The 57,671-nt window shown below is 38.5% G+C and carries 59 protein-coding genes (1 of these 59 only partly in view); 35 read left to right on the forward strand and 24 right to left on the reverse strand.

Features of this window, described 5'->3' with window-relative positions; genetic code table 11:
- Position 1 precedes the first annotated feature (1 nt).
- The 12 genes from E6H07_16390 to E6H07_16445 all read right to left on the reverse strand — a co-directional run bounded on the left by E6H07_16390 (position 2) and on the right by E6H07_16445 (position 10,226).
- Complete coding sequence (locus E6H07_16390) at positions 2-118, reverse strand: 50S ribosomal protein L36 (GenBank protein TMI62978.1); 117 nt, start codon at positions 116-118, stop codon at positions 2-4.
- A gap of 16 nt (positions 119-134) precedes the next feature.
- Positions 135-353: a translation initiation factor IF-1 gene (gene infA, locus E6H07_16395; GenBank protein ID TMI62979.1), complete on the reverse strand. Its 219-nt coding sequence runs from the start codon at positions 351-353 to the stop codon at positions 135-137.
- Between the two features lie 122 nt (positions 354-475).
- Entirely contained in the window at positions 476-871 is a 396-nt protein-coding gene (locus tag E6H07_16400) for a hypothetical protein (protein TMI62980.1), read from the reverse strand.
- A 64-nt stretch (positions 872-935) separates the two neighbouring features.
- Positions 936-2,054, reverse strand: a complete 1,119-nt coding sequence (locus tag E6H07_16405) for an ABC transporter permease (GenBank protein TMI62981.1) — start codon at positions 2,052-2,054, stop codon at positions 936-938.
- 1 nt (position 2,055) lies between these two features.
- Complete coding sequence (locus E6H07_16410) at positions 2,056-3,162, reverse strand: ABC transporter permease (protein TMI62982.1); 1,107 nt, start codon at positions 3,160-3,162, stop codon at positions 2,056-2,058.
- A gap of 4 nt (positions 3,163-3,166) precedes the next feature.
- A complete protein-coding gene (locus E6H07_16415) occupies positions 3,167-3,913 on the reverse strand; it encodes an ABC transporter ATP-binding protein (GenBank protein TMI62983.1) in 747 nt (248 codons plus the stop codon).
- Position 3,914: 1 nt separating this feature from the next.
- A complete protein-coding gene (locus E6H07_16420) occupies positions 3,915-4,829 on the reverse strand; it encodes an ABC transporter ATP-binding protein (protein ID TMI62984.1) in 915 nt (304 codons plus the stop codon).
- A gap of 1 nt (position 4,830) precedes the next feature.
- Positions 4,831-5,772, reverse strand: a complete 942-nt coding sequence (locus E6H07_16425) for an HlyD family efflux transporter periplasmic adaptor subunit (GenBank protein ID TMI62985.1) — start codon at positions 5,770-5,772, stop codon at positions 4,831-4,833.
- Positions 5,773-5,782: 10 nt separating this feature from the next.
- Complete coding sequence (locus E6H07_16430) at positions 5,783-7,051, reverse strand: TolC family protein (GenBank protein TMI62986.1); 1,269 nt, start codon at positions 7,049-7,051, stop codon at positions 5,783-5,785.
- Positions 7,052-7,056: 5 nt separating this feature from the next.
- Positions 7,057-7,683, reverse strand: coding sequence for a TetR/AcrR family transcriptional regulator (locus E6H07_16435; protein ID TMI62987.1), 627 nt, complete (start codon positions 7,681-7,683; stop codon positions 7,057-7,059).
- 161 nt (positions 7,684-7,844) lie between these two features.
- Positions 7,845-8,795: an NmrA/HSCARG family protein gene (locus E6H07_16440; GenBank protein TMI62988.1), complete on the reverse strand. Its 951-nt coding sequence runs from the start codon at positions 8,793-8,795 to the stop codon at positions 7,845-7,847.
- 273 nt (positions 8,796-9,068) lie between these two features.
- A complete protein-coding gene (locus E6H07_16445) occupies positions 9,069-10,226 on the reverse strand; it encodes a homogentisate 1,2-dioxygenase (GenBank protein ID TMI62989.1) in 1,158 nt (385 codons plus the stop codon).
- 195 nt (positions 10,227-10,421) lie between these two features.
- On the opposite strand from E6H07_16445, the gene E6H07_16450 reads away from it, so the two are divergent.
- Complete coding sequence (locus tag E6H07_16450; protein ID TMI62990.1) at positions 10,422-10,832, forward strand: NUDIX domain-containing protein; 411 nt, start codon at positions 10,422-10,424, stop codon at positions 10,830-10,832.
- Position 10,833: 1 nt separating this feature from the next.
- Entirely contained in the window at positions 10,834-11,328 is a 495-nt protein-coding gene (locus E6H07_16455) for a metallophosphoesterase family protein (GenBank protein ID TMI63094.1), read from the forward strand.
- Here the strand turns inward: E6H07_16455 and E6H07_16460 are convergent, their stop codons facing one another.
- Positions 11,329-11,913, reverse strand: a complete 585-nt coding sequence (locus tag E6H07_16460) for a VOC family protein (GenBank protein TMI62991.1) — start codon at positions 11,911-11,913, stop codon at positions 11,329-11,331.
- Positions 11,914-12,111: 198 nt separating this feature from the next.
- Here E6H07_16460 and E6H07_16465 point away from each other — a divergent pair, with 198 nt between their 5' ends.
- A complete protein-coding gene (locus tag E6H07_16465; GenBank protein TMI62992.1) occupies positions 12,112-13,245 on the forward strand; it encodes an aminotransferase class I/II-fold pyridoxal phosphate-dependent enzyme in 1,134 nt (377 codons plus the stop codon).
- 28 nt (positions 13,246-13,273) lie between these two features.
- Here E6H07_16465 and E6H07_16470 read toward each other — a convergent pair whose 3' ends face one another.
- Positions 13,274-13,738 (reverse strand): hypothetical protein, encoded by a 465-nt coding sequence (locus E6H07_16470; protein TMI62993.1) that lies wholly within the window; start codon positions 13,736-13,738, stop codon positions 13,274-13,276.
- A gap of 92 nt (positions 13,739-13,830) precedes the next feature.
- Complete coding sequence (locus E6H07_16475) at positions 13,831-14,955, reverse strand: hypothetical protein (GenBank protein ID TMI62994.1); 1,125 nt, start codon at positions 14,953-14,955, stop codon at positions 13,831-13,833.
- Between the two features lie 66 nt (positions 14,956-15,021).
- Here E6H07_16475 and E6H07_16480 point away from each other — a divergent pair, with 66 nt between their 5' ends.
- The 4 genes from E6H07_16480 to E6H07_16495 are packed head-to-tail and all read left to right on the forward strand — an operon-like array spanning position 15,022 to position 20,038.
- Entirely contained in the window at positions 15,022-16,059 is a 1,038-nt protein-coding gene (locus tag E6H07_16480) for a tetratricopeptide repeat protein (GenBank protein ID TMI62995.1), read from the forward strand.
- Between the two features lie 40 nt (positions 16,060-16,099).
- Positions 16,100-16,747 (forward strand): ribulose-phosphate 3-epimerase, encoded by a 648-nt coding sequence (locus E6H07_16485; protein TMI62996.1) that lies wholly within the window; start codon positions 16,100-16,102, stop codon positions 16,745-16,747.
- Positions 16,748-16,752: 5 nt separating this feature from the next.
- Entirely contained in the window at positions 16,753-17,508 is a 756-nt protein-coding gene (locus tag E6H07_16490; protein ID TMI62997.1) for a class I SAM-dependent methyltransferase, read from the forward strand.
- A 46-nt stretch (positions 17,509-17,554) separates the two neighbouring features.
- Positions 17,555-20,038, forward strand: coding sequence for a TonB-dependent receptor (locus tag E6H07_16495; protein ID TMI62998.1), 2,484 nt, complete (start codon positions 17,555-17,557; stop codon positions 20,036-20,038).
- Here E6H07_16495 and E6H07_16500 read toward each other — a convergent pair whose 3' ends face one another.
- From E6H07_16500 to E6H07_16510, 3 genes are all read right to left on the reverse strand, one after another.
- Positions 20,039-20,518 (reverse strand): hemerythrin domain-containing protein, encoded by a 480-nt coding sequence (locus tag E6H07_16500; protein ID TMI62999.1) that lies wholly within the window; start codon positions 20,516-20,518, stop codon positions 20,039-20,041.
- Between the two features lie 90 nt (positions 20,519-20,608).
- Positions 20,609-23,068: a carboxypeptidase-like regulatory domain-containing protein gene (locus tag E6H07_16505; protein TMI63095.1), complete on the reverse strand. Its 2,460-nt coding sequence runs from the start codon at positions 23,066-23,068 to the stop codon at positions 20,609-20,611.
- Between the two features lie 83 nt (positions 23,069-23,151).
- Positions 23,152-25,617: a carboxypeptidase-like regulatory domain-containing protein gene (locus E6H07_16510; protein TMI63000.1), complete on the reverse strand. Its 2,466-nt coding sequence runs from the start codon at positions 25,615-25,617 to the stop codon at positions 23,152-23,154.
- Positions 25,618-25,940: 323 nt separating this feature from the next.
- On the opposite strand from E6H07_16510, the gene E6H07_16515 reads away from it, so the two are divergent.
- The 7 genes from E6H07_16515 (at position 25,941) to E6H07_16545 (ending at position 30,029) form a co-directional block, all read left to right on the forward strand.
- Positions 25,941-26,927 carry a PhoH family protein gene (locus tag E6H07_16515; protein ID TMI63001.1) on the forward strand — a complete coding sequence of 329 codons (987 nt, stop codon included), beginning with the start codon at positions 25,941-25,943 and terminating at the stop codon, positions 26,925-26,927.
- Positions 26,928-27,144: 217 nt separating this feature from the next.
- Positions 27,145-27,594, forward strand: coding sequence for a hypothetical protein (locus E6H07_16520; GenBank protein ID TMI63002.1), 450 nt, complete (start codon positions 27,145-27,147; stop codon positions 27,592-27,594).
- Positions 27,591-27,962, forward strand: a complete 372-nt coding sequence (crcB, locus tag E6H07_16525) for a fluoride efflux transporter CrcB (protein TMI63003.1) — start codon at positions 27,591-27,593, stop codon at positions 27,960-27,962. The genes E6H07_16520 and crcB overlap by 4 nt, the downstream gene beginning before the upstream one ends.
- Positions 27,963-27,972: 10 nt before the next feature.
- Positions 27,973-28,518: an inorganic diphosphatase gene (locus E6H07_16530; GenBank protein TMI63004.1), complete on the forward strand. Its 546-nt coding sequence runs from the start codon at positions 27,973-27,975 to the stop codon at positions 28,516-28,518.
- A 5-nt stretch (positions 28,519-28,523) separates the two neighbouring features.
- Positions 28,524-28,955: a hypothetical protein gene (locus E6H07_16535; GenBank protein TMI63005.1), complete on the forward strand. Its 432-nt coding sequence runs from the start codon at positions 28,524-28,526 to the stop codon at positions 28,953-28,955.
- Between the two features lie 38 nt (positions 28,956-28,993).
- Positions 28,994-29,398: a sulfite exporter TauE/SafE family protein gene (locus tag E6H07_16540; protein TMI63006.1), complete on the forward strand. Its 405-nt coding sequence runs from the start codon at positions 28,994-28,996 to the stop codon at positions 29,396-29,398.
- 1 nt (position 29,399) lies between these two features.
- Positions 29,400-30,029, forward strand: coding sequence for a hypothetical protein (locus tag E6H07_16545; GenBank protein ID TMI63007.1), 630 nt, complete (start codon positions 29,400-29,402; stop codon positions 30,027-30,029).
- Here the strand turns inward: E6H07_16545 and E6H07_16550 are convergent.
- Positions 30,003-30,755, reverse strand: coding sequence for an NlpC/P60 family protein (locus tag E6H07_16550; GenBank protein ID TMI63008.1), 753 nt, complete (start codon positions 30,753-30,755; stop codon positions 30,003-30,005). The two genes, E6H07_16545 and E6H07_16550, sit on opposite strands and share 27 nt — an antisense overlap.
- 99 nt (positions 30,756-30,854) lie before the next feature.
- Between E6H07_16550 and E6H07_16555 the strand changes: the two genes are divergently transcribed.
- From E6H07_16555 to E6H07_16565, 3 genes are all read left to right on the forward strand, one after another.
- Positions 30,855-31,424 (forward strand): sigma-70 family RNA polymerase sigma factor, encoded by a 570-nt coding sequence (locus E6H07_16555; GenBank protein TMI63009.1) that lies wholly within the window; start codon positions 30,855-30,857, stop codon positions 31,422-31,424.
- Positions 31,425-31,436: 12 nt separating this feature from the next.
- Positions 31,437-31,802, forward strand: a complete 366-nt coding sequence (locus E6H07_16560) for a hypothetical protein (GenBank protein TMI63010.1) — start codon at positions 31,437-31,439, stop codon at positions 31,800-31,802.
- Positions 31,803-31,882: 80 nt separating this feature from the next.
- A complete protein-coding gene (locus tag E6H07_16565) occupies positions 31,883-32,326 on the forward strand; it encodes a DoxX family protein (protein ID TMI63011.1) in 444 nt (147 codons plus the stop codon).
- A gap of 11 nt (positions 32,327-32,337) precedes the next feature.
- Here E6H07_16565 and E6H07_16570 read toward each other — a convergent pair whose 3' ends face one another.
- A complete protein-coding gene (locus E6H07_16570; GenBank protein ID TMI63096.1) occupies positions 32,338-33,714 on the reverse strand; it encodes a UDP-N-acetylmuramate--alanine ligase in 1,377 nt (458 codons plus the stop codon).
- Between the two features lie 173 nt (positions 33,715-33,887).
- Between E6H07_16570 and E6H07_16575 the strand changes: the two genes are divergently transcribed.
- A complete protein-coding gene (locus tag E6H07_16575; protein TMI63012.1) occupies positions 33,888-35,054 on the forward strand; it encodes a c-type cytochrome in 1,167 nt (388 codons plus the stop codon).
- Between the two features lie 132 nt (positions 35,055-35,186).
- Positions 35,187-37,595 (forward strand): TonB-dependent receptor, encoded by a 2,409-nt coding sequence (locus E6H07_16580; GenBank protein ID TMI63013.1) that lies wholly within the window; start codon positions 35,187-35,189, stop codon positions 37,593-37,595.
- 71 nt (positions 37,596-37,666) lie between these two features.
- On the opposite strand, the gene E6H07_16585 is transcribed toward E6H07_16580, so the two are convergent.
- Positions 37,667-38,179, reverse strand: coding sequence for a DUF1905 domain-containing protein (locus E6H07_16585; protein TMI63014.1), 513 nt, complete (start codon positions 38,177-38,179; stop codon positions 37,667-37,669).
- A gap of 192 nt (positions 38,180-38,371) precedes the next feature.
- On the opposite strand from E6H07_16585, the gene E6H07_16590 reads away from it, so the two are divergent.
- The 5 genes from E6H07_16590 to E6H07_16610 all read left to right on the forward strand — a co-directional run bounded on the left by E6H07_16590 (position 38,372) and on the right by E6H07_16610 (position 42,235).
- Complete coding sequence (locus E6H07_16590) at positions 38,372-38,950, forward strand: hypothetical protein (GenBank protein TMI63015.1); 579 nt, start codon at positions 38,372-38,374, stop codon at positions 38,948-38,950.
- Between the two features lie 134 nt (positions 38,951-39,084).
- Positions 39,085-39,504 (forward strand): hypothetical protein, encoded by a 420-nt coding sequence (locus E6H07_16595; GenBank protein TMI63016.1) that lies wholly within the window; start codon positions 39,085-39,087, stop codon positions 39,502-39,504.
- A gap of 159 nt (positions 39,505-39,663) precedes the next feature.
- Entirely contained in the window at positions 39,664-40,953 is a 1,290-nt protein-coding gene (locus tag E6H07_16600; protein ID TMI63017.1) for a hypothetical protein, read from the forward strand.
- Positions 40,954-41,045: 92 nt separating this feature from the next.
- Positions 41,046-41,618, forward strand: coding sequence for a hypothetical protein (locus tag E6H07_16605; GenBank protein ID TMI63018.1), 573 nt, complete (start codon positions 41,046-41,048; stop codon positions 41,616-41,618).
- 101 nt (positions 41,619-41,719) lie between these two features.
- Positions 41,720-42,235, forward strand: a complete 516-nt coding sequence (locus tag E6H07_16610; GenBank protein ID TMI63019.1) for a hypothetical protein — start codon at positions 41,720-41,722, stop codon at positions 42,233-42,235.
- Between the two features lie 12 nt (positions 42,236-42,247).
- On the opposite strand, the gene E6H07_16615 is transcribed toward E6H07_16610, so the two are convergent.
- A complete protein-coding gene (locus E6H07_16615) occupies positions 42,248-44,092 on the reverse strand; it encodes a DUF748 domain-containing protein (GenBank protein TMI63020.1) in 1,845 nt (614 codons plus the stop codon).
- 303 nt (positions 44,093-44,395) lie between these two features.
- Here E6H07_16615 and E6H07_16620 point away from each other — a divergent pair, with 303 nt between their 5' ends.
- The 9 genes from E6H07_16620 (at position 44,396) to E6H07_16660 (ending at position 53,379) form a co-directional block, all read left to right on the forward strand.
- A complete protein-coding gene (locus E6H07_16620; GenBank protein ID TMI63021.1) occupies positions 44,396-45,439 on the forward strand; it encodes an agmatinase family protein in 1,044 nt (347 codons plus the stop codon).
- Positions 45,440-45,675: 236 nt separating this feature from the next.
- Positions 45,676-46,239, forward strand: a complete 564-nt coding sequence (locus E6H07_16625; GenBank protein TMI63022.1) for a hypothetical protein — start codon at positions 45,676-45,678, stop codon at positions 46,237-46,239.
- A gap of 95 nt (positions 46,240-46,334) precedes the next feature.
- A complete protein-coding gene (locus E6H07_16630; GenBank protein TMI63023.1) occupies positions 46,335-47,633 on the forward strand; it encodes a radical SAM protein in 1,299 nt (432 codons plus the stop codon).
- 223 nt (positions 47,634-47,856) lie between these two features.
- The gene (locus tag E6H07_16635; protein ID TMI63024.1) at positions 47,857-48,768 is read left to right on the forward strand and encodes a DMT family transporter; all 912 of its coding nucleotides are present in this window, start codon (positions 47,857-47,859) and stop codon (positions 48,766-48,768) included.
- Positions 48,769-48,828: 60 nt separating this feature from the next.
- Positions 48,829-50,013: an MFS transporter gene (locus E6H07_16640; protein ID TMI63025.1), complete on the forward strand. Its 1,185-nt coding sequence runs from the start codon at positions 48,829-48,831 to the stop codon at positions 50,011-50,013.
- Between the two features lie 3 nt (positions 50,014-50,016).
- Complete coding sequence (locus E6H07_16645) at positions 50,017-50,730, forward strand: SDR family NAD(P)-dependent oxidoreductase (GenBank protein TMI63026.1); 714 nt, start codon at positions 50,017-50,019, stop codon at positions 50,728-50,730.
- A gap of 212 nt (positions 50,731-50,942) precedes the next feature.
- Positions 50,943-51,788, forward strand: coding sequence for a hypothetical protein (locus E6H07_16650; GenBank protein ID TMI63027.1), 846 nt, complete (start codon positions 50,943-50,945; stop codon positions 51,786-51,788).
- A 65-nt stretch (positions 51,789-51,853) separates the two neighbouring features.
- Positions 51,854-52,051 carry a gliding motility protein GldL gene (locus tag E6H07_16655; protein ID TMI63028.1) on the forward strand — a complete coding sequence of 66 codons (198 nt, stop codon included), beginning with the start codon at positions 51,854-51,856 and terminating at the stop codon, positions 52,049-52,051.
- A complete protein-coding gene (locus E6H07_16660; protein TMI63029.1) occupies positions 52,048-53,379 on the forward strand; it encodes a bifunctional folylpolyglutamate synthase/dihydrofolate synthase in 1,332 nt (443 codons plus the stop codon). The genes E6H07_16655 and E6H07_16660 overlap by 4 nt, the downstream gene beginning before the upstream one ends.
- Here E6H07_16660 and E6H07_16665 read toward each other — a convergent pair.
- On the reverse strand, positions 53,339-53,896 hold the full coding sequence (locus E6H07_16665; GenBank protein TMI63030.1) for an NUDIX hydrolase: 558 nt from the start codon (positions 53,894-53,896) through the stop codon (positions 53,339-53,341). The genes E6H07_16660 and E6H07_16665 overlap by 41 nt on opposite strands.
- A gap of 14 nt (positions 53,897-53,910) precedes the next feature.
- Complete coding sequence (locus tag E6H07_16670; protein ID TMI63031.1) at positions 53,911-54,945, reverse strand: alpha/beta fold hydrolase; 1,035 nt, start codon at positions 54,943-54,945, stop codon at positions 53,911-53,913.
- Positions 54,946-55,157: 212 nt separating this feature from the next.
- On the opposite strand from E6H07_16670, the gene E6H07_16675 reads away from it, so the two are divergent.
- Positions 55,158-56,807, forward strand: a complete 1,650-nt coding sequence (locus E6H07_16675) for an amidase (protein TMI63032.1) — start codon at positions 55,158-55,160, stop codon at positions 56,805-56,807.
- 34 nt (positions 56,808-56,841) lie between these two features.
- Positions 56,842-57,671, forward strand: partial view of an amidohydrolase gene (locus tag E6H07_16680; GenBank protein ID TMI63033.1) — the 5' portion only. The gene runs 805 nt beyond the window's last position; 830 of the gene's 1,635 nt are visible here — the first part of the coding sequence; the start codon lies at positions 56,842-56,844; its stop codon lies off the right edge, out of view.

Here is a 57,671-nt window from a genome sequence, read left to right on the forward strand (position 1 = left end):
ATTATCCCTGGCGCTGCTTGAAGCGGGGATTCTTTTTGTTAATTACATACAGCTTGCCTTTACGACGAACGATTTTGCAATCAGCGCTGCGCTTTTTAATTGATGCTCTTACTTTCATTTTATTAAGCTTTGCTTTACTTGTACCTGAATATTATTCTTCCCCTTGTCAAATCATACGGGCTCATTTCCACTCCCACTTTATCACCCGGAAGAATGCGTATATAGTTCATTCTCATTTTCCCGGAAATAGTTGCCAGTATTTCATGACCATTTTCAAGCTTCACTTTAAACATAGCGTTTGAAAGTGCTTCAATTATTACTCCATCCTGCTTGATTAAGGCCTGTTTCGACATATAGTTTTTGGGAGCGCAAAGATATAGGTATGTGCCCGAAAAAATGAAAAACCTCCTGATTTTTTTCAGGAGGTTTAAAAATATCTGGATAACCCTGTTGACAAAGCCTAAAATAATGGCTGTCAGGGCATATCAAGGTGTATTTTAGTCATATCCATAAAGAGATTCTGGAAATGATGGACTCCGATAGGCATTCCGAAATGTCGTCTGTCCTCTCTCCACCACATTTCCACATTTGAGAAGTCGCCTTTTTTGGGTGTTAAGAGCCTGAAAGAATCTTTCTTATACTTTACGCCACCATCCAGTTCTTCTTTTGTAAAACCGAATCGCATCAGGTGTTCTTCACTCAGGCTAACCGGCGTCATATCCTCAGGACTGTACCAGAAATCCTGGACGCCATTATTTACGAGTGCCTGGTTTTCTTCCAGGCTGGTAGAAACAACTCTTCCTTCACGCATTACACCATCATCATTTACCATGATAACATCTCCGGATTTAAGTTCATTGATTTTTAGCATAGCAATCTGTTTTTTCGTTATCCGAATATAAAAAAGATTGCCAACTTCATAAAAAAGATTTTAATCAACTTCTTTTGTGGTAGCTGATAATTGCCCAGCCATTGAACACTACAGCGAAGCCACCCATTTTCAGTAAGTGGTACTTAATATCAGCAAGATTACTTCCTTTTAAGACCACCATTCGCATGACTTCAATAAAATAAGACACCGGATTGAACCTGGTTATCCATTTAGCCCATTCCGGCATGCTATCGATAGATGTATAGAGACCACCAAGCAATATAAAGATCATCATTAAGAAAAAGGAGAGTAACATGGCTTGCTGCTGATTGACGGAATAGGTCGAAATAAGTAAACCCAAACCTAAAACTGCGAGGAGATAAACAGCAGCAAAAACATAGATAGTAAAAAAGCTTCCGGCAGGAATAATCCCATATGCCAGCCTTGCAATTGTTAACCCAATGGTGAGTACGACCAATCCCAGGATCCAAAAAGGCAAAAGTTTTCCAAGGATAAAGTGAAATTTCTTTATTGGGGTCACATTGATCTGCTCAATGGTGCCGATCTCTTTTTCTTTTACAATATTAATAGCAGCGAGATTGGAACCTACCATGGTCAATAAAATAACAAGTATGCCAGGCACCATGAAGTATTTATAATTCAGCAACGGATTGAACCAGTTGGATGATGTTATTTCTATTTGTGTTTCGGGACTGAATTTTGGAAACTGAATCCACTCGGCCCTTACTTCCTTGTTAAAATCCTGGATGATCGTTCGCAGGTAGGCTCCGCCAAGATTTGCTTTTGTTCCGTTGATGGCATTTAATGCAATGAAAAGCTTGGCTTCGTTTTCTTTGACCAGGTCTTTTTCAAAACGATCAGGTATTTGTAAAACAAGATCTGCATTATCTTTTTCTATTTCTTCCAGGGCATGTTCATAGGAGGCCGAATAATCAGTAAGAATAAAATATCCTGATGAAGTGATCTTATTCCTCAATTGACGTGAATATTCGGAATGATCATGATCAACGACAGCAAGCTTGATGTTTTTAATTTCATAATCTGCCGCCCAGGGCAAAATCAGTAACTGGATTACAGGCATGATAAGAATTACCCGCAGTATTCCGGGATCACGGAATATTTGGCGAAACTCTTTACGTAATATGAATTTTAAAGTTCTCATATCATGCTAATCTTATTTTAAATCGTTTAATAGCCATTGTTAAAAAGAATGTCATCATGCCCGCAAGTATCAGTGTTTCTTTCCAGACACCGGCTATGCTAAGCCCTTTTATCATCACTGATTTCACAATTATGTAAAACCATTTTGCGGGAACGATATTCGAAATAATTCGTAAAGGCAATGGCATATTTTCCACCGGGAACATAAAACCGCTGAGCATAATTGTCGGAAGGAATAATGCAACCAATGAAATGAACATAGCTGTTTGTTGCGATGCGGCCCTCGCTGAAATTAATAAGCCAAGTGACAATGATACTAATGTGAATAAAATACTTTCAAATGCGAGTAACCCTATGCTTCCATTGATCGGGAGTTCAAGAGCAAACACACTTAATAATAATATAGTCGCGATATTGATGGTAGATAATAATAAATAAGGAACTGCTTTTGCAATCACTACCAATTGTGGACGCATCGGCGATACAAGCATTACTTCCATTGTGCCCATTTCTTTTTCTTTTACAATGGTGATCGCTGTCATCATCGTACATACCAACAATAATACCATCGCCATAACACCAGGCACAAAATTGAATGCGCCTTTTAATTGGGGATTGTAAAGCATCCGCATTTCTGTATTGATAGTATATGGAAGCTTTCTATCATTTGTGATCCGGTTCTGATAATCATTGATAATTGCTGTAGCATAATTAGTGAGCTGGTTGCCCGTGTTTGGATCGGCGGCATCAGCAATTATTTGCACTTGTGCTTTATTGAAATGCTGAAGGTCTTCACCAAAATGTTGCGGAAAAACGATAGCCAATTTTATTTTTCCCTTTCTAAATTCCTCCTCGATTTGTTTGTAAGTGACAATATTTCTTTCCAACGCAAAATAGCGGCTTGCATCTAATTGCGTAGTAAGCGATGTAGTGGCTGCATCTTTAGAATTATCAAGTATTGCAATGTTTGCATTCTTTACTTCATTGGTTAAAGCGAATCCAAATATTACGATTTGTACGACAGGCATCCCGAGCAGGATGAACATAGTTCTTTTGTCCCGCCAGATGTGAAAGAATTCCTTTTTTACAAATGCAAAAAATTGTTTCATATAATCAATCCGCTGCTCTTACAGCTTTTCTTGCTAACATTAAAAACACTTCATCCATAGTTGAGGCATTATATGTCTGCTTCAATTGAGATGGTGTATCCAGTGCCTCTATTCTTCCATCTACCATTATACTTACACGATTACAATATTCCGCTTCATCCATATAATGTGTCGTAACAAATACGGTTATTCCTTTATCTGCCCCTTCGTAGATCATGTTCCAGAACTCTCTTCTTGTTACCGGATCAACACCGCCCGTTGGCTCATCCAAAAAAACAATTTCGGGTTCATGAAATATAGCAACTGAAAATGCAAGTTTTTGTTTCCAGCCTAATGGCAAAGATTTTACTAATGTATTCGCTTCCTTTTGCAAATGAAGATGATCAAGAATAAAAGCTGTTTTTTGTTTAATGAACTTATCCGTCATTTGATAAATGCCACCATAGAATTCCATATTCTCTTTTACTGTCAGGTCTTCATACAAAGAAAATTTCTGACTCATATAGCCAATGCTCTTTTTTATTTTTTCATTTTCTTTATATATGTCAAAGCCTGCAACAGTTGCCTCACCTGATGTTGGTAATGAAAGACCACAAAGCATTCGCATGGCAGTTGTTTTACCAGCGCCATTGGCACCAAGAAATCCAAAGATCTCTCCTTTGTGTACATCAAAGCTGATGTGATCGACTGCAGTGAAGTCACCAAACTTCTTAGTCAGGTTATTTGCTGTTATTACTTTATCGTTGCTCATCTTAATTTTTCATTAATGCAATAAAACAATCTTCTATATCTGGTTGAGCCGGCTGCAAAACTGCATTTTCATTATTATGCTCTGCAATAAATTGACGAAGCAATGGTTCACCGGACCTATCTTTCATCACCACATGATGAAACTCGCCAAAAGGATAAACATCTTCTACAAAATCTTTTTGCAGTAACTCATTTAATAGTTGAAGCATCTTTGTTGATTTCACCGCCCATAATGGTTTTGAAAAACTATCAACTATACCCTGCGGGGTACTAATCGAAAGAATTTTTCCTGTTTGAATCAATGCAACCTTATCACATAAACTTGCTTCGTCCATATAAGGTGTAGAAACGAGAATGGTGATTCCTTGTTTCTTTAAACCCTTCAACATTTCCCAGAATTCTTTACGGCTTACTGCATCTACGCCTGTTGTAGGTTCATCCAAAAACAAAACAGAAGGACGGTGTATCAATGCACAGCTCAATGCCAGTTTTTGTTTCATCCCCCCGGAGAGTTTCCCAGCTTTACGTTTTTTAAATGGCTCGATCTGTACATAGATATCTTTTATCAGGTCGTAATTTTCTTCGATAGTTGTATTGAATATCGTTGCAAAGAAGTTGAGATTTTCTTCCACTGATAAATCAGGATACAGTGAAAACTTTCCTGGCATATATCCAACTCTTTTTCTTATTACTTTAAAATCTTTTATTACATCAAAGCCGTCTACAGTTGCTTTTCCGCTATCAGCCAGCAATAATGTTGTAAGTATCCTGAACAAAGAAGTCTTCCCTGCTCCATCTGGACCGATGATGCCATATAACTCTCCTTGTTGCACATCAAAAGAAACATCACTTAATGCAGCTACCTCTTTTTTCTTGCCGTAGGTCTTAATGATATTTTCTACAACGACTGATTGCATTTTACTTCAGTTTTACTTCGCCATACATTCCTATTTTCAAAAAACCGTCATTCTTCACTCTTACTTTTATAGCATATACAAGGTTCGCCCTTTCTTCTTTTGTCTGAATTGTTTTAGGCGTAAACTCTGCTTTATCAGAAATCCAGATGATGGTCCCGTTGTATTCTTTATATTTTTTTGCGCCTTCATCAATCATGACCTTTACTTGCTGGCCTAATTTGATAGTTGGCAACTGAACTCCCGTTACATAAGCTCTCAGGTTCAGTTCTGATAAATCAGCGATCTTGTACAAAGCTTTGCCTGCTGACGTTACTTCTCCTGCCTCAGCATATTTGCTTATTACCGTTCCGGTAGTTGGGTTTACAATATTTGCTCTTTGCTCCTGGTCTTTCAATTGTGCAATTCTTTTATTTAATGGCTCTGTTTCGCTGAGTATGCTTCGGTTTTGCGTAGCGATATTATTTTTTTGAACATTTATCTGCTGTTGTGTTACACTCATGCTTTTTTTCACCACATCGATCTGCGCATTGATGTCATCGAGTTGCTTACCGGTTGCAGCATCTGCTTTTAAAAGATTTTCAATCCTTGTTTTTTCATGCAGCATATTATCCAACTGGGACTGCTGTACGGCAAGCTGGTTTTGCAGTAATTGTACTTGCGGAGTTACATCAGAGGTTTTTTCGCTTAATGCGTTAATACTTGCTTCCACCTGTTCCAGTTGCAAGGAAATATTTGTGGCATCAACTGTTCCAATGATACTGTCTTTGCTTAACTGCATTCCTTCTTTTACATTAAATGAAAGGATCTTACCTGATAATTCTGATGAAACGATCACTTCATCCGCTTCAAATGTACCCGAAGCATCAAATCCGTTTCCATTTCCATTACAGCCTGCAATTATTAAAGCGATCCCGGCTGTTGCTGTAAAAAATAATTTCTTCATTTCCGCTGGTTTATTGTTTTCCTGAAATTGTTTGATAATTTATTTGCGCCTGTAATAGTTGTATTTGGTGTGTAATTAAACTTTGCCTGGCCAGGTCTTCCGCATTTACTTCACGCAGGTAATCGTTGGCGTTGATCACACCATTTTCAAGTTGTGCTTTAGCCGCATCTTTTATTTGTAACCGCAGATCGATGATCTCCTTATCTGTACGAACAAGCTGCTGCAACTTATCTACTTCAGAATACTGCTGTTTTAGTTGTGTATTTGTATTGAGCAAAAAAACTTCCTTTTGGATGTCAATTGTTTTCAGATTCAGCTCTAAAATTTTCTTTTCTCTTTTTTCAGTGTATAGTCCTCCAATTGACCAGCTCATTCTGATTCCCGTGGTATAAAAGAAATCAAAATCATTTTTGAAAAGATTCAGAGCGGGTCGACCATAACCACCCTGGAAGAACAAACTTGCTTTTGGTCTGTTTCTGGAGTCAACTAAATTGAACTGGCTTCCTAATAATTTCTCCTGCGTAGAATATAATTTTAACTCTGGTCTTTGTATATCGTTTGTAAGAGCTGAACCGTCAGTAGTGGGTCTTTCGAGTTTTGTATTCTCTGGTAATTGTTGATTGATGAACAAGCCCAATACATCGATATATCCTTTTCTTGATGCTTTCAATTCAATGGCCCGCTGATCGGTTTTGAGAAGTTCTGCTTTTAATACATTCAAATTGGATTTGAATGCAACGCCATTATTTACCTGGGCCTCTACTCTTTTTATTCCGTTATTCAGATCTGTTTTTATCAGGTCGATTTGTTTCAATTGTTCATCGAGATACAATACGCCAAGAAAAAGCTGATTGATCCTTTCTTTAATTTTATACAATTCAACTTCTATTTTCTGCTGTTCAACTTCATCAGAAAGTCCCTGCATATTTTTTTGTTGTTTGATAGCACCGCCATCATAGATCAGTTGATTGACATCAGCCAATAATTTGTATTGATCTTTATCCAGGATCTGTACAATAACTCCAGGGGGAATACCTGGTAAATTCGGTTCTGTGACCGCAGATTGATAAGTAGCCTGCCCGCTAAAAAATATTTGGGGGAGAAATCCCTTACCAAGATTATCAACTGAATATTCCGAAGTTTGTTTTATCAGCTCCCGTTGTTTGATCAACGGATAATTCTGCTGAGCCAGCTCGTAAGCTTTTTGCAAACTCAGGTTCCCTGTCTGTGCATTAAGCAATCCTGGTAAAAAAAAGATCGCTGTTAGTAGTCGTTTCATAAAAACTATTTCTTAATAGAGTCAATAATAAATTTCGGAATCTCTGTTTTCCGTTGTTCCATTATTTGTTTAAACTGCGCCTCGCTCAACCGCAGGTTCCTAGTCATCATTGGTTTGGCAACAAAGGGAAAAATCGTCATGGATAAAAGATTCATGAGCAAATGAAGGGGTTGAATTCTTTTGATAGTCCCCCTCTTAATTTCTGCTTCGATCTGTTCAAGAAATTTTGCGGGTTTTGGCAAATTTTCCTTGCCCCAAATTTTATACATAAACTGATCCGGGTCACGGTTGATCTCATTCATTACAAACCATGGCAGGAAAGGGTTCTCCTGCATTTCATCAATATATTCGGTTACAAAATTTTCAATCTTTCCAAAAAGTGGGATATCTGAATTGAAGATAGCATTGATCTTAGGAAAAAATTTCTGGGCTTCGGCAAGGAATACAACTTCAAACAATTTGTCTTTATCCGTGAAATAATAATGCAGTAATGCTTTATTAATACCAGCTTCATTTGCTATATCCTGCATACGGGCACCCGCCATGCCTTTTGTCATGAACACCTTTTGAGCTGCTGCCAGGATCTTTTCTTCAGCAGAGCCATCCTTAATATTTTTTTTCTTTTTAACCATATGGTTTAACCATTTGGTTAACAAATGTAGGAAGAGATTGTTTGCAGAAAAATTATTTCTTGTGAATTGACGATTTTAAAGTGTGGATTGAAGAATTAAGGAGATGAATATTGGAAGAGGCATAAAAAAAGGGTCTTTTTCAAGACCCCGATAGTAGTTGATCAATCAAGTGGTATCTTTTTGGCATTCTTAGAAAGCCATTGGTCAAAATTCATCAGTTCCGGATTTAATTCTCTCGTTTCTTTTACATCACGCAGGTCATTTAACTTTTCTTCAAACTCATCATATATCTGGAACATATTGCCAAGGTCATCGGCACCCGGAAAACCAAAGCTGCGATAAACTTCAGCAGGTATTTTATTATAAATAACAGGTTCACCCAATGCCTTGCTTAATGCATCTGCCATTTGCTGACCAGTCAGGTGCTCCCCAGCAATACCGACATCCTCGTTTGTATGCGCATCCGGGTTTTTAAAAACTCCATAAGCACATTTTCCAATATCATCAGTAGCTATTCCAGCCATCTTTGCATCACCGATTGGTAAAGTGAGTGCAAGTTTTCCATCGGGGCCTCTTTTAGGACCGGCACCGAAGAAAATAAAATTGTCCCAGTAAAAAGAAACATGAAAAAAAGTAGTCGGCACGCCGGCTTCTTTAAAAAATTTATTTGATTCTCCCTTTGCATCAAAATGCGGCACTTTATACATTTCTTTAAGTGTAGGCATGCGGTCATCGTGCAGCGGCACCAGCTCACGTGTATCTTCCAATGTTGACCAGATCGCATGTTTTATTCCTTCTTCTTTAGCAGCTTTTGCAAAAACAGCAGCTTCTGCTTTTTCTTGTTCAGGATTAAAATGCGCCCAGAAGAATGTAACGAAGAAAGCACCATAAGCTCCTTTCAATGCTTTGTGTACAGATGCTGAATCGCTAAGATCACCATACACAACCTCTGCTCCTAGCTTTGCCAACTCTTTTGCTTTATCTGAATTAACATCCCTTGTTACAGCACGGGCTGTAAACTCTGAATTTGGATCTGCACAAATTGCACGAACCAACCCGCCACCCTGTGCTCCGGTAGCGCCAAATACTGTAATAATTTTTTTAGCTGCCATAAGATTTAAAATATTTAATGACCATGAATAATAGACTGGCCGAACAAAGCCTGTCGGGATGATAAATTTAAAACAGATAATGATAGTAAAAGTTCAAACAGGAAAAAATTCCGGATATCGAATCTTTGGGAAAAGGAATTGATAACTCACAATTGCTTTCTTTCTTCATTGCTCAATAGAATTTATTGAGGATACAAGAGTGCCCTTCGACAAACTCAGGGTAAACTTGCAACAGAAGTCTAATCAAGGTTCAAAAGCTGGTATCATAAAAGTCTACTCCGCCCAACTCATTACATAATCCTTGTTCTCAATATCCAAAGCCTGTTTAGTTAGCATCAGTGGACGGAAAGTATCAACCATTACAGCCAATTCTTTTGTTTCTTTAGCCCCAATGCTTTTTTCAACAGCACCAGGGTGTGGCCCGTGCGGAATACCTGCAGGATGTAGTGTTATCATTCCCTTTGTTACATTTTTACGGCTCATAAATTCTCCGTCCACATAGTAGATCACTTCATCACTATCGATATTGCTATGATTGTATGGCGCAGGTATAGCATTGGGATGATAATCGAATAATCGTGGCACAAATGAACACACAACAAAAGCATTGGTTTCAAAAGTCTGGTGTACTGGCGGCGGTTGATGTACACGGCCTGTGATGGGCTCAAAATCATGAATTGAAAAAATATACGGGTAGCAGCATCCATCCCAGCCTATTACATCAAAAGGATGCGTGCCATAATGCAAACCGTATAGCATTCCTTTTTTCTTTGCCTTAATGAGGTAATCCCCTTTTTCATCAAAGGTTTTTAAATTCTGCGGCGGCCTCATATCCCGTTCGCAGTAAGGAGCATGTTCCATCAGTTGACCAAACTTACTCATATATCTTTTGGGAAAACGCAGCGGAGTAAATGATTCTACAATAAACAAACGATTCTTCTCATCCTTGAATTCTATTTGATAAATAGTACCCCTGGGCAAAACAATATAATCCCCATAACTAAATGGCAATTCGCCATATTGTGTATGCACAGTGCCGCTGCCTTCATGTACAAATATCATTTCATCTGCATCTGTGTTTTTATAAAAATAATTATACATGCTTTGCTGTGGTGCAGCGAGTACAATATGACAATCGTTATTCACCAGCACTGGTACCCGGCTCGACAGATAATCTTTTATCGGCGGCACTTTAAAGCTTTCGAAACTGCGGTGCTGCAACATTTTTTCTTCTGCTATGATGGGCGATACATCTACTTGTGGTTCGGTTTTTATTATTTGTGTTGGCGGGTGACAGTGATACAATAATGAATAATCATCGCTGAAGCCTTCTGTTGAAAAAAGTTGTTCGGCATACAGGCTTCCATCTGGCTTGCGGAATTGTGTATGGCGTTTGTGCGGAATGGATCCGAGTGTATAGTAATGAGACATGATTGGAATTATGAGTTATGAATGATGAATTATGAAGATAGCTGTTAGTTTTTAGCTAATAGCTATTGACTACCAGCTTTTCTTCGTGATAATTCGAGAGTAGATAAAAGGAAAATGTATTTCCATTTTCTTTTATCGATCCAATATGTGAAATTGCGGTGAAATAGCATAACCCAGTTTCAATTTATAAAGTTAATGATAACATCTCTTCCTTGTGCCGGTCTTATTTATATTGAAGACAAAAAATTATTACTGGCTTTCAGTAAAAATAAACAATGTTTCTATCTACCGGGTGGTAAAATAGATGAAGGCGAAACCGCTGCCACAGCATTATGCCGCGAAATAGCGGAAGAACTGAATGTCTATCTCCAGGAAGATGAATTGGAATTTTATACACATATCTCAGCCCAGGCTTATGGTGAAAAAAATGGAGTGATAATGGAGCAGGACTGTTTCCTGGCTGAGAAAACAGAGGAACCCGAAGCTTCGGCAGAAATTGGTGAGTTAAGATATTTTACATTAAAAGAATATTTAGCTGAAAAAAATAAAGCTCCCGGCGCTGTAATGGTGCTTGAACTTTTAAAAGAAGATGAACTTATTGATTGATATGATAAGAATTGGTTTGATATCAGACACACATGGTTTTTTAGATGAAGCAGTATTCAAGCATTTTGAAAATTGTGATGAAGTGTGGCACGCAGGTGATTTTGGAAATGAAGAATTGGCCAAGAGATTAAAAGATAAAAAGAATTTGAAAGGAGTGTATGGAAATATTGATGGACAAGATATTAGATCTGAATACCCGGAACAATTGGTTTTTATGTGTGAAGATGTAAAAGTAATGATGCGGCATATCGGTGGTTCACCGCCCAAATACAATCCTGAGACAAGAAAAGAACTGGCAATACACAAACCAAAGCTTTTTATCAGCGGTCATTCACATATACTTAAAGTGATCTATGATGATAAGATCAATTGCCTGCACATCAATCCGGGTGCAGCAGGCAAACAAGGTTGGCATAAAATCAGGACCATCATACGGTTTTCCATTGACGGCCCTGATATTAAGAATTGTGAAGTAATTGAATTAGGAAAGCGATGATCAGTTATGCGACATTGTTTCCATCTGGCGATATATTTCTTTTTCCGGAACATCCTTAATATGAGTAGCCAGTATCCATGTATATCCAAATGGGTCATTAATGCTACCAACCCTGTCACCATAAAACTGATCTTCAGCTGCCATTACTAATGTTGAGCCGTTTTGTATTGCCCGTTTTAGTGTTTCATCTACATCCGGTACATACACATGAAGCTGTACAGAGTTTCCGTTCACCGATTTTGCACTCTTGTTCCCAACCTTCGGGTTTTCTTCTGCAATAAAAAACAAAGAATCGCCGATATTCAGTTCCGCATGCATAATTGTCCTGTCTGCATTATCTAAACGCATCTTTTGTGTGGCACCAAAAACATTTGTGTACCATTTCAATGCAGCATCTGCACCTTTAAATGCAAGTGATGGAATAATTGCACGGTATCCCTCCGGGATAAAAGATTTTTTTGCCATAATAATTAGGTTTAAAAAGTGATTAAAAAAAACACAAAGCCCCCATTCATTTTTTAAATGGAGGCTTGAGTGGTGTATGCAGCAAAATTGTTGCCACAGATTCCAATGATGAAACAACATATTCTAAACTCTTTCAGTTTGCGGAAAGAATGTCAATTACTTTTCAAAAAAAAACTTCAGCAAGAGGAAAAGATTTTTTTTGAGACACTACTCCTGCTTCATAACCTCATATAAATGATTTAGTCTCCTGCCTTCTGTGTAAAATTTCTTTTCATTCAATAGAAATTGGCGTAGCTTTTCTGACATTAATATAATCGTATGCCAGACAATTCATCACGCCGCCAGTGGTTGAAACAAACTTCATTAGCAGCATTAGGTTTAGGTTTCTCATTCCGCTCAATGGGTAATGAAGATGGGTTAATCAGAAGTTTCGGTTTAGATAATAAAGTACTTAACCTCGGTGCTAATGAAAACCCGTATGGCATTTCTGCAAAAGCAAAACAGGCGATACTTGATATGATGAGTGAAGCAAACCGTTATTCATTTAATGTTGCCAGTCTTCAGACATCGAAAAAACAGGTGGCTGATTATTATAGATTAAATGAAGACCAGGTATTGTTTACGGCAGGTTCGGGAGAAGGACTTGCATTGCTGGCCCGTCATTTTAATAAAGGCAATATCGTAACTGCTGATATAACCTTTGGCATTTTACCCAGCACAGCGAAGAAAATCGGCACTAAGGTTATTGAAATTCCATTGACTGCCGGAAAAGTTCATGATCTGCCGGCTATGATGGCCGCTATCAACAAAGAAACACAACTTGTATATATCTGTAATCCTGCTAACCCATCTTCAACAATTGTAAACCATGAATCGTTAAAAAGCTTTTGTGAAGAAGCATCAAAAAAAACTGTTGTATTAATTGATGAAGCCTATAATGAATTCCTTGACAACGGTGATAGCCAATCAATGATCGGGGTAATTGATAAAAACCCAAATGTGCTGGTGATAAAAACATTTTCCAAAATACATGCGATGGCGGGGTTAAGGATCGGTTATATCATTGGCAACGCCTCGTTGATAAGCAAACTACAGCCCGATTATTTTCAAAGCACACAATTCTGCATTAGTAACCTGAGTATGGCTGCAGCAATGGCGAGTCTTACCGATGAAGATCACAAAATGATAAGTCGCAAAAAAAATGAAGCTGCACGGAGTTATGCATGGAATGAAATAAAAAAAATGGGGATTGATCCCATTCCTTCTTCTACCAATTTTATTTTTTACCCTGTAAAAAAATATACAGGCAACTATGCAGAGGACATTTTTGATAAACATAAGATCTTACTCCGATCAAATAAATACAGTGACGGGCAATGGGCAAGAGTAAGTGTTGGCACTATGGAAGAGATGGAAATTTTCTGTTCAACATTGAAATCATTCGCTGGTTAGTCCCGCTTTCAGCAGGACTCAAACTTTTTTACATCCCCGGAAACCAGGGTCGGCCTATATTCTCCCTGAATGGCCAGGGTATTGAAATAAGGATGACTAGCAATGCCAGCCCATAAAACACCAATGATCTTTTATGTTTTGTGCCATCGGGTAAATTTTTCTTTGCATAAGAGTAACCAATATGTACCAGGATAATTGCGATCAACATTCCGATCGTATGTTCTACTGCCCAGAATCTTGAAGCTCTGTCTTTCATAACTGCACTCATACCGGCGTTTTGGATCATTTTCAAACCAAGAGGCCCGGTGATCCATTGATAGATCCCAATCAGTAATGTGATATCGCAGGATATCATCAGGAACAGTCCAATTTTTTTATCCGTATTAGTAAAAGGTCTTCCTTTTGCTAGGAGATGGCGATAAAAAGCCACAAACAATAGAATTAAGATTATCCAACGCAGCAGGTTGTGAGTGTGCAGCAGTCCGTTGTACATGGCAAAAATTTAGAATGTAAAATAAAGAATATAAAATGTAAAAGTCGCGGCAAATTTACATTTTGAGTTCTACATTCTGTATTTAGAGTTTCTTACTCAACCCAATCTGCGATAAACACATTGGTATCTCTTGTACCACCATTACTCCTGTTGCTACAGAAGATTATTTTTTTACCATCAGGCGAGAACATTGGAAAAGCATCAAACCCTTTATCACGGCTGATCTTTGTAAGATTACTTCCATCTTCATTAATAGTATATAAATTGAATGGAAACCCTCTTTTATATTCATGATTGCTGGCAAAAATGATCCTTTTATTATCAGGCATATAAGCAGGAGCCCAATTGGCCTGGCCAAAAGCAGTTACTTGCTTTATGTTGTTGCCATCCACATCAGAAATATAAACTTCCATGTTTGTAGGTGCTACCAAATTTTCGGCAAGTAATTCTTTATACTCTTTTATCTCTGCTTCTGTCTTAGGCCGGCTTGCCCGCCAGATCAGTTTTTTTCCATCTGGGCTAAACCATGCTCCTCCATCATAACCCAGCATATTAGTGATCCTTTTTTCTTTACCCGTTTTTAAATCCATTAGATAAAGATCAATATCGCCATCCTTATCACTCGTATAAAGCATTTTTTTTCCATCGGGACTCAATGTTGCTTCTGCATCATAGCCTTTGGCCTTTGTCAATTGCTTTACAACTTTACCATTCAGGTCAGCCATAAAAATATCATAGCTATCATACAATGGCCAGATATATTTATTACCGTATTTTTTTCTGTCAGGAACCGGCGGGCAGGTATCCGCACCGAGATGAGTAGATGCATAAATAATATGCTTGCCATCTTTCATAAAAGCACCGCAGGTAGTTCTTCCTTTGCCAGAGCTCACGGGCTTGTAAGTAAATTTTTCTCCCAGCTTTGGCACTTTACCAATAAACATCTGGTCACATAGAATTCCATCTTTAGGATTGGTACGTTGAAAAATTATCCATTTACCATCAAAACTGAAATAAGCTTCCGCATTATCACCACCAAAAGTCAGTTGTTGAATATTTTTAAAATGCTTTTCGTCAGGATAGTGAAGAGTGTCTTCGGGGAGTGATGTCCCGATAGTTATTGGGATGCTAATGGTGAGTGGCGCATCAACTTTGAAGGATGTTAATCCTGTTACCACTAAAGAAACAATTACAAGTACCAATAAAATTTTCCGCATAGAATTCCGTTTTAGAACGGCGACAAAGTTATAGGTATTCATTATTGCTTTTGTCAGCAAATTGTCATGCAAACAATCCTCAAATCAGTTAGTTTTGAAGCCATGAAAAATCTGGTTTCTCCAATTCTCATAGTACTTATAATAACTGCTGGTTGCGGCAATAACGAGGAAAACTCTCCTTACAGTAATATTTACAATTCACCCGGGCTGAAAACCATTAGTGACAGCATCAGGAAGTTTCCAGGTAATGATGCTTTATATTATCGTAGAGCCAACCAGATACTTGCGATGAATTATAATTTTACAGATGCTGCTATATATGATCTGAAAAAAGCCTGGGGACTGAAACAATCGGAGGATTATGCAATTGACCTTGGTTATTTACTCCAAAAAAGGAATGCAGACTCTGCAGTTATTTTTCTTATGGATGCCAAAAAGAAATTTCCTGGCAATCCAGAACTCGGTTTTTGCTTAGCCGAAGCGTATATAAAAACTAAAAAAACTGAACAGGCATTGGCTGAAGTCGATGGTATTATTGCTAAAGACCCTGCTAATAGGTATTTACTCGAAAGAAAAGTATCCGTATTAATGCAGCTGGATAAAAAAGCTGAAGCCATTGCAATACTCGAAAGACTTTTTGATGCAGGTAATAAATATGTTGGCTCAGACCTTGCCTTTTTACTGGCCGAAGCAAAGAACCCTAAGGTGCTGGTAATAGCTGATGATATGATAAGATCAGATTCGGCACAGGAACATGCCGAGCCCTACTATTTTAAGGGCATCTACTATTCTAACATCGGTGACAAAGCAAAGGCAATGGAATTATTCAACCGTGCTATCCAGAATGATAAATTTTTTATTGACGCATGGATAGAAAAAGGTAAAACACAATTTGAACTGAAACAAATTGCAAATGCCAAAACCACTTTTGATAAGATCATTGAAATATCACCTGAAACAGCAGACGCTTTTTACTGGCGTGGAAAATGCAATGAAGAAATGGGAGATAAAGAAAAAGCGAAGATCGATTACTCCTTAGCTTATGCATTAGATAAAACTTTGACCGAAGCCAAAGAAGCGGGAATAAGAATAAGTAAACAGTAATTGAAGATAGCTTTGTATCTTGCAGCGCAAATTCCACGAAATGCCAATCATCGCACCCTCTCTCCTTTCTGCCAATTTTATCAATCTTGAAGCCGATTGCAAAATGCTGAATGAAAGCCAGGCCGACTGGTTTCATCTTGATGTGATGGATGGCCGCTTTGTTCCCAATATTACTTTCGGGCCCATGATCATTGAGTTTATAAGAAAGACGACAAAAAAAGTTTGCGATGTTCACCTGATGATTGTAGAACCGGAAAAATATGCTGAGCAATTTAAAAATGCCGGGGCTGATATTCTTACTGTTCATATTGAAGCATGTACTCATTTACATAGAAATATTCAACAGATAAAATCGTTAGGGATGAAAGCCGGCGTGGCACTAAACCCACATACTCCCGTTAGCAAATTAACAGAAGTACTTCACGAAATCGATTTGGTTTGCCTGATGAGTGTGAACCCGGGTTTTGGCGGACAAAAATTTATTCAGCAAACACTGGAAAAAATAAAACAGCTCCGCAAAATGTGTAACGATAAAGGATTGAAAACACATATTGAGATTGATGGCGGCGTTACGCTGGATAATGCAAAAGAAATTCTGAATGCCGGTGCCGATGTGTTGGTGGCAGGCAATACTGTTTTTAAATCTCCTGACCCAGCTGCAACAATAGCACAACTGAAAAAAATGTAACAGTCATGGCAAAAGATCTTTTTAGTAAGCAATCTGATCTTTATGCCCGCTACCGGCCTCATTATCCAAAAGAACTTTTCGATTATATTGTTTCATTTGTAAAGAACCGGGATATAGCATGGGACTGCGCTACCGGTAACGGGCAGGCCGCATCTGTACTTGCTGATTATTTTGACCAGGTAATTGCAACGGACATCAGTGTTGCACAAATTGAAAAAGCTATTCAAAAAAATAATATTACATATTCTGTTTGCCCGGCCGAATCAACAACATTTGCAGATAATACATTTGATCTCGTGACAGTAGCGCAGGCTTATCACTGGATCAAATGGGCAGATTTCAGAAAAGAAGTTATCCGTGTTTGCAAACCCGGTGCAATCATTGCTGTTTGGATGTATTATAATCATAACACACATGACGAAAAAGTGACTGCAGCTGTGAGAAATTTTCATGCAACTGTAACCCAGCCTTATTGGGATCATGAAAGAAAATATGTGGAAGAGAAATATGAAACCGTTGAATTTGACTATCCTTTATTGCCCGTAAAAAATTTTGAATCGGTTACTCAATGGCGCCTTGATGATCTCATCGGTTATGTCAACAGTTGGAGTGCTATTCAGAAATTCATTAAAACAAATGGTTATTCACCTGTTCCGCAATTGCAAGAAGAGCTGACTAAACTGTGGCCAGCAGGTGAAATTAAAAGAGTGACGTTTCCTATTTACCTGAAACTGGGCCGCATCAGCAAGCCGGGTATGTAATTCCGTTTTTATTGAGTAATATTGTTCTTAAATCCGAAACTTAGGAATGAACCTTACCAAGTATCTGCTAACCATTCTTCTTATTTTTTTTACTGGCATCGCTTTCTCCCAAAAACAACCTGCATATGTATCCGGTAAAGTTGTGGATGAAAATGAAAACCCGGTTTCCAATGTAAACATTACTATTCTCGGCAAGCTAACTGTAGTAGTTACCAACGATTCAGGTTATTTCAAAATAAAAGTTCCGGCTGATAAAGCTTTTGCATTAGTCTTTACTTATTCTGGCAAAAAAACAGAACAGCGTAATTTTTTGCTGAATGAAAATGAACAGGAAACAATAACTGTAAGACTTGAACCCGGCGCTAAGGCACTCGACGAAGTTATCATCAAAGATAACCGCGACAGAACTGAAGCCGGATTGATTCGTCCTAATCCGAAATCGGTATTGAATCTTCCTGCTCCAGTTATAGGCGTTGAAAGCCTTATAAAAATATTTGTCGGCAGTAATAATGAATTGACATCCCAGTATTCCGTTCGTGGTGGTAGTTATGATGAAAATTTAATTTATGTAAACGATTTTGAAATTTTTCGTCCTTATTTGGTCAGGAGTGGTCAGCAGGAAGGATTAAGTTTTATTAATCCTGAAATGGTCCGCAATATCAATTTCTACAATGGAGGTTTCCAGGCAAAGTATGGTGATAAAATGAGCAGTGTTCTGGATATCCAATACAAGAAACCAAAACGTTTTGGCGGTAGCGCTTATATAAGCATATTGGAACAAGGGCTACAATTTGAAGGAAGCTCATCAAATGACCGGTTCAGTTATTTAATTGGTGTACGTAACCGAAGTAATAAAAATTTATTAAGTCGCCAGGATACAAAAGGAAACTATGTTCCATCATCCGCCGATCTGCAGGCATTACTGAATTATAAACTCAGCCCTAAGTGGACCGCAGAGTTTTTAGGCAATATTTCCAAAACAAAATTTACACTTACCCCTGAATTCAGCCAGCTTACTTCATCAGTGTTCTCTCCTTTTTATAGCGCTACACTTGGAGTTGATATTTATTTCCAGGGAAGAGAGAAAGATGAATACGTAACCAATATGATGGGGCTCTCACTCATCAACCAGGTAAACAAAAAATTACGATTGAAATGGATGGCTTCTTATTTCAGTAATGATGAAAAAGAAAATATTGATATCACCGGGGCTTATCTTTTCGGCGACCGTGATTTTGATAAACGTAGTGCTACTTATGGTTTAATTGTAAATCCGCTAGGTGTAGGATTATATCAAAACTGGACCCGCAATACATTGAATATTAAAAACTGGAATTTCGGACATAAAGGAAATCTTGATAAAGGAAAACATAGCTTTCAATGGGGGCTTTCATTTGACAAAACTGCAATTCAGGATAAACTTGATGAATGGGAATACCAGGATAGTGCCGGTTATTCTTTGCCTTTTAATCCAAATCTTTTGCAGCTTAATAAAGTTTTAAAATCAAAAGCTGATCTTGATATTAATAAATACTCCGGTTACCTGCAGGATAATATTGCTTTTGGTGATTCTGCCAATGCTTATACGTTGTCGACCGGTGTTCGCTTAAATTATAATTCACTGAATGGCGAATTCCTGGTTTCTCCCCGTATTGGTTTTAGCTGGAAGCCCGACTGGAAAAAAGACATCGTCTTCCGAACGGCTGTGGGTGCTTATCATCAACCGCCGTTTTATCGTGAAATGAGGCGATATGATGGTACTATAAACACTGATTTAAAAGCACAGAAAAGTTACCAGGTCGTGGCTGGCTTTGATTATAATTTTAAAGGATGGGGGCGTGCCCTTCGCTGGACAACGGAAGCTTATTACAAACATATGTGGGATGTAGTACCTTATGATGTAGACAATGTAAGGCTCCGTTATTTTGGTGAGAACAATGCAAAGGCATATGCAGCCGGAATAGAAATGCGGCTGTTTGGCGAATTGGTGAAAGACGCCGAAAGCTGGATAAGCATTGGTTTTATGAAAACACAGGAAGATATTGATGGTGATTATTATACCAAGTATACACTTGATTCCAACTATGTTCCGGTTGACAGCGCTGTAGTTCAGAATGGTTATTTGCGCAGACCAACTGATAGAAGAATAACTTTTGGCATGTACTTCCAGGATTACCTCGCTACCAATAAGAACTTTAAGATGTACCTGAACTTAATATATGGATCAAACCTCCCATATAATATTCCGGGTCTGGTGCGGTATAGAAATGCATTGGTGATCGATCCTTATATCCGTGTTGATATTGGTTTCAGTGCACTATTGCTCGACAGTGATAAAAGTACCCGTCGTAGTCACTCCCCTTTCCGTGGTTTTGATAATATTTGGGCCAGTCTTGAATTGTTCAACATGATAGATCGGGCTAATACAATTTCTTACCTACTGGTAAAAGATTTTACTAATACTGTATATGCGATGCCGAATCGTTTAACGCCGCGGTTAGTGAATTTTAAGATCGTGGCGAGATGGTAATTATTTCTTTAACCAAAATTCATCCTTCCAATCAGAGCCGCACAGGGGATGTTCTTCCAACTCTTTATAAATTTCCTCCAGTTGTTCTTTATTCAGATTCACTTCCACCCATCCAAACAACTCTCTTTCTTCAAAGCGGATATGTTTGTAAATAACATCAGCGAGACTTGTAAAAGTCTCTATCGATGCATCATCGCCCAAACTCAGGATCAATTCACGTATCAAAGAATGTTCTTCCTGCATTTGTTTCAATAAAGGATTATCTGTTGGAATAAATTTTGACAATACATGCTCTTCCTGGTAAAAATGTGGTTTGATATGTTGTTGCCAGTAAAAAATAGTAAAATCTTTCAATCGTGCAGGAGCAATATTATTACTTAAGCCCTGGCGCAATTTCCATACAAACAGTAACCCATCATGATGTTCACGACTGAGGGGGGATAATTCATTGCTTCTTACAATTGGCTGATTCGTTTCCATGATCCAAAATTAGAAAATGATATTGATGGGAAGATGATAAAAAACAATCTCATGGATGATTTAACTCAAGCAGCCGGGCAGAACAGATTTTTACATCCACCGGTTTCGACTTTTATCCCAACTGGCGAAACCTATTTTAAACTGTACCGGGCTATTATATTTATTTGCCGCAGAGCCAATAATATAAACACCTATTTTGAATTTATAAGTCGGATTAAACGGCCATTTAAAAACTCTTTCAACTCCGGCAAACATTTCGAAATAGCGCAGATCTCTTTCTGGTGCCACCAAAAATCCGGCACCTGCAATTTCCCTCAATTGTAATTTTTTAAACAAGGGTACTTTATTCAAAAAAGCACCATTGAATTCATGTACATAATGCCCCTGGTAAAACCGGTTGAAAACAGGAAAGGTTGAATCCAGTGACTGGAATGCTTCATGAGGATTCATAAAGAATATCGGGTCGTCACGCCGCTGAAATTTATAATCAACAAGCTCCAGGCCTTTCGTATTTAAAAAATCCCCGGTGATCACTTTATATTTTGATACACCTGTTGTGCCCAGTTTCAGTTCCTGCTCTATTCCAAATTCGAGGTAATCAAAATCAGTTGTACTGTTAAACAAAACCGGGATTCCCTTTTTCCATTCTACATAAAAGGTCGGCCATTTAGAGCCTAAAATAATTTTCTCTTTGGGCTCACGGATATATTTCTGCCCCGGAGTGAACGCAAGCCTGATACGTGTATTCACCGTGTTATAAGGTTCAAAAGGAATAGCCTGGTTAGTTCCCAGCCATTGACCAAACGCACTATCTACTTTTGAATTTGTTTTATAGTGACTCACCGATTCCCGGAACGCCAGATCCAGATCAGTATATAAAAACAATCCGTTCTTTATTTCCAAACCATGACCCAGACTAATTGCGTTATTCAGGTAAAAATTAGTTCGTTTGATCATGTTGATCCATGCATCACCGCTGAAGATGTATTCAAAATCCCGGCCAAGCATTACCCGGTAAAAGCCACGGTTAAAAGGATTATACATCCTGGTTACGGATACCTTTCCGTTGATGTCGTGATTGCGAAAACCATAACTGAGATTGGTGTAGATGCCAATATTCTTTCTTGATTTATATGTTTTGTTGTACCATACATTGGCGGATAGCCTTGCACCACCAAACTGGATAAATTGTACCAGCGATGCGGCAGCAGGTAGCACCAATGTTCTTTCTTTTTCACGGTTATAAAATGTTATCCCGGTGAATGCAACTTTCTTCCAGGTAATTTTATTAATAGCCCTGTCAATTGAATCGAGGTAAGCTTTGGTATGTGTGGCCCTATAGAGACTATCCTTATATTGGATAAATCGTACTTCTTTTTCACTCAGCGGTTCTGTTCTTACTTTCTGCCAGAAACTACTGTCACGTTCATATGCTTGCTGCGTAGTGCTGCTTAGTTCAACACCAAAATATTTTGGAGGAAAAGTTTTGTTCAATTCAAAATCAGAATAATTTGCTATTGTTTGCCCTGATAATTTTCCTCTTCCTGTTTTTGAATAATAAGTAAACTGCTGGCGGGTGATCATCCATGCTTTGTTATCAACAAAACTGTATTGCTGGTCTATTTCAAAAAAATCATATTCGGGTAAATGATAAGCAGGTAATTTATAGTGGGCACTCAATACCACCCATGCACTGTCCATCACTACTACTTCACCTTCTACTGTTACATTGCTTAGTTGCCGGGGTTTAATGCTGATGGTATAAATCTTATTCTTTCCCTGGAGCCTTGTATTGACAATTTTATACCGGTAAGCAGCCAACCCGCCATAACTCACAGGTGATAAAAAAGGAACCTGCGACAAAACTCTTGACCGCAACAGGTTATTGTAAATATTAAAATCTCCCTCCGTAGTTGAAAGAAAGAAAAGGCTTTCTGGTCTTCCTCTTTTTACAACACCACTCCGTTCCTCTTTAATTTTTGTATCCGACCCCTTATCTACCCGTAACGAAACTTCGGCCATTGACATATAGGCCAGGTCACCAACATCGTTTTTCTTTTCAACAGAATCCGACTTCTTCTTTTTTATTTTTCGGATGGATGAATCAATTTGAGTGGCTTTTATATACGCATTATAACTGTATGTGCCCGACGCCGCCATAACTTGTTCCTTATTGCGGATCACATTCCTGATCATCTCTTCTCCGCGGTCTTTTATTTTTCCCCTGACAATTACTTCCGACAAATCTTTTCCATCATCGCTTTCCAAAATTATATTTTGAACATAGTTCCCTGTCACAACAAGAGTAATGATCTGTGCTTTATACCCGATACTGCTAAAGATCAGGTCATATTTTCCTTCTTCGAGTTTCAATTCATATTTCCCATCTTCATGGGAAACAGTGCCCCCGGGCATATCCTTAATTTTTACAGATACTAATGGCAGCGGTTCAAGTTTGTTGTTAGTGATTATTCCTGAAACAGTAAAATACTGGCCATGCAGAATTTGAGAAAACAATAAAAGAAGAAATAGGAAGCAGTTGCGGGGCATAGTCAGGTTTCCATGTAAAAATGCGATCATTCCCTAAACGATGATAACCTAAAATTATTTTTGGTAAGGCTTTAACAAATAAATTATTTCCATCTATTCTTAAACCTATCCCAGGTGGTTATCCCGATCTTTACCTTAACGGGGTTGTTGAATTTATTAGCGGCAGAGAAAGCGACATAAACTCCCAGCTTTAATCTTGTAAGTGGGTTAACGGGCCATTTAAAAACTCTTTCCAGCCCTGCAAAAACTTCAAAATAGCGCAGGTCTTTTTCTTTTGCCAGTAAAATGCCGCCACCTGCTACTTCTTCAAGCTTAAGTTGTTTAAGAAAAGGTATTTTACTTATCAAGGAGCCATGAAAATTATGAACAAGATTTCCCTGGTAATATCTTTCAAATACCGGGAAGGTTGAATCTAACAACTGAAAACCTTTTTGCGGATCACTGAAAAAGAAAGGATCGCCCCGACGCATATAGCGGTAATCAACTTCTCTCAGGTCAGTGGTATTAAAAAAATCGCCTGTCTTAATATTATAATTCAATTCTCCGAACACACCCAACTTAGCCTGTTGAATAATACCGAATTCCAGGTAATCAAAATCTACGTCGCTTTTGAATAGGTCGTGTATCCCTTTTCTCCAGGTCGCATAAAATGTAGGCCACTTAGTATAGAGAAGAATTTTCTCTTTTGGCTCACGGATATATTTCACCCGGGGTGTATAGAAAAATTTGACCTGTGCGTATACAGCATTATAAGATTCAAATGGAATGGGTTGATTATCGGTAAGTATGTCACCAAAAACATCATCGACGTTTTCATTAACCTTGTAATCGCTTACCGAACGACGAAAAGCGATTTCAAAATCATTGATCATAATAAAGCCATTAAACAATTCCAGTTCATGTCCGGCTTCTATTGAAGTGTTCAGGTACACATTACTTCGTTTCAGCATATTTACCCACGCATCACCGGGATAGATAAACTGAAAATCCTTCCCAACGTTTATATTGAATTTACCGCCATTAAAAGGATTGTACTTTCTACTAAAATACACCCGTCCATTTAAATCATTATTCCGGAAGCCATAGCTGGTTTTAAAATCAAACTCAAGATTTTTCCGTGATGCATAAGTTTTCCGGTAGGCCATTGCAAGAGTAATCCTTGTTCCACCAAAAACAAAAGGCTGTACAATTGTTGTTAGTGGAGGCAGTATCCACATTCTTTGTTTACGGTGATCATTTAATATTTGTCCGAATAACAGCACACGACTCCACGTTACTTTATTGAGTACACGGTCAATGGAATCAAGATAAATATCCGACTGCATGATCCTGTAAACACTGTCCTGGTATTTTGTATACAAAGCTTCACGTTCGGTCAGCGGCAATGACCGTACCCGGGTCCAAAAAATGCTGTCACGTTCATACGCTTCAATAGCAGTAGAACTGAGTTGATCTCCAAAATAATTACGACGAAAATTTTTATTCAGCTCAAAATCGGAATAGATCACTGTCGTTTCACCATAACGTTTTCCGTTTTTTGTTTTGCTGTAATAATTGAACTGCTGCTTCTTTATCATCCAGGTAGTATCACTAATATTTTCATATTCCTGCTTTACTTCAAAAAAATCATTCTCGGGCAAATGTGCTTGTGGCAAACGAAATTCAGCTTTTAGCACTACCCACAAGCTATCCATGATCACAATCTCACCCTCTACTGTTGCATTACTCAACAACCTGGATTTTACACCAATGGTTATAATTCTCCTGCGGCCCACTTTTTCCTGTTTGAGTGTTTTATACTTATAGGCTACCAACCCGCTGTAGCTGACCGGCGAAAGAAATGTCATACGGGAAATAGCAGGCGCTTTGAGCAGGTTATTATAAAGATTAAAATCGGCGTCCGTCGTAGTTTGATAAAACAGGTAGTCGGTACTTCCCTGCTTCTTTACTCCCAATCGTTCTTCTTTAATTTCTCCTTTGGCACTTTTATCCAGTTGCAATAAGATCTCAGCCAATCCCATTCCCGAATAATCTTCAACGACAACAACAGAATCGGTTTCATTTTCTTTTTTCTTCTTAGCATCAATAGAATCCGTTTGGCTAGCCTTTATATACACTTTACAACTATAAGCCCCAGCAGCGGCCTGGTGTGCTTCCTTATTCTGAATTACTTTTCGGATAAACTCTTCCGCCCTGTCGCGGTATTTTACTTTCACCACAAATTCTTCCAGTGAAGTAGTATCGTCTATTTCCAGCATTATCTCATGTACCAGGTCCTGGTTACTGATGGAAAAATTTAGTACTCTTGTTTTATACCCAATCATGGTAACGATCAGGTCATACTGTCCTCTTTCCAGGTCAAATGAAAAGGTTCCATCACTTTTTGTCATCTGGCCCAGCTTTGTATCTTTTATTTCCACAGTAGCAAGCGGTAGCGGCTCACGTTTTTCATCCAGCACCACTCCGGATACTTTATAAGTTTGTCCATAAGCAAGCTGTGTACTTGCAAATAATAAAGTTGATATGATTAATAGTAAAAGAAGCTTCATTTTTACATTGCAAAAATAGAATATTGGTTGCCGCACTAAAACCATTGTCTGCAATCCTGATCTTTTTCGGATTATATTAACAAACAGTGAAGTGAATTACGATAAGTAATCTTGCTAATCACCGTTTTTAGTTTCTAATTAACTGATCAAAACTAATACTGAAAGCAGAACAAATTCTTTATCAAAATTTTTTACTCCACAATTTGTTTTCACAGCTGTTAATAATTAACTTTAGGAAACACTGATATTTATCATTTACTTTAATCATGGATGGTAGTTCTTTAGTGATCTGAACCTGATTGTGTAATTAAAACCGTATCGAATTGACAGAAACGATTATCAACCTCGAAACCGTAAACCCTATTGAGTTTTTCGGTGTAAACAATGGTAAGCTTGATATCCTCAAAAAGAAATTTCCCCTGTTGAAAATCTTAAGTCGTGGCACGCAGATAAAACTCAGCGGCGCCCCTGAACAGATAGAATCTGCACGGGAAAAAATTGAACTCATTGTGCAGTATCTCGAACGGAACGGCCACATGAGTGAAAATTATTTTGAGCAGATCCTCGGCGGCGATGACCAGGAAGCCATTGACAACTTTAAAGACAGAAATCCCAATGATGTGCTGGTGTTCGGCCCGAATGGTAAAACTGTAAGGGCAAGAACAGCCAACCAGAAAAAGATGGTGCAACATACCGATCGCAACGATATTGTATTTGCTATCGGCCCTGCTGGTACCGGTAAAACCTATACAGCCGTTGCATTAGCTGTTCGTGCATTAAAAAATAAACAGGTTAAAAAGATCATTCTTACCCGCCCTGCAGTGGAAGCCGGTGAAAACCTTGGTTTCTTACCTGGCGACCTGAAGGAAAAGATCGATCCTTACCTGCGTCCATTGTATGATGCACTTGATGATATGATACCTGCTGACAAACTCGGGTATTATATGACTACCCGTACCATCGAGATCGCCCCACTTGCTTATATGCGTGGCCGTACGTTGGACAATGCATTTATTATACTAGATGAAGCTCAGAATGCTACCGACCTGCAATTGAAAATGTTTTTGACACGTATCGGTGCCAATGCAAAAGCTATCATCACTGGTGATATTACCCAGGTTGACTTGCCGCGGAATCAAAGAAGTGGCTTGCATACCGCCGTACGTATCTTAAAAGATGTAGATGGCATCGGACATATAGAATTGGATGAAGAAGATGTCGTACGTCACCGACTGGTAAAAGCTATTCTAAGAGCTTATGATAAGGAAAGAAAGGAAAATGATCCGGAGCAACAACCACCGAGAAGATAAATGCTAACCCATATAAATAAAACCCGCAGCTTGTTTGATTGCGGGTTTTTTGTTTTGTAACCGGCAACATTGCTACTATCATCGTCTGTTGCGACGCTCCTTTCATCTTTTAATTCTTTACTCAACATTTGCGTCGCAGTTTACCCTGAGCTTGTCGAAGGGTCGCACACTTGTACTTCAATAATTCTATTGAGCATTTTTCATTAGCTTGCAGTATATGAAAAAATACCTTCTGACTGTACTTATATTCACTGCAACATTCATTGCCTGTAATAACGATAAAAAAACGGAAGAACCTTCCGGACTAATGGATGCTACCCGGAATTTTATCGATGCCGCATTAAAAGGTGAATTTGGTGAAGCCAAAAAATACATGCTTATTGACTCTGCCAATGTTCAATACCTGAATATGGCCGAAGGCTTTTATACCAATCTAACTAAAGATGAAAAAGAAAAATATGCAAATGCATCTATCATAATTGAATCAAAAGAAGATATTATTAAAGACAGCATTGCCGTAGTAATTTATAAGAACTCTTATAAGAATAACCCGGATACTTTACGAATTATGCGTCTTAATCATCAATGGGTGGTAGATTTAAAATACCTGTACGAGCATGACTATGATACCCTGATGCAACATATCAGAAAAGATACATTGAAATGATAAAAAACATTTTACTGGTAGGTTTAGGCGGAGCCGCAGGCAGTATGCTTCGTTTTCTTTGCCAGAAATGGATTACCAGCATCACTTCTTTATCTTTTCCACTGGGTACATTTTTGGTAAACATAACCGGCTGTTTTCTTATAGGCTTATTTTTTTCGTATGGCACAAAGCATGAATACTTTAGTTATAACATGCAATTGTTACTCATGACGGGTTTATGCGGAGGCTTTACAACTTTTTCTGCATTCACACTTGAAAGCATGGGTTTGATAAAGGAAGATAGAACCGGCTTGTTTTTATTATATATTGGTGGCAGTGTTATTTTGGGTTTGCTGGCTACCTGGTTCGGAATAAAAATTTCCCGCTAAAATTTTATATATGAAAAATGTTTTGCATCCCTGGCATGGCGCTTTTTATGGTACCAATGCCCCATTGGCTGTAAATGCTATAATTGAGATCCCACAGGGAAGCCGTGCAAAATATGAAGTAGACAAAGAAACTGGTTTGCTGAAACTCGATCGTGTTATTTTTTCTTCGTTTCATTATCCTATCAATTATGGGTTTATTCCTCAAACACTCGGACAGGACGGCGATCCGCTTGATATACTTGTGTTTTGCTCTCAGTCTATCCAAACGCTTTGTTTGGTTGAGGCTAACGTAATCGGCAATATGCAAATGATCGACCAGGGAGAAGTAGATGATAAGATCATTGCTGTTGCCTCAAAAGATCCATCTGTTAATCATATCAGCAGCATAAAAGAATTACCTCCACATATTATTGCTGAGCTCCGAAACTTCTTTGAACAATATAAAGTGCTGGAGAATAAAAAGGTGGTCATCGATAATTTCCAGGATAAACAAACGGCTGCTAAAGTTATTGAAGATGCAATTAAGTATTATTCAGAAAAATATACCTCTAAATAATAGAAATGAATAGATTCTATATACTGATTTGTATTTTAGTGCTAACGTCCTGTGAACAGCATAAAGGATCCGACACAAATGATAAGCTACGAGTTAATAAAGTCTGCGATGATTTTATGCTGCTTTTCAAAAATGAAAATTATAGTAAAGCATTAGAAATTCTTAAAGAAAACTCTGTTCTTGCAAAAGAAACTATTGATTCTTTACTTCCCACCATTTCAAAACAAATGGAAAACTTTATTCCTGCTTATGGAAAGGCTATAGGATGGGAATTTATTTCTGAAGGAAAAATAAAAGATGTTCTATCCAAACGTTTATATATTTTAAAGTTTAAAAAATACTACTTGAAATTTTTCTTTATTCTTTACAATAACGGTCAAAACTGGGCCATTACTCACTTCAAATATGATGATGATTTAACAGATGTGCTAAATTGATTTAATCCAGTATAGTCTTGAACAATAAATTTCAAAATATGAACACAGATACTATTCTATTGCTGCTGGCAATTGGCCTCGCTGCTGGTATATTGAGCGGCATGGTAGGTGTTGGGGGCGGTTTGATCGTTGTACCTGCACTGGTTTTTTTTATGGGCTTTACCCAGCACCAGGCACAGGGCACATCATTGGGGCTTTTATTATTACCTGTTGGCATTTTAGCTGTTATCAATTATTATAATAAAGGTAATATCGATATTAAAGTTGTGTTGATAATGAGTCTTGCATTCGTCTTAGGCGGATGGGTCGGTAGCAAGATTGCTCTTTCAGTCAACCAGGAAACACTAAAAAAAATATTTGCTGTTTTTTTGTTTTATGTAGCTTTTCGTTTCTTGCATTGGGACCAGGCGATCATTAAATGGGTAAAAGGTTTGGTTAGTTAATATGAAAAAGTCTTTCTTCATATTACTGTTCAGTATACTGGCTATAAATTCCTTTAGTCAGAATACATTTTTTAAAGCTGTAAAACTCTACTACCGTGTCAACCCGTTTGACAGAAAGTTCAGTGCGGTACTAACTAGTATATTGGGTGATACAAGTTTTGTAAAAAAAGATTTTATAAAAAGAACGGATAGTAATTTCTTTTTTCTAAGCGGCCACTACAAACGATTTAATCCTTTTGATTTCGCTGTTACTCAAACACAGCTACGTATTGCTGAAACAGAAATATTTTTTAGCGACTCTGTAAACAGTTCTGATACTATTCTTATTTACCAGGTGTTGGGATTAGCCGGACCGGGAGAAGAAGCAAAAGCAAAAGTTCAAAAAGAGCTTTCAAAATTTCACAAACGTTTCAATTATGATTTTGACAGAAGCGACTTTAAGGAATCTGTAAATAATAACATGGTAACCGCCGCTATTATTAATTATTATTTTTTTGGGAGAAGTATTCCGGCTATGAGTGCAGCATGGGGCAAAATTCCCGGTGAGAATACTTATACATTTACCGTATCAATAAGACTAAAAGTAACAGAAAATTTTGCCGACTTACCAAAAACGCCGAATGAGTTTTAGTTTATGGGTCCGCTTACCTGTATCCGTATTTGTAATTCCTTCTTCATCTATTTCATCAATTCTTACCCGGCCGCTTGCATGAATGATCTCCGATTGGCTTAATAGAATTCCTACATGTACGATCTCTTCCTTATCATCAAAAAAGGCAAGATCACCTGCTTTTGCATCCTTCAACGATGCTACTTCCCCACCCTGTTCTGACTGCTGCCATGCATCTCTTTTCAGATCAATTCCCATCATTTTATAGTTCACTTGCACAAATCCGCTGCAATCAACTCCTAAAATAGTTCGACCGCCCCATTGGTAAGGTGCATTCAGCCATCGAAAAGTCAATTGTTTTAATAGATCGATAGATGGAAAAACATCGTTTCTTTTTATTACAGCACCTGAATATTTATGACGAACAGAGCCACTGCCTTCAAAAAAAGGCAATGACGAACCAACAGGGATATGCATTTCATATTTATCAGCTTCAATAATATTTAATAGTTCAGCAGCAACATAGGCATGATTCGTGACCGCCATTTCTTCATTCACTTCTTCCAATTGGCTGATCAAAGTCCATCCCTGGTAACCATCCAATGTTCCTTTCACCTTTACCCATTTCTTTTTTTCTTTCATCACTTCTACCGTTTCGCCAAATAATAACTGGTTCGTCATCTCTGACTGGTGACGGGCCTTTTTTCTCACAGGTGCAGCAGGCACTTTACAGGCGGCATATTTCATCTTTAAAAATTTTGCTCAATTTACAAATGGAATCGTAGTAGTCTGTGAATTTTTACAAATCCTGCATCTCAGTAACAACAAAATGGCTATTTTCCGCTTGTGAATCATGAACGGTATAAACATATAACCGATCCCGAACTGCTGGAGGAATACTATGCAACCCGCAACAATGAATTGTTGGGTGCTTTACTGCAACGCTATACATTACTATTACTGGGTGTGTGCATGAAGTATTTAAAGAACGAAGACGAAGCAAAGGACAGTGTGCAGCAGGTTTTTCTTAAAGCTATTACCGAATTGCAGAAATACCGTGTAGAGTATTTTAAAAGCTGGATCTACATGGTGGCAAAGAACCATTGCCTGATGATACTTCGTGACAGGCAAGGGAAAATTCCTGCAGAATTAACTGACCGCATGACCATTCAAACAGAAGAAAAGGAAAAAGCAGAGTTTATAAAACAGGATATAACCCTGGAACTGATGGGTGAATCATTGAAAGAATTAAATAACGAGCAACAGCAATGTGTAACTTTGTTTTACCTCGATAAAAAAAGCTACCAGGAAATAAGTGAACAAACAGGTTTTACCATGATGCAGGTCAAAAGCCATATTCAAAACGGAAAACGTAATTTGAAAATATTAATTGAATCAAAATTGAAAAACAAGTGACCCGCTTGAACAATGACTGATAATTTAAAAGACATACTATCCCATTTATCAAAAGATATTGACCAGGAAACGCTGATCCAATACCTGCAAGGGAATCTTACGGAAGAGAAAAAGCATGAACTGGAAAAACAACTGGTGGATAATGAATTTGCCAGCGATGCTCTCGAAGGATTAAGTGAGATCAAAGACAAACAACAGATCCAGTACATGGTAGAAATGTTGAACCGCGACCTGAAGAAAAAACTGGAAAAAAGAAAACGCCGCCGCGAAAAATTGAGAATCAAGGATCAATCCACACTATATATTGCCATTTTTATTTTGATCTTATTAATCATTATAAGCTACTTCGTTATAAGAAGGATGATGCAACATGATTGAGTTTAGTATAGTTTTTGCCACTGATGAAAAAACTTCGTAACTTTTAGAGTTATTCTATAAGTTCATTTAAATTTTTTGTTATGGGTATGTTGCACCAACTTGAAAAATGGAGCACCACCCATCATCCCCGGTGGTTGGTGTTTCTGCGTGTTGCCCTTGGCATAAGCCTTTTTCTTAAAGGCATTACATTTCTCAGTAATTCTGTTAGACTGGAAGGAATTTTATTAGAGGCAGGAATCAGTCAGTACATTTCATGGTTAGCACTTGTGATTACCTGGCTGCATTTATTATGCGGCGTTTTCATCGTTATCGGACTATTCACAAGATTGTCAACAATGATCATGATCCCGATCCTTTTCTTTGCTGTTGTATTCGTAAATGCTTCTCACGGAATATTTGCAGCAGAATCGGAGTTTGCGTTTTCATTGATCATACTGTTGATGCTGATCTTTTTCTTCATTGAAGGTGGTGGACCTGTATCAATGGACGATTACTTTAAGAATTATAAGAGAAACCAGGTGTAAAACCGGCAGATTTACAATTGTGCATATACATCACGGGCAAACTGCTCGAGAGAGGGGTCTCTTGCACCCATTAACAACAAAACACAATTGCCGGTGAAATGCGGCCGCATTGTTTCTAATAACTCATTCCTGTTCTCAACAAAAAAAGCCTGCTTGGCCCGTGCTTTTATATCACTAATTAAATCACCTGCAGAAATATCTTTTGTAGCTGTACCTCCGGCATAAAAAATTTCACTCATCCATATTTCATCTTGTGGCCGCAATGCATTTGAAATTTCTTCCACAAAATCATTGCGCAAAAATCTAGTTGGACCATAGCCGTGGGGCTGCAGCCATGCAATCACTTTTTCTGCTACTGGTTGACAAGCCCGGATAGCAGCAGCACATTTCACAGGGTTGTGTGCAAAATCATCGATCAGCCACACGCCATGCTTATTTCCAAATACCTGGTTACGTCTATAAATTCCTTCATAATTTTTCAACGCATCAGCACAGGTTTGCAGATCAACACCCAATTGGTTTGCTATTGCTGCTGCTGCCAGCGCATTTTCCATATTGTGGCGACCGATTGAGTGAAGCGAAAATTTAATATTGTTGATTGAATATTGAATATTGAAACCCCTCTGTTCGAAATTTTCCGAAATATACCCGGCTCTGATATTTCTATCTGTTGAAAAATCCTGTTGAATGTTTTGTGATAACGAAGCAGCTAAAGGATGTGATCGGTTTACTACAAACTGTTTACTGTTTTCTTTAAATGTTTTAAAAACATCCATCAGGAAATCAATTTCTTTGTGGTCTTTATCTACGTTCAGCAATAATCCAATTTCAGATTTATACTGAACAATACTTCCATCACTTTCATCTGCTTCAATTACCAGCCACTCACCTGCTCCAACTTTTGCATTTCCAATTTTTCCCTGCTTGATGATACTTACCAAACCTGCACCGCTGATAATACTGGGTTTTAATCCTGCATGTTCCAAAATATCAAACAGCATTGCTGTTGTTGTGCTTTTTCCACTCGTGCCGCCAATTGCTATTGTTTTTTTACTTGCTGCGATCAATGCCAGCAATTCGGAACGTTTAAGAATCGGGATATTTAATTGCTTAGCTTTTTGTACTTCTACAACAGTATCCTCAATAGCTGTCGACACTACTATTAAATCTGTCTCGTTTGTGATACCCGAACCATCCTGAACAAAACATTTAATGTTTTCAGCTTCCAGTTTTTCTTTTGTTTCGTTGTACTCGCCGGGGGCAAAAAAACGGTCGCTACCACTTACATTTTTCCCTGTCCATTGCAGGTACTGGGCCAATGCACTCATTCCGCTACCTGCAATACCTATAAAAAATGGCTTTTTAAAATCATTTACCGAATTAATCATACGCAAATAAAAGCAATTCTGTTTTGCCTCCCGACTGTTTTAAAAAAATAGCGGGCAGCCGAAGGATTTAATCTGAAATCCCTTCTAAGCAGATGTATGGGCTTGAAAAATTAATTATTAACTTTAAACTCTTGCCGATGAACCCAATCATAGGCAAACCTTAAACCACCACCATGTTTAGCCCCAAGACAACAACGATCGCTGCTATTATTATTCTTTTTTCATCCGCCATTTTTATTGCCTGTAAAAAAGATAAGGACAATACACCAGCCCCCGACCCAATAGCTACTTTTCTGAATATACCTGGATCTCCATTTAATTATGCTAACCCGGCAATGCCTTCGTATTTGAATGCACCACCGATACAGGCACAGGTGAATACGCCAGTTACAAATCCTATCACTGATTGGGGTGCAACACTTGGCCGTGTATTGTTCTATGATAAAACTTTATCTAAAAACAGAACCATTTCCTGCGCATCCTGCCATGCACAGGCTACCAGCTTTTCCGATCCACTTCGTTTAAGTAAAGGTTTTAGCGGCGGAAATACTGGAAGACATTCAATGTCATTGATCGATGCGAAATACTATCCGACTGGAAGATATTTCTGGGATCAGCGAGCCGCCACACTTGAAGATCAGGTTTTGATGCCAATCCAGGATCTTGTTGAAATGGGAATCACATTAGATACATTGGTAAAAAGGGTGCAGACACAACCTTATTATCCGTCATTGTTTACAAAAGCATTTGGCTCCTCAACTATCAATAGCGATCTGATCTCAAAATCGCTGGCACAATTTGTACGTTCTATCGTTTCCTATCAATCCAAATATGATGCAGGCCGTTCTACATCGCCACCGGGACCTCCCCCTCCACCTAATGCAGTATTTCCAAATTTTACTGCACAGGAAAACCGTGGTAAAGAAATTTTTCTTTCACCGATTGGCGGATGTTCTCCCTGTCATGGCTCAGAAACATTCACAGCACCACAGGAAAAAAATAACGGGCTTGATATGGCAACGGTTGATCGTGGTTTTGGCGCTGTGATCAACAATGCAGCATTAGATGCAACTTTCAAAGTTGGTTCACTTCGGAATATAGAATTAACTGCTCCCTATATGCATGACGGACGATTTAATACACTTGAAGAAGTTGTTGAACATTATAACAGTGGAGTAAGAAATCATCCGAATCTTTCTGATCAACTAAGATTACCAGGGGGTCAGCCGAGATTGCTAAATCTTACTCCCCAGGATAAAGCGTCATTAGTTGCATTTTTAAAAACGCTTACAGATACTAATGTAACGACTGATGTGAAGTATTCGAATCCGTTTAAATAGTCTGAATATAAATGTTCTATAAGCCTCGCATTTTTGCGAGGTTTTTTTGTTAAACTTTATCAAATCATCTTGCCCTAAATCATGCTGCTTTATATTTGCCGGATTTATTTAATACAACACTCATAAACAACCATGAACCAATTCCGGATTTTTATTTTCAGTTTACTGATTCTATTCCTCAACGCCGCAAATTTAAACGCTCAAAACACTTCTGTTCGGATACAGGTTCTAAATCAAAAAGATCAACCCGTTCCTTATGCAACACTTTCAGCATCACTCCGTACTGATTCTTTAAAAATAATTAAACTCACTGCTGACAGCAGTGGCATAGCTGTTTTTCAATTACAACAAGACCAGCAATATATCATTAAGTTCAGTGCTATCGGGTACTTACCTTTTGAAAAAGGCATTACTGCAAACGGAAAGAACAACAGGTATATTTTCAACGTTGAAAATCTTTCAAAAAAACTGGATGCTGTCGTTATCACTTCTAAAAAACCATTAATGCGGCAGGAAGATGACAAAACAATTGTTGATCCTGAAAATTTAGTCGCCAGTTCCACTACCGGGTTTGAAGTACTTGAAAAAGTGCCCGGTCTATTTATGGACCAGGATGGAAATATTTACCTGAACAGCACGACACCGGCCACTGTACATATCAACGGTCGTGAAATGAAAATGAGTGCGGCAGATATGGCCAGTATGCTGAAAAGCCTGCCACCGAATGCTATTGCAAAAATCGAAATACTAAAAACACCTTCAGCAAAATATGAAGCATCCGGCAGTGGTGGTATTGTAAACGTTGTATTAAAAAAAGGTGTTAAGCTCGGAATGACAGGAAGTGTGAATGGAGGTTTTCAGCAAGGTGTATACGGAAACCAATTCATGGGCTTTAGCTTAAATAATAATGACGGTAAAAAACGCTCTTACCTGAATTTTAGTGTAAACAACCGCAACAATTATGAAAAAGTCAGTACCAACCGGCTTTTAACTACAGATACCTTGCTTACACAAGATGCCTTTACAAAATATCCCGGGCATGGATTGTATACGAATTACGGCCTCATATGGTCAGTGGGTAAGAAATGGGAAATTGAATACGATGGCAGCATCAATATTAATAAATCCAAAAGCCAATCTGAGAATGATAACCTCATCAGAAAGATAAGCGATGAACAGACGCTATCCAATAATCTTAACCATGTAAATAATCAAGGCAATTCATTTAGCATCAGTAATGGATTTGAATCAAGATATAAGATCGATTCGCTGGGTTCAGAGTGGGAAAATGATATTTTTACCAGTTATTCAGATAATAAATCAAACCAGGTATTCAACACAACCTATAATACACCCGTTATTCCTGCATCCGGTGGAGATGGTGATGCACTTAATCGCCGTTATTTATTCATTGGAAAATCTGATCTGAAATTAAAACTAAAAAAGAAACTAACGGTTGAAACGGGTTTGCGTAGCTCAGTTCATCATTTCACCAATGAGACGGAATATTTTCATGACAAGAATGGCATAAAAATTCCGGATATGACCCGCACCAATACATTTAAATACACGGAAAATATAAATGCTCTTTACTTACAGGGTTCAAAAACATTGGGAAAAGATATCGTCCTCAAGATCGGTTCAAGACTCGAAAATACGAATATGACGGGCAACCAGCAGGTACCCGCTGATACTTCATTCAGCATTCACCGTACCGATCTGTTTCCTTATATCTACCTGAGCAAACCTATCGTAAAGGTTGCAGGTTATGAGTTGCGGGCCTATCTTGTTTATCGCAGAACAATAGTGAGACCGGGCTATGAGCAGCTCAATCCTTTTCAACGATATGTAGATCAGTATATGACCGAAGTTGGTAATCCATCATTGCAGCCGCAATTCACCAAAAACTATGAGGTCAATATCAGCGCCGATGAAACACCGATACTTGCAGCGGGTATTAATGATACCAAAGATATTTTTACCAATGTAATTTACCAATCGGATACAAGTGCGATGGCCTACCGGACTTATGATAACCTGGGAAAAAATAAAGAATGGTATATCCGTGGTATGGGTGCCGTGCCTCCTGGTGGAAAATATTTTTTTGTAGTAGGTGCGCAGTATAATCATAATTTTTATGATGGCTATTATGAAAATGAACCCCTCTCCTACAAACGCGGCTCATGGATGCTGTTCACCTATCATACATTGAAATTGGATAAACGTTCGCAGCTTTCAATGAATGGTTTTGTACGGTTCAAAGGTTTGATACAATTTACCGAGGTAAATACATTTGGTGCATTGAATGCAAATATCAACCGCCGGTTTATGAAAGATAAATTGACCGTAACACTGAGTGTGAATGATATTTTCTTTACCAACAAATATGATTTTTCTATCAAACAAGGTTCGGTAAATGCTTATGGTCTTCGTGAAAATGATACCCGCCGCTTTGGTATGAACTTCCGTTATAATTTCGGTATTAAGAAGAAAGAAGAGAGTAAAGGAATGTTTGATGTGGACTCACCGGAAGGGAAGTGATCCGAATACTAGATGCTGGATACTGGATGCTGGATCTAGCATCTAACATCGAGTATCTAGCAACCTTTCCCTTATCTGATTTCTTTCCCCTGCGAAAAACGAAGCATCTCCCCGTAGCCCCATTTTTTTGCCAGTGCATTTACGGCCATGGCAATTCGCTTTGTTTTGGTAGGTTCTGTTTTGGCGCTATCTATCCATTTGCTGAAATACCTTTGATGTGAGCCAGTCAATGAATTAAAATGCTCTTTGGCCTTTGGTTCATATTCGAGACATTCCATAAAATCAGCATTAAAAACAAAGGCACTGTCATCTGCCTGGAGTTGCACTTTTACCATAGCACCATGCCGCTTGCCGATTGCTTTGCGCATTGTTGCATTTACAGGCATGATAAATATTCCGCCTCCCATCGGTAGTAATGAAACACGATTGAGGCTATAATTATCCAGCTTGCCTTTTACTTTAAACTCTTTTTTATTCCCGGGTTTTAGTTTTTGCGCCAGGTCTGCCGGCACTTCAAAATAAGTCCAGCCGGTTTTCTCTCCCTGCTTTCCAAATTTTAAAAGTGTTGCGGTGAACTTGATCATGGTAATTAACAAACGATTTGATTCGTAAAAATAGAACAGGAAAAATTCATGCGGAAGTAAAAGTTATTTTACTGTCACAGCTTTCTTCTTACCCCCGCAATTCATATCACAAAATCCTCAATTCATTTATATCAGGCTTTCATTGGATAGAAAGCTTTAATAATCTTGTTCCATCAATCAAAACCATTAACCATGAAGCTTTACTACTATTTTTTCCTGTTGAGTGTAATTATGTCTGCCTGCAAAGTGCAGGACTTACCTGCCCCGGATCATAACCCACAAATGCGGTACACCGATCTGCAGAATGCAGAAATCAAATATAACCAGCTATTTGTTTTAGATATTGATGGCGACGGCTCAACTGATTTTTTCTTCAGCACCCTGTTGGTAGGTGACCCGATCTTACAGCGGGACCGTTTGCAGTTTATTGCCCATTCAAAAATTGGTACGAACCTGCTGAATAATGATAATGACCAGTCACCAGTTTTAAATAATGGCGATAAAATATCTCTTATACAAACAGGTTATGAATGGTTTGAACTTTCAGCAATTGTGCTGGCAGAAAAAATTACGGGCATTACAGAACCGGTGCATTGGGCAGGACTTTGGAAAAATGCTACTCATCGTTATTTACCTGTGCAGTTAAAAAAGAATGGAAAATATTATCATGGCTGGATAGAAATTTCATTTGATACCATTTCAGAAAAACTGGTACTACATAAATCAGCTATCAGTATAGAAGCAACAAAAGAAATAAAAGCCGGAGTTTAGTTTAGAAGAAATCATAACAACACAGTCCAAAGCAAGACGGCGTAAAAAGATTGTTAACGTTAGGCTTATCTATTCCCAAGGCCCTTTCAAAATATCGAACTATATCCTATATTTATGGATATAAACTTTGACGTATGAAATTTCTTGCAATTTTAGTGCTTTTGATGCCTCTTGCTCTATTGGGGCAAACACCAAAATCCCATTCGCAAGCAATGGAAAAATTTAAAAAGTTTTATAATGCCGGCCAGGGCGATAGCATTAATGCAATGTTTGGACATGAGTGGGATCAGATGAAAGCAACCAAGCCACTATGGACAAACGCGAAGGCGGCTGAATTATTACAAGAGTATGGAAGTTTGAAATCCTTCGAATTTGTTGGTGTGGATACATTGGATCCTAACAAGGTTTATGTATTCAAAACCTTTTTTAGTAAAGTAGGTGCAAAGACAACTAGCCTGACTTTAGATAAAGATAATAGCCTGAGTACTTTTCGTTTTATTACGACCTCCGAGGGAATTACGCAGCTTTTAAGGAACACTACAAGCCGCCCGTAAACATCTAAGGTATTCATTGGGTTTTCTGCTATGCTGTCTGAAGAATATACCCTCCATTTTCTATCTTTATTCAGCATCAGTTCCGGGCTGAAGTAACAAGACTATCATGTTTAATTACTTCTCCTTTTTTTATTATCTTCATGGTATAAACCTGCCTGCATGAAATCATTATTATTCCCTGTTATAATTTGCTTTCTTTTTTTCTCTTGTAAAAAGGAAACTGCGCCTTTGCAAACAGAGGCTTTACAATTTTCAAAAAATTTTGGAAAAGCATTTGGTGGAACGGACGTTGAAACCGTAGCTGATCTTGCACCGTTATCAACCAGTATGCAAACAATGATAGGTAGCACCTACAGCAGCAATGGTGATATAACCGGTTTTAAAGGTGTGTCAGACGTTTGGGTAATTCAAACAGATATTAACGGCAATAAAACCTGGCAGCAAACTATTGGTGGCTTAGGAGAAGATAAAGGCCTTGGCCTGATTGAAAATCCGGATGGCAGCTATATGGGCGTAGGTTTTACTAATAGTACAGATGGTGATATTGCAGTACCTGGTTTGGGTAACGTAGACGCATTATTATTCAAGCTGTCTTCGAACGGTACTTTATTATGGACAAAAACCTATGGTGGGGCCGGTGCAGATTTCGCCGCTTCCATTACTGGTAATACAGACGGAACTTTTATTATAGCTGGTAGCTCTTCACAAGATGCATGGGTGTATAAAGTAGACGCTATAGGTAATATACTTTGGGAAAAAAGATACGGTGGTTCTGGTGATGATAAATTTAATAAGCTTGTACCTACTACCGACGGTGGTTACCTGTTGGTTGGTATGACTACCAGTTCCGACGGCGATATAATTGGTTTCCATCCTGGTGGTGTAAGCGATACCTGGCTTGTAAAAATTGATGCGCAAGGCAATAAAGTCTGGACTAAAGCAATTGGTGGTTCAGGCGGTGATTCCCCAACTGCGGTCATAAACAGCAATGATGGCGGGTATATCATAACTGGCAGAACAACCAGTAACGATGCTGATATGCCGGGCAATCACGGAAGCGTGGATGGCTATGTAATAAAATTAAATGCATCGGGAACTATCGTTTGGCAAAAGAGTTTAGGTGGTACTGATACCGATTGGATCAATGCCGTTATAAGTACAACTGACAATGGATATTTGCTCGCTGTTTGTTCCAAAAGTATCAATGGCGATTTTACCAGCTCCCTTGGTTTCCAGGACGCATGGATCGTGAAAATAGATGCAGATGGAACCCAACTTGGAAAACAGATCATTGGTGGCTCTGCACATGATGAAATTACAGCTCTGAAAAAAAATGCCAATGGCAGTTATTCCGCTGCAGGCGCCTCGCAAAGTATCGATGGAGATATCACCGGTCATCACGGTTCTATTCTCACTGATTTTTGGTTGATACAATTTTTGGATCAATAAAAAATAAAGAAACTGTAAACTATCCTCCGGAATATCAGCACAGCAGAAAGCCCTGGAGTTAGCTGGCATTTTATTGCAATCCTCATTAAACCATGAAATCTAAAATATTCTTTCCTCTTTTTATTATTGGCTTTATTCTACCCGCCTGTATCCCTAAAGTTTATAAATCCGACTTTGTGACGAAGCCTGGCAAAATAGATAAACAGTTTTCATTGAAGCTTTCTGGCGCATACTACAACATTGAGAAGAATACTAATACTCTGGATGTATATTTTCTCTATGACAATTTGCTACAAAGAAGTATGATATTTGACACAAATCATTATGACAAAAATAATATTCAACAAAGTATAAATAATGCCGTGAGGGAATTTCAACATTCAAATAAAAAGGAACTTGAATATTTTGAAGATGGGGGATTTGAAATTAATAACACTGAAATAAAAATTCAAGGAATCAGGTATATTCCCCAATTCGCATGGGGGATTGTTACAAACAAAGGGAAAATCATAAACGATACTACAATACTCATTACCGAGTTTACACATCACTACCGTAAGATTCATAAGACAGATAGCCTATACTATCATTTTATTCCCACCGATAAACCTGATTCATTGAAAGGGAATAGATGGAAAAACAAAAGTTGGTATTGGGAATACTAACTAAAGCACATGCAGGCAACATGGGGTTTTCTCCTATGCTGTCTGAAGAATATATCATCAACTCCATTAACTTTACGAATTAACCAATCTAGATTATAACCTTGAATAAAACATCACAAAATATTGAAGAGCTCCCACTATGGGCAAAAGCCGGTGAGATGGGACAGTTAGTTGTAAATCATGACTGGTCTAAAACGTCAATTGGCAATGTTGAAGATTGGCCCTTAAGTCTTCGGATAACATTATACAATGTTTTACATTCAGGTTTCCCAATGTTTCTCTTTTGGGGCGAAGAATTTCTTTGTTTCTATAACGATGCTTTTCGGCCCAGTCTCGGAGGAGAAGGAAAGCATCCTGCAATCGGGAAAAAAGCAATTACTGTGTGGGGTGAGATCTGGCATATAGTCGGCCCTTTATTACAAAAGGTTTTAGTAACAGGCGAAGCTGTAGTGATGGAAGATGCATTAATCCCCTATTATCGAAATGGAAAAGTAGAAGACATATACTGGACTTTCACGTACAGCCCGGCTTTGGGCGAAGAGGATAAAATTTGCGGTGTTCTTGTTACCTGTATAGAAACCACAAAATATGTTTTAGAGAAAAAACAATCATTATAAAAATTCAAACTGTTATTGTTTTTTTCGTTCTTCCTTCTTTTCTTTTTTTGCTTCTTTCCTGGCTTCTTTTTTTTCTTCACGAAAAGCTTTCTTGTTTTCTTTTGACATTTTCATCGTTTCTTTCAGCCCCGCCATAATTGATTTAATGGTAAAGTTGATAAATGATTTATTCATATTTCGCTCGGCATTGAACTGAACGACACGTGGTGGCAGAGTTGCCTTAGCTGGATTGGCAGAAGGCAAAAATGTATTTGCACTGAATGTAAGAAGAGAATTCTTCCACTTTGCCTTATCAGGGAGTTCCATTGAAATATTCAGATCATGAAATAAAAATTTCATTGTACCCGTTGAGCTGGTACGATTACCAGTACCCGAAAATGTTATTCCATCCACCGTTCCTTTATTGACAGTTGCTGGTGTGTATCCCTGAATCAATTTATTTAAACCGGGTAGATCAAATTTTCCAATGCTTCCATTGAAAGTGAATTGGGGTTGTTGGTAACTAAAGCCAAAATTGATATTCAACGAAGCCTTATTCTCGATATAAGTATCAATGTTCAGCATCAGCATCTCAGAAGATGATAGGTTGGTGATATTTTTTACAGTTGCCGCTCCCCTGTTTAAGTTAGTGGTTATATAAGTTCCATCGGGGTTACGTTCCTTGTTAACAAGATTAATATTCGTTGCTTTTATTTTTTTTATTAACAGCGGTGATCCGATATCTTTTACAGACTGTCCAAGATATTGAGGAAAATTATTCGGGTCAACAGGTTTTGTTTTATCACTGTAAACAGTTGCCGATATCTTGTCAAGAATAATTTCATCAATGAATATTTTGCCGGTATACACCAGCGTATCGAAGTTTACTCCCAGCAGGTTTAGTGTACCGACTGTACCTGTAAACTGTGTGTTTTGATATTTGAAGTCAGCCTGGATCGTTGCCTGGCTCACATTCGATCTATAGATAACATCATTCAGCTTTATTGATTTATCCTTGTATGAAAGATCGAATGATTGTAATGCAAAATGACGGAGACTGTCTGCCGTTTGAATATCAAGCTTTTTTAGACCCGTATTAAAATCAGTGAAACGATAGGTCAGGGTATCGAGAGTTTGCTCAACGTGCAGCGAATCAATGTTAATTTTAAAATCCTTAAAATTGACATTCCTTAAAGCCTCCTTTTTCAAACTCCCCGTAAATTCCCCGATCAAGAGATTAAAATGCAGGTAAGATATCAGATCCCTTCCCGGTTGCTGATCGATCAGAATGTCTCTTAATGAAATATTGAATTCCTTGACCCTGAAGTCCTGTCCTTTGATCGTGTCTGTAGCATGGATGGAAGCATCAACCATATCAAACTCTTTAAGAAAATAAGACTCAATAGAATGCTTAGTATTGTTTTCCGTTGAACCGGCAACTGTATCTTTAAATGGAAAAAAAACAGTCCTTTTACCGGCAATCGTTGATTCAACCTCCGGTTCTATTATTATAATTTTTTCAAGTTTTAATTTCTTCGATTTTAATAAGGTTAGGATCTGAACATTTTTCAGTTCCATTTTTTTGGTTGTCAGCCGGAATGAACTGTTGATATAAGGATAATTAACTAAAGGCTTTTTCCTTGGCTGCAATTCCACATTATATACTTCAACATCCCCTTTCAAAAGATTGACGCTTAATTTTTCAAATTTTAATTCATAAACATCTGAAACAATGTTTTCATTGAAACTTTTGATCAATGCATCTGTAAGACGCCGGTTAAGAGTATAGTATAAAAAAATAGAGCCTGCAATTATAAGAACAAGAAAAATTCCAGCTACCCGGAGTATCTTTTTTTTTAATGGAAGTTTTCTTTTCATAAGGATTGTTCCTGTAAGTTCGACCTTTTCAGGGAGGGGATATCATATATTAATCCTCTGCCTGCCGTTAGTATCTTAAAATAATATGCCAATTGCGAATCCCTCACAATTGCGTTGTTTAATCTCCCATATCATCAGACTTTAAGAAAATTTCCAGCTATTGTCCAACAGAATCCCCAATCCAACATCCAGTATCTAGTATCCAGTTCCCTATTTCCCTCCCATCCCATAATCAAAAAACTCCGATTTTGCTACCAATTGAATCCCCTGTAACTTGCACAGCTTTTTAATAACAGCACATATATGGTTGATCTTTCGAACTACGACCCTAACAGTGTAAGTAACCCTAACAATAATATATTCGGTTTACCTACAAAAGAAGAAGACTCGAAACTGGTTTTGGTACCTGTACCGTGGGAAGTAACGGTAAGCTATGGCACCAGCACTGCCCGTGCACCCGAAGCCATTTTTAAAGCCAGTATGCAGGTGGATCTTCACGATCCCGAATTCCCGGACGCATGGAAAGAAGGTTTCTATATGCGGGAAACCGATAAGAAAGTCCTGATGAAAAGTGATTACCTGCGCAAAGAAGCTGAACTGTATATTGATTATATAGCCGAAGGTGGTGTGGTAGGCGACAACCAGTTTATGACCAAGACACTGCGTGAAGTAAATGAAGGCAGTGTGTATATGAATAACTGGGTGTATGAACAAACGAAAGTGCTGCTGGAAAAAAATAAACTCGTTGGCCTTGTTGGCGGCGATCACAGTACCGTGCTGGGATTTTTTAAATCCATTGCTGATAAGCATGGCAGCTTCGGTGTACTGCAACTCGATGCACACTGCGACCTGCGTGATACCTATGAAGGTTTCAATTATTCGCATGCCAGCATTATGTATAATGCGCTAAAAGAAATTCCGCAACTGGAGAGGTTGATACAGGTAGGTGTCCGCGATTTCAGTCTCAGCGAGTGGGAGTATATCAAGAACAGCGATTTCCGTGTGGTTACCTATTTTGATAAAGAGATCAAGACGAGAATATTTGAAGGTGATACATGGAAAGGTATTTCGGAAGAGATCATCAGCAAGCTGCCCGATAAAGTGTTTATCAGTTTTGATATCGACGGGCTCGACCGTAAACTCTGCCCCTTTACCGGTACGCCGGTACCGGGTGGTTTCGAACTGGATCAGGTGTTTTATTTATTCAGCAAGCTGCATCGCAGCGGCAAGACCATTGTCGGTTTTGACCTGAATGAGGTTGGTATCGGCGGTGATACCGATTGGGATGCTAATGTAGGTTCAAGAGTATTGTTTAAGCTATGCAATTTGCTGGCAAGTGCTAAGTAGATAGTAAATACCGGATATTAGATATTGGATATTGAGACCAACTCCATTACTACTATCACCGCCTGTTGTGTCACTCACTTGTACTTCCTGTAATTCTATTCCGCATTTCAGGCCACAGAGAGCCGCAGAGGAATAGAGTTACACTGAGAAAATCTCTAAGGCCCTCTTTTAAATCTCTGTGGTACTCTGTGGGCAAAAATATTTTTAAAAGTCATGAATAAATATCCGGCTGAGTAATGCAAAAATTCGAATTGATAATAAAGAATGAGAAAGAAAAACTATATGCTGTCATTAGTTGGATCATTGTCATCAGCAATATTATTTTCTTCATTTTAATGACTGCATCAACCGGTTTTAAAAAATTCGGACCACTTATTTATGGATTAGTTACTATAGCTGCGATCATCATTCCCCGTTATTTTAAAAACCCAAAAGAGAAACCAACCTTAACACCTGCTTTTTTCATAATTGCCCTGGCATGGTTCAATACACAATACTGGTGGGTGGCTTTTATCATCTGTGCTTTTGAAATATTGGATTTGATTACGAGAAGAAAGTTGGTCGTTCATGTAAACGAGGAAAAGGTCATGTATCCTTCATTTCCTCAAAAAGAGATCAAATGGTTTGAACTAAGCAATCTCATTCTCAAAGACCGTTTACTGAGTATCGATTTAAAAAACAACAAACTTTACCAACATGAGATCATCAACGGCGAAAATGATCATGATATAGATGAAAAAGAATTCAACGACTTTTGCAAAGAGCAACTGAATAAAAGCGAACTTTATAAATATAATTGATGAGGTGTCGGGTGCGAGGTATTAGGTGCCGGGATGATAACTGATTTACACCTGATAACTCACAACAGACACCGGACAACTGATAACAAACAAACATGAACCTCTCTCACTCACCATACATTCTCTATTCTGATGGCAAGGGAAATATTTTCGAAGACCAGTCACTCTATACAACCGGCCGTAGCGGATGGGATGCATTTCCTATTCCTGAAGAAGATTGGATCGAATTACCGGATGGTGGTTCACTATACGAATTACCGGGAAGAAAAGGAATTGGGATCGATGTAAAGACGGGTGAAATGCGTTTATGTGAAAAAGGATGGGCTGTTGCTGCATTTATTCCACCGGCACATACAGGATTGTATCTAGCTGCTTATGAATCAGAAAAAGATGCGCCGGTGCTCCCTTTGTTTTGTTATACAGCAACAGGCTGGCATGATAATAAGTTTTATGTACCCGCTGTAAGAATTGAGCAGGATATAAGACAGGAGTGTTCAGGTTACGATCAAACAAAAATTAAAAGTGGCGCACAGCATTTATTAAAAGCTTATCCGCATAATCGTTTGGTAAAACACCTGATGGAAAATTGCTGTCTTACTTATAATTGTCCTGCTGCAAGAAACTTTTCATTGGGCAGATGGGAATGCCCGGTACCTGCATCACCTGCATGCAATGCAAATTGTGTTGGTTGCATTTCTTTACAACCTGACGAAGAACCGATCGTTTCAACACAAGATCGCTTATCATTCAAACCAACAGCAGAGGAAATTGTTGAGTTTACAGTTCCGCACCTTGAAACAGCGCCATACCCTTTAATAAGTTTTGGCCAGGGATGTGAAGGCGAGCCGTTGCTGATGTGGGATGTTCTCCGCGATGCAATTATTGAAATAAGAAAACATACAAAGAAAGGAAGCATCAATATCAATACAAATGGTTCTAACCCTGAAGCAGTAAAAGCATTATGCGAAGCAGGATTAAATTCACTGCGCCTAAGCACTAACTCAGCACGCAGGGAAATTTATATGCCTTACTACCGGCCAAACAATTATGATTTTGATGATATCATTGAAAGCCTGAAAGTAGTAACCAGTTACGGCGGTTGGACATCTATCAACTATTTTGTTTTCCCTGGCATGACGGATAGTGTTGCTGAATATGAAGCGCTACGCAAGCTGATTAAAGAAACAGGACTGAAGATGATACAGTGGCGCAATTTTAATATTGACCCGGATTGGTATCTTGGTAAAATTGGTGTAACAGATACCGGCGAATGTATGGGAGTAAAACAACTGATGGAACTGTTACGTGAAGAATTCGCTGATCTGAAATTCGGTTACTTCAATCCTTCGATAGAACGCATCAAAGGAAATTTTGAAATGGATTTTGCACATTGATTTGTTGGGGGCTAAAGCCCCGGCATCATACTACATTACTTGTCCCCAGCCTAAAGGCTGGGGCTATTTTTTCATACTACTTCAAACATAGTATCCCGCCTGATTAGCTTCTTCGGAAATTTGCCTCAGACTTTAGGCTGGGGATGATATGAATACACAAACCCACATCCGGGGCTTTAGCCCCGGATGAAATACAACTTAACTACTAACTTCGTCCGCAACAATGCAACATGAACATCATCATAGGCAACAGATATTAACCGGCGTCGGGCTTGCTGTATTGGCTACTATTATATGGTCAGGCAATTTTATTATAGCAAGAGGTGTAATCAAAGATATTCCCCCCGTTACACTTGCTTTCTATCGCTGGCTTACGGCCACAATTATCATCGCCCCATTTGCATGGAAGTATTTTTTTACAGAACTAAAGATCATCAAAGAAAGTTTCTGGTTCTTTTTTCTTGCTGCTGTTACAGGGGTCAGTATGTTCAATACGTTTGTATATGTAGCAGGACATTATTCAAGTGCTATCAATATGGCTATACTTGGCACTTGCTCCTCTCCCATTATGTCAGTTATTCTTGCAAGAATCTTTCTAAAGGAAAAAATTTCAACATTAAGGATCGTCGGAATGACCGTTTGCGTTCTTGGAGTATTGTTATTGCTAAGTAAAGGAGACATCCATAATCTTATTTCATTCAGATTTACAAAAGGTGATTGGTGGATATTAGCTGCTGCGCTTTCCTTTGCGATCTATAACACGATGGTAAAAAAGAAACCAAAGGCAATGCATCCTGCCAATTTTCTTTTCACCGTTTTTCTTTTGGGTACCCTTATTCTTCTTCCGTTCTATTTTTCTGAATTAAACAATAAAGGCGGCATTGCGGTCAATACTTCAAATATTTTAACGATCCTCTATCTCGGTCTTGGCACATCGGTTATTTGTTTTTATATCTGGAACAAAGCCATTGCAGTATTGGGTACGGGAAGAACTGCTTTATTTGGAAACCTGATCCCCGTATTTAGCAGTATTGAAGCCGTTATCATCTTACATGAGCAGTTTAGCTGGATACATATTCTCAGTATGATACTTGTATTTGCAGGTATTATTATTACAAACCTGCGATCAGCATGAGCATCATTTTTCAGTTCATTTATTACATCAATACTATATTTACATTTATCAAACAAACTGTTGAGAAAAAACGCCAAACATATTCTGCCATTAATTGTTCTTTCGCAATTTGCGGGAACATCTCTTTGGTTTACAGGCAATGCAGTTTTACCGGAGTTAAAACAATCATTGCAGTTGAGTCAATATGCAATAAGTTTAGTTACATCAGCTGTTATGATTGGATTTATAATAGGAACATTGGTGTTTGCATTCTTTTCGCTTGCAGATCGTTTCTCTCCTGTAAAATTATTTTTTATCAGTTCGTTACTGGGTGCATTTTCTAATTTACTGGTTGTATGGTTTGCAACAGATGGAAATTCTTTATTCTTTTTTCGATTCCTCACAGGTTTTTTTATTGCGGGTATTTACCCGGTAGGAATGAAAATAGCAGCCGACTGGTATGAAAAAGGTTTAGGTAAAGCGATGGGCTTTTTATTAGGTGCATTGATTTTTGGTACAGCTTTTCCGCATTTGCTAAAAAACCGTGAGTTTGATCTGCCCTGGAAAACGGTTTTATATATCACATCACTCTTTGCTGTTGCAGGTGGATTAATGATGATCCTGTTTGTTGGCAACGGCCCCTATAGAAAAAGATCAGGCGGTTTTAGATGGGATGCATTTGGAAAAATATTTGGTTCAAAAAAATGGAGACAATCTGCTATCGGTTATTTCGGACATATGTGGGAACTCTATGCGTTCTGGGGTTTTTTGCCGCTGATGCTTGAGTTGTATGCAACGAAAAACAAACAGTCACTGGATATTTCGTTTATCTGTTTTTTAGTAATTGCGACCGGTGCAATAGGAAGTATTGTTGGAGGATATTTATCAGTTAAAGTTGGTAGTGCTAAAGTAGCATTCGTTGCATTGCTCATATCTGGTATCTGTTGTTTTTTATCTCCATTCATTTATTCATTACCGCTCCTGGTTTTTCTTGCATTTTTATTTATCTGGGGATTTACAGTTGTACCCGACTCGCCGCAACTTTCAACACTGGTAGCACAATATGCACCGGAAGAATTACGAGGAACTGCACTTACTATTTATAATTCAATAGGGTTTGCTATCACTACTATTAGTCTTTATGTTTTTGATCGGCTCTTTCACTCCAGTGGTTTTTTAAGCGGCGGAAATACTTTTGCAATACTCGGCCTTGGAGCATTAGTGGGTTTGCCAAGTGTGTTGCGGTTACTTAACAAATCAGATTAAAAAATGAAAATCATTATTGTTGGCGCCACATCAGGTATAGGCAGAAGAATGGCAGAGTTGTATGCAGCAAAAGGATATAAGGTTGGTATCACAGGCAGGCGTAATGAATTGCTAAATGAAATACAACAGCAATTTCCAACATTGATCGAAACTGAGTGCTTTGATGTTAGAGGCAATGAAAACATTTCAAAACTGGAATCGCTGATAAATAAATTGGGTGGGTTGGATATCCTTGTTTATAGTTCAGGCATTGGCGAGCCAAGTAAGGAACTGGACTGGCAACTGGATAAAATGACTGTTAATATAAATGTGAACGGGTTTATAGAGATCTCGAACTGGGCTTTTAATTATTTTGTCAAACAAGGCCATGGCCGTTTGGCCACTCTTTCATCTATTGCATCACATCGCGGCAATAGCTGGGCGCCTGCTTATAGTGCTTCAAAGGCTTTTCAAAGCAACTACTTTGAAGGGCTGGCAATCAAGGCTTTTCGCATGAAAAAAGATATCGGAATTACGAGAATAGAGCCCGGTTTTGTAAATACAAAAATGGCAAAGGGCAATAAAGTATTCTGGAGTGTTCCGCTTGAAAAAGCCAGCCTTCAAATCCTGGATGCCATTGAAAAAAAGAAACGCCGGGTGTATATCAGCAAACGCTGGTGGCTGATTGGAAAGCTCATGAAACTCCTCCCTTTCTGGCTCTATAAAAGGTTCGGGTAATTGCCACATAGAAGTAATGCTGATGAACGGAGCGTCGCAAGTAAAGCATCATAGTAGCATTACAGCCCGTTATCAAAAAATTAACATTAATTATCAGCGTCTGCAGACAAGTTGCACAGGCTTTGCATCGTTCTATCAACAGGTGTGAACAAGAATGACTTGAACTCAAAAATCCACCTTGTTACATTTGTATGAACTACTACGCAACCACAATGTCACAGACTTTTGAAAAAGAAAAGAACAGGCGGGCTACATTGATCACAGCAGGCTTTGCTGCGTCATTAGTACTCATCATGTTTTTGTGGAAATGGAAGTTGCCCGATCTGCAGGCGTTGTTACCACAGGGAGAATTTATTGAGATCAACTTAGGTGTTGATGATTTCGGTTCAGGTACCGATCAGCCGATGACACCGGGTGATCCTGCACCTCAGCAACAGATCGCTTATACTCCTGTTGCAGCTCCCGAAAAATCTGAGTCGGATGATGCAAAAGATATTGAAGAAGATGTGGCAGAGAAAGAAGCACCGAAAGTTTTTAAGCCGGCTGTTACAAAACCTGAAGCAAAAGAAATAAACAAAGAAAATAAAGTTGTAAAGGTTACTCCTAAACCAACACCACCTGCACCACCTCAGCCTAAAAAAGGTGCGCAAATGACAAGTACAAGAGGTGGCAGTGGTAGTGGTGGAAATGGGGCTGAGACTTATCAAAAAGGAACTGGTGAAGGTATAGCAGGTGGTCGTGGTGATCAGGGTGTGCCGGGTGGTTCACCAACGGGAACAGTCTATACTGGTACACCAAAAAACGTAGGTGTTAGAGTTATAAGCATGTCTGGAGCAAATTTTGAAGATGATTTTAATGAAAGTGGTAAGGTAGCATTAGATATTGTTGTAGATGCTAACGGTAAAATAATCTCGTCGACTTTTCAACCCAGAGGTTCCACTTTGAGTAATAGAACTCAAATTGACATTGCAAAACGCAGGGCAACACAATTGACTTATCCTAAATATCCAGAAGGTGCAAAAACAACAATAGTATTTGATTTCAAAGTCAAAGGATAGGTTCAGGAAATATTTCATTTGAAATGGCATCTCATTAATCGGGATGCCATTCTTATTTTTGCTTGATGAATGGACTTTACTATTTAAGATGGCCGTTAATTATTTTTCTTATAGGCTTCCTTATACGTTTTACAGGCATATTGTTTAAAATCAGGCATTGGCCAAGCGCCGATGAAATGATAACCATTGGTTCTATAATCTGCGGAATCGGAATTGTATTTGGTATCATTAAGATCGCAGTTGTCAAAAAGCCTGAACAATGAACTACCAGCAAACAATAGATTATTTGTTTACCCGTCTGCCCATGTTCAGCCGGATAGGCGCTGCTGCATTTAAGAAAGACCTTACGAATACGTTACGGCTTTGTGAGTTTCTTGGTAATCCGCATCAGAAATTTAAATCAGTTCACATTGCCGGTACAAATGGTAAAGGTTCTGTAAGCCATATGCTGGCTGCTGTTCTTCATTCGGCTGGTTATAAAACAGGATTATATACTTCGCCACATTTAAAAGATTTCAGGGAAAGAATTAAATGCTCTGGTATGGGCAGACTGGAAATGATCGACAAGGATTTTGTAATTGAGTTTACAGAAAGGATCAAACCGTTGATCGAAGAAATTGAACCAAGCTTTTTTGAGATCACTGTTGCAATGGCTTTTGAATATTTTGTACAGCAAAAAGTAGATATCGCTGTGATCGAAGTTGGGCTGGGTGGAAGATTTGATAGTACAAATATTATTACTCCGGAACTTTCCGTGATCACAAATATCGGCTGGGATCATATGAATATACTTGGAAATTCGCTGGAGGAGATCGCTTTTGAAAAAGCGGGTATCATAAAAGAAAATATCCCGGTTGTTATTGGTGAGACGATCCCTGTTACTAAACCCATATTTGAAAAAATAGCTGCAGAGAAAAATAGCGAATTACATTTTGCAGCAGAAAAAAGAAGTGCAACAGAATGGAAATGGGAGAAACATGAACTGATCACAGAAGTACAGGAGAAAAATAAAACTGATCATAAAGAATATCATCTTGATCTGCCGGGTATTTATCAATCTAAAAATTTATTAACTGTACTTGAAGCCTGTTCAGTTTTGCGTGAAAAGTATTACAAGATTGATGAGCCTGTAATTAAACAGGCTTTACACAAAACAAAAAAGATCACGGGGCTTCATGGAAGATGGGAACTAATACATGAACATCCAACTGTTGTATTGGATGTAGGACATAATGAAGATGGCATTAAACAAATTGTACAGCAACTTGAACTCACCACTTATCGTCAACTGCATATTATAACCGGTTTTGTTAAAGATAAAGAAGTGGAAAAAGTTTTAGCACTCCTTCCTCATGCTGCTCGTTATTATTTTACCCAGGCTCAAATACCCAGAGCATTGCCTGCTGAACAACTGAAAGAAAAAGCTGCGGAATTCAATTTGAAAGGAGAAGCTTATCCCGATGTAAATACGGCATTGAAACATGCTTTAAATAAAGCTCATAAAGACGATCTCATTCTTGTTTGCGGGAGTGTGTTTCTTGTTGGAGAAGTCAATACTTTAGCTCATGCATTTTTTCCAATGCATACATAATGCAGGTAACATGCATTGACTGAACAATCTTTTTATCTTTCAGCAATTGCTTCACTTCATCTACAGACAATAATTCAACTTCTATTTCTTCATTGCCATCCAGTTCCTGTTTACTTGTAAGTTTGCCGCCCCTGGCCAGGAACATATGCATGAGGTTATTATTGGTGGAAGGATTAGCAGAGGTTGGGCCAAGATATTCAAATGAAGAGAATGTATAGCCTGTTTCTTCTTTCAGCTCTCTTGCAATTGCCTCTTCAAAATTTTTATCTGTATCATCAACACAACCGCCGGGAATTTCAATACAGGTTTCACCTAAGGCATGACGATATTGCTTCACCATTATTATTCTTCCGTCATCCGTTACAGGCACTGCGGTAACCCAGGTAGGGAATTCATACACATAATAAGGATCGATGATCTTTCCTCCAGGTGTTTCGCATTTATCTTTTCTTACTTTAAACCACAGATCGCTGAAGAGATATTCGGATTTAAGAATTTTCCAGTTCAAGTCACTCATTAAGTATAGAATTGTTATTTAAAGTTCTCCCCATCGACATCCCGGATAAATTGTATCACACCGCTCATAAAAATCTGCTGATCGTCGTACATAGCAAGATGACTACCGTTGGGGCAATAAAGATAACGTCCTTTCTGCACTAGTGTACTTTGTTCTTTCATTGCTTCAGGATCCATCGTGTCATGTTTAGCTCCGATCATCAGGGTAGGAATTTTTATCTCCTTCAGTCGGGCTTTCACATCCCAGTTAGCTAATCTTCCTGCAATACCAAATTCAGATGGGCCCTGCATCATTTTATAGATCTCATAATTCGTATGACTGAAAGAACGGGTTACCGGTTCAGGCCATTCTTTCAACCTGCATATATGTTCATTATAAAAATTAGGGGTCAATAATTCCATATATCTCGGACTTGTAAATTCACCTTTTGCCTCGATCGCTTTAATTTCTTCCACCACTTTCGGATCCATTTGTTTTGCCAGCACTTCAGAATATTTTCCATATTCGGGGCAGCTCGCCATCATATTGGCAACGATCAATGCTTTCATATTATCCTGGTATTTTAAAGCATAGCTCATACCCAAAATTCCTCCCCATGAATTACCGAGTATATAAAAATTAGTTGCATCGGCGCCAATTGCTTTGCGTACCTGTTCTACTTCTTCTACAAAACGATCTGTTGTCCATAAACTGCTATCGGTTGGTTTATCCGACCGATAAGACCCTAACTGATCATATTCATAAAACTCGATCCCTTCTTTCGGAAAGAAACTTTCAAAACATTCCATATACTCACCTGTGGCGGCAGGACCGCCATGCAGCAATAGAACTTTAATACGTGGATTATTGCCAAATCGTTTTGTCCAAACTTTAAAATCTCCAACAGGGGTTTGTATCGGGATCATTTTTATCCCGGCCATCTGAACGCCACTATCGCTATAATTGAAATAAGCGGATACCGGCTGGTTACCATCTTTGTTTGGCTTATTTGGTTGGTTACATGCAGAAACAATGGATAGTACAATTATTACTGGCAACAATTTTCTCATAGCAATTATTTTACCCGAAAAGGTAATGAAATAATTCATATAGAATTTCAGGCCACAGAGAACCACGAAGTGTAAAAAGAGTTGCACGGAGTTAAGGCAGCAATTCTCTGTGAAACTCCATTCCCTCTGGGGTTCTCTGTGGCCAATTACTTCAAACAGCAGGTTTGTAACTGAAAATTTGAGCTTAACTTGTCATTCTCAAAAATTATAATATGAGAATTTATATTACTGCTTTCCTGTTATTGTTTTTTGTTACTGTAAAAGCACAAACAAAGCAAGACACAATAAAATTATTACGCAGCACAGCAATGCTGTATGATCTTGAATATTCAGACTCAGAGGCCGATTCAATGATCGGCAATATCCGTAACAACCTGCAACTGTACCAAGGCATGCATAAAACTTTACCGACAAACGACATCCCCTACCCTTTTGCATTCAGCCCTATACCTTTTGGAAATGAAATAAAAAGAACAGCTCAAAAAGTTGAGCTTTCGATCCGCTATGGTGTGCAGGTTCCGAAAAACAAACCCGATCTCGCATTTTATTCTATTCCTGAATTAGCAGGATTGATCAAAGAGAAAAAAATAACATCACTCGAGTTGACAAAGTTTTTTATTGAACGTTTAAAAAAATGGGGTGATACATTGCAATGCGTTATCACATTAACTGAAGATACAGCAATAGCGCAGGCGATGCGTGCCGATGCTGAAATGAAAGCAGGAAAATATCGTGGCTTGTTGCATGGCATACCTTATGGGTTAAAAGATCTGTTTGCTGTGAGAGGATATAAAACTACCTGGGGCAGTACACCCTATAAAGACCAGTATGTGGATGAAGATGCATACGTGTATAAAAAATTAAGAGATGCCGGTGCCGTATTATGTGCAAAGCTTTCGATGGGTGCATTAGCACAAAACAATAAATGGTTTGGTGGTGAAACAAAAAATCCATGGAACCTGAATGAAGGTTCAAGCGGTTCATCTGCCGGGTCTGCATCTGCAACTGCAGCCGGTTTGTTACCGTTTGCAATCGGAACAGAAACGTTGGGCTCAATCGTTTCTCCTTCCACAAGATGCGGGGTAACAGGTTTGCGACCAACATTTGGATCGATCAGCCGCAGCGGGGCAATGGTGCTTTGCTGGAGCCTCGATAAAGCAGGGCCTATTTGTCGCAGTGCTGAAGATGCCGCTATCGTTTTTAATTATATTAAAGGAACGGATGGTAAAGACCCCGGTGCAGTTGACAAACCTTTTAACTATAATGGTGTGGCTGATTTTACAAAACTTAGAGTTGCTTATGCTGAAAATTATTTTAAAAGATTGCCTGCAGATGCAGCTCCTCAGAAAGTACTGGATGTTTATCGTTCGATCGGTGCAAACCTGACCCCTGTTGAATTCCCGGATTCAGTTTTATATCCTGTAAATTTTATCAGCATCATTCTCGGTGCAGAAAGTGCAGCAGCATTTGATGAACTTACAAGAACAAATCGTGATGACCTGGTGGAAAGACAGGATCGTTTTTTCTGGCCTAATGGTTTTCGCAGCGGACAAATGATACCGGCCGTTGAGTATATTAATGCCAACCGCTACCGCTACCAGCTTTGTAAAGCATTTAATGAATTCATGAAAAATTATGATGTGGTGATCATTCCTACATTCTCAGGAAGACAACTGGCATTGACCAATCTTACCGGTCATCCGGTTGTTGTGATGCCGGTCGGGTTTAACCAAACCGGTTCTCCGCAAAGTATAACATTGATTGGAAATTTATATGATGAAGCCACTATCTTAGCCGCTGCGAAAGCATACCAGGATAAAACAGATTTTAATAAACAACATCCGGAGAAATTTAAAAACTAAAAAACCACAACTAATAGGTTTTAAAAAGATGATTATGAAAAAATTATTTACGGCGGCAATATTATTTGTTACACTTATTTCATGTTCTCAAAAAGAAAAAGCCGACTTGCTTGTATTCAATGCAACTATTTATATCGTTGATTCTGCTTTTTCCACAGCAGAAGCAATGGTGGTGAGTGCGGGTAAAATAATTGCTACTGGTAAAAAAGATGAACTGGAAAAATCGTATGATGCAAAGGAACAATTAGATGCACAAGGAAAATTCATCTATCCGGGTTTTATTGATGCACATGCCCACTTTATGGGTTATGCTGAATCACTCACAAGAGCTAACCTTGTTGGCACTACCAGTTGGGAGGATGCGTTGGAAAAATTAAAAACATTTGCAGCAGATAATAAAGAAGGCTGGCTTGTTGGCCGCGGCTGGGATCAGAATGACTGGGCAATGAAAGAATTTCCAACTAATGATAAACTGAATGAACTATTTCCTGACCGGGCTGTATTGCTCGTGAGAATAGATGGACATGCTGCCATTGCAAACATAAAAGCATTGGAAGAAGCAGGTGTAAAACCCGGCGATAAAATGACTGGTGGTGAAGTGGAAGTAAAAAATGGAAAGCTAACCGGTATTTTAATTGATAATGCTATTGATGTAGTGTCAGCCAAAATAAGCCGCAACTCAGAGGCGCAGATACTAAAAGCTGTTAAACAAGCCGAAGAAAACTGTTTTGCAGTTGGACTCACAACAATTGATGATTGCGGTTTAAGTGCTGCATCTGTAGAGAAAATAAAAACCCAGCAAAGCAAGGGTGAACTGAAAATGCGTTTGTATGTAATGCTGAGTGATGAACCATCCAATTATGA

This window comes from Bacteroidota bacterium, assembly GCA_005882315.1.
Lineage (GTDB): Bacteria > Bacteroidota > Bacteroidia > Chitinophagales > Chitinophagaceae > VBAR01.

Bases quoted from the DNA above. Each gene is read 5' to 3' on its own strand.
- E6H07_16540 (TMI63006.1), top strand. From the start codon at position 28,994: ATGAACACAGATACTATTCTATTGCTGCTGGCAATTGGCCTCGCTGCT.
- E6H07_16550 (TMI63008.1), bottom strand. From the start codon at position 30,755: ATGAAATATGCCGCCTGTAAAGTGCCTGCTGCACCTGTGAGAAAAAAG.
- E6H07_16545 (TMI63007.1), top strand. From the start codon at position 29,400: ATGAAAAAGTCTTTCTTCATATTACTGTTCAGTATACTGGCTATAAAT.
- infA (TMI62979.1), bottom strand. From the start codon at position 353: ATGTCGAAACAGGCCTTAATCAAGCAGGATGGAGTAATAATTGAAGCA.
- E6H07_16575 (TMI63012.1), top strand. From the start codon at position 33,888: ATGTTTAGCCCCAAGACAACAACGATCGCTGCTATTATTATTCTTTTT.
- E6H07_16445 (TMI62989.1), bottom strand. From the start codon at position 10,226: ATGTCTCATTACTATACACTCGGATCCATTCCGCACAAACGCCATACA.
- E6H07_16590 (TMI63015.1), top strand. From the start codon at position 38,372: ATGAAGCTTTACTACTATTTTTTCCTGTTGAGTGTAATTATGTCTGCC.
- E6H07_16500 (TMI62999.1), bottom strand. From the start codon at position 20,518: ATGGAAACGAATCAGCCAATTGTAAGAAGCAATGAATTATCCCCCCTC.
- E6H07_16470 (TMI62993.1), bottom strand. From the start codon at position 13,738: ATGTACAACGGACTGCTGCACACTCACAACCTGCTGCGTTGGATAATC.
- E6H07_16485 (TMI62996.1), top strand. From the start codon at position 16,100: ATGCCAATCATCGCACCCTCTCTCCTTTCTGCCAATTTTATCAATCTT.
- E6H07_16665 (TMI63030.1), bottom strand. From the start codon at position 53,896: ATGAGTGACTTGAACTGGAAAATTCTTAAATCCGAATATCTCTTCAGC.
- E6H07_16625 (TMI63022.1), top strand. From the start codon at position 45,676: ATGCAAAAATTCGAATTGATAATAAAGAATGAGAAAGAAAAACTATAT.
- E6H07_16675 (TMI63032.1), top strand. From the start codon at position 55,158: ATGAGAATTTATATTACTGCTTTCCTGTTATTGTTTTTTGTTACTGTA.
- crcB (TMI63003.1), top strand. From the start codon at position 27,591: ATGATAAAAAACATTTTACTGGTAGGTTTAGGCGGAGCCGCAGGCAGT.
- E6H07_16645 (TMI63026.1), top strand. From the start codon at position 50,017: ATGAAAATCATTATTGTTGGCGCCACATCAGGTATAGGCAGAAGAATG.
- E6H07_16655 (TMI63028.1), top strand. From the start codon at position 51,854: ATGAATGGACTTTACTATTTAAGATGGCCGTTAATTATTTTTCTTATA.
- E6H07_16660 (TMI63029.1), top strand. From the start codon at position 52,048: ATGAACTACCAGCAAACAATAGATTATTTGTTTACCCGTCTGCCCATG.
- E6H07_16430 (TMI62986.1), bottom strand. From the start codon at position 7,051: ATGAAACGACTACTAACAGCGATCTTTTTTTTACCAGGATTGCTTAAT.
- E6H07_16495 (TMI62998.1), top strand. From the start codon at position 17,555: ATGAACCTTACCAAGTATCTGCTAACCATTCTTCTTATTTTTTTTACT.
- E6H07_16620 (TMI63021.1), top strand. From the start codon at position 44,396: ATGGTTGATCTTTCGAACTACGACCCTAACAGTGTAAGTAACCCTAAC.
- E6H07_16420 (TMI62984.1), bottom strand. From the start codon at position 4,829: ATGCAATCAGTCGTTGTAGAAAATATCATTAAGACCTACGGCAAGAAA.
- E6H07_16560 (TMI63010.1), top strand. From the start codon at position 31,437: ATGACTGATAATTTAAAAGACATACTATCCCATTTATCAAAAGATATT.
- E6H07_16440 (TMI62988.1), bottom strand. From the start codon at position 8,795: ATGGCAGCTAAAAAAATTATTACAGTATTTGGCGCTACCGGAGCACAG.
- E6H07_16425 (TMI62985.1), bottom strand. From the start codon at position 5,772: ATGAAGAAATTATTTTTTACAGCAACAGCCGGGATCGCTTTAATAATT.
- E6H07_16505 (TMI63095.1), bottom strand. From the start codon at position 23,068: ATGCCCCGCAACTGCTTCCTATTTCTTCTTTTATTGTTTTCTCAAATT.
- E6H07_16650 (TMI63027.1), top strand. From the start codon at position 50,943: ATGTCACAGACTTTTGAAAAAGAAAAGAACAGGCGGGCTACATTGATC.
- E6H07_16480 (TMI62995.1), top strand. From the start codon at position 15,022: ATGCAAACAATCCTCAAATCAGTTAGTTTTGAAGCCATGAAAAATCTG.
- E6H07_16635 (TMI63024.1), top strand. From the start codon at position 47,857: ATGCAACATGAACATCATCATAGGCAACAGATATTAACCGGCGTCGGG.
- E6H07_16570 (TMI63096.1), bottom strand. From the start codon at position 33,714: ATGATTAATTCGGTAAATGATTTTAAAAAGCCATTTTTTATAGGTATT.
- E6H07_16450 (TMI62990.1), top strand. From the start codon at position 10,422: ATGATAACATCTCTTCCTTGTGCCGGTCTTATTTATATTGAAGACAAA.
- E6H07_16535 (TMI63005.1), top strand. From the start codon at position 28,524: ATGAATAGATTCTATATACTGATTTGTATTTTAGTGCTAACGTCCTGT.
- E6H07_16390 (TMI62978.1), bottom strand. From the start codon at position 118: ATGAAAGTAAGAGCATCAATTAAAAAGCGCAGCGCTGATTGCAAAATC.
- E6H07_16510 (TMI63000.1), bottom strand. From the start codon at position 25,617: ATGAAGCTTCTTTTACTATTAATCATATCAACTTTATTATTTGCAAGT.
- E6H07_16585 (TMI63014.1), bottom strand. From the start codon at position 38,179: ATGATCAAGTTCACCGCAACACTTTTAAAATTTGGAAAGCAGGGAGAG.
- E6H07_16405 (TMI62981.1), bottom strand. From the start codon at position 2,054: ATGAGAACTTTAAAATTCATATTACGTAAAGAGTTTCGCCAAATATTC.
- E6H07_16530 (TMI63004.1), top strand. From the start codon at position 27,973: ATGAAAAATGTTTTGCATCCCTGGCATGGCGCTTTTTATGGTACCAAT.
- E6H07_16465 (TMI62992.1), top strand. From the start codon at position 12,112: ATGCCAGACAATTCATCACGCCGCCAGTGGTTGAAACAAACTTCATTA.
- E6H07_16460 (TMI62991.1), bottom strand. From the start codon at position 11,913: ATGTTGTTTCATCATTGGAATCTGTGGCAACAATTTTGCTGCATACAC.
- E6H07_16615 (TMI63020.1), bottom strand. From the start codon at position 44,092: ATGAAAAGAAAACTTCCATTAAAAAAAAAGATACTCCGGGTAGCTGGA.
- E6H07_16580 (TMI63013.1), top strand. From the start codon at position 35,187: ATGAACCAATTCCGGATTTTTATTTTCAGTTTACTGATTCTATTCCTC.
- E6H07_16435 (TMI62987.1), bottom strand. From the start codon at position 7,683: ATGGTTAAAAAGAAAAAAAATATTAAGGATGGCTCTGCTGAAGAAAAG.
- E6H07_16410 (TMI62982.1), bottom strand. From the start codon at position 3,162: ATGAAACAATTTTTTGCATTTGTAAAAAAGGAATTCTTTCACATCTGG.
- E6H07_16605 (TMI63018.1), top strand. From the start codon at position 41,046: ATGAAATCTAAAATATTCTTTCCTCTTTTTATTATTGGCTTTATTCTA.
- E6H07_16600 (TMI63017.1), top strand. From the start codon at position 39,664: ATGAAATCATTATTATTCCCTGTTATAATTTGCTTTCTTTTTTTCTCT.
- E6H07_16400 (TMI62980.1), bottom strand. From the start codon at position 871: ATGCTAAAAATCAATGAACTTAAATCCGGAGATGTTATCATGGTAAAT.
- E6H07_16490 (TMI62997.1), top strand. From the start codon at position 16,753: ATGGCAAAAGATCTTTTTAGTAAGCAATCTGATCTTTATGCCCGCTAC.
- E6H07_16520 (TMI63002.1), top strand. From the start codon at position 27,145: ATGAAAAAATACCTTCTGACTGTACTTATATTCACTGCAACATTCATT.
- E6H07_16415 (TMI62983.1), bottom strand. From the start codon at position 3,913: ATGAGCAACGATAAAGTAATAACAGCAAATAACCTGACTAAGAAGTTT.
- E6H07_16565 (TMI63011.1), top strand. From the start codon at position 31,883: ATGGGTATGTTGCACCAACTTGAAAAATGGAGCACCACCCATCATCCC.
- E6H07_16630 (TMI63023.1), top strand. From the start codon at position 46,335: ATGAACCTCTCTCACTCACCATACATTCTCTATTCTGATGGCAAGGGA.
- E6H07_16595 (TMI63016.1), top strand. From the start codon at position 39,085: ATGAAATTTCTTGCAATTTTAGTGCTTTTGATGCCTCTTGCTCTATTG.
- E6H07_16475 (TMI62994.1), bottom strand. From the start codon at position 14,955: ATGCGGAAAATTTTATTGGTACTTGTAATTGTTTCTTTAGTGGTAACA.
- E6H07_16670 (TMI63031.1), bottom strand. From the start codon at position 54,945: ATGAGAAAATTGTTGCCAGTAATAATTGTACTATCCATTGTTTCTGCA.
- E6H07_16455 (TMI63094.1), top strand. From the start codon at position 10,834: ATGATAAGAATTGGTTTGATATCAGACACACATGGTTTTTTAGATGAA.